At 38.8% G+C, this 57,671-nt stretch carries 34 protein-coding genes (2 of these 34 only partly in view); 22 read left to right on the top strand and 12 right to left on the bottom strand.

Features of this window, described 5'->3' with window-relative positions; genetic code table 11:
- From PL_RS05590 to PL_RS05555, 8 genes are all read left to right on the top strand, one after another.
- On the top strand, positions 1-1,484 hold the 3' portion of the coding sequence (locus tag PL_RS05590) for an aminoglycoside 6-adenylyltransferase (RefSeq protein ID WP_041879995.1). Its footprint begins 292 nt before the window's first position; 1,484 of the gene's 1,776 nt are visible here — the last part of the coding sequence; the start codon falls outside the window, past its left edge; its stop codon occupies positions 1,482-1,484.
- Positions 1,485-1,947: 463 nt separating this feature from the next.
- A complete protein-coding gene (locus PL_RS05585; protein ID WP_041879997.1) occupies positions 1,948-10,251 on the top strand; it encodes an AMP-binding protein in 8,304 nt (2,767 codons plus the stop codon).
- A gap of 4 nt (positions 10,252-10,255) precedes the next feature.
- On the top strand, positions 10,256-17,062 hold the full coding sequence (locus tag PL_RS05580; RefSeq protein WP_348621175.1) for an amino acid adenylation domain-containing protein: 6,807 nt from the start codon (positions 10,256-10,258) through the stop codon (positions 17,060-17,062).
- Positions 17,063-17,068: 6 nt separating this feature from the next.
- Entirely contained in the window at positions 17,069-17,968 is a 900-nt protein-coding gene (locus PL_RS05575; protein ID WP_041880001.1) for a class I SAM-dependent methyltransferase, read from the top strand.
- Positions 17,969-17,972: 4 nt separating this feature from the next.
- The gene (locus PL_RS05570; RefSeq protein WP_041880003.1) at positions 17,973-18,992 is read left to right on the top strand and encodes a pyridoxal-phosphate dependent enzyme; all 1,020 of its coding nucleotides are present in this window, start codon (positions 17,973-17,975) and stop codon (positions 18,990-18,992) included.
- A gap of 44 nt (positions 18,993-19,036) precedes the next feature.
- Positions 19,037-19,951, top strand: coding sequence for a cupin-like domain-containing protein (locus PL_RS05565; RefSeq protein WP_041880005.1), 915 nt, complete (start codon positions 19,037-19,039; stop codon positions 19,949-19,951).
- Between the two features lie 27 nt (positions 19,952-19,978).
- Positions 19,979-20,659 (top strand): SDR family oxidoreductase, encoded by a 681-nt coding sequence (locus tag PL_RS05560; RefSeq protein WP_041880008.1) that lies wholly within the window; start codon positions 19,979-19,981, stop codon positions 20,657-20,659.
- A 14-nt stretch (positions 20,660-20,673) separates the two neighbouring features.
- On the top strand, positions 20,674-21,462 hold the full coding sequence (locus tag PL_RS05555) for a phytanoyl-CoA dioxygenase family protein (RefSeq protein WP_041880011.1): 789 nt from the start codon (positions 20,674-20,676) through the stop codon (positions 21,460-21,462).
- 44 nt (positions 21,463-21,506) lie between these two features.
- On the opposite strand, the gene PL_RS05550 is transcribed toward PL_RS05555, so the two are convergent.
- The 4 genes from PL_RS05550 to PL_RS05535 form a co-directional block, all read right to left on the bottom strand.
- A complete protein-coding gene (locus PL_RS05550) occupies positions 21,507-22,673 on the bottom strand; it encodes an alpha-hydroxy acid oxidase (RefSeq protein WP_052496134.1) in 1,167 nt (388 codons plus the stop codon).
- A gap of 1 nt (position 22,674) precedes the next feature.
- A complete protein-coding gene (locus PL_RS05545) occupies positions 22,675-25,545 on the bottom strand; it encodes a glycosyltransferase (RefSeq protein WP_041880013.1) in 2,871 nt (956 codons plus the stop codon).
- Between the two features lie 123 nt (positions 25,546-25,668).
- Positions 25,669-26,127: a VOC family protein gene (locus tag PL_RS05540; protein ID WP_052496135.1), complete on the bottom strand. Its 459-nt coding sequence runs from the start codon at positions 26,125-26,127 to the stop codon at positions 25,669-25,671.
- A 49-nt stretch (positions 26,128-26,176) separates the two neighbouring features.
- On the bottom strand, positions 26,177-27,100 hold the full coding sequence (locus PL_RS05535; RefSeq protein WP_041880019.1) for a polysaccharide deacetylase family protein: 924 nt from the start codon (positions 27,098-27,100) through the stop codon (positions 26,177-26,179).
- A gap of 274 nt (positions 27,101-27,374) precedes the next feature.
- Between PL_RS05535 and PL_RS05530 the strand changes: the two genes are divergently transcribed.
- The 3 genes from PL_RS05530 to PL_RS05520 all read left to right on the top strand — a co-directional run bounded on the left by PL_RS05530 (position 27,375) and on the right by PL_RS05520 (position 32,490).
- The gene (locus PL_RS05530) at positions 27,375-29,144 is read left to right on the top strand and encodes an ABC transporter ATP-binding protein (protein WP_348621170.1); all 1,770 of its coding nucleotides are present in this window, start codon (positions 27,375-27,377) and stop codon (positions 29,142-29,144) included.
- 122 nt (positions 29,145-29,266) lie between these two features.
- Positions 29,267-30,610, top strand: coding sequence for a glycosyltransferase (locus PL_RS05525; protein WP_041880021.1), 1,344 nt, complete (start codon positions 29,267-29,269; stop codon positions 30,608-30,610).
- 47 nt (positions 30,611-30,657) lie between these two features.
- Positions 30,658-32,490, top strand: coding sequence for a biosynthetic peptidoglycan transglycosylase (locus tag PL_RS05520; protein WP_041880024.1), 1,833 nt, complete (start codon positions 30,658-30,660; stop codon positions 32,488-32,490).
- Here the strand turns inward: PL_RS05520 and PL_RS05515 are convergent.
- Positions 32,438-34,123, bottom strand: a complete 1,686-nt coding sequence (locus tag PL_RS05515; protein WP_348621168.1) for a formyltransferase family protein — start codon at positions 34,121-34,123, stop codon at positions 32,438-32,440. The genes PL_RS05520 and PL_RS05515 overlap by 53 nt on opposite strands.
- A gap of 221 nt (positions 34,124-34,344) precedes the next feature.
- Here PL_RS05515 and PL_RS05510 point away from each other — a divergent pair, with 221 nt between their 5' ends.
- Positions 34,345-35,631 (top strand): aminotransferase class I/II-fold pyridoxal phosphate-dependent enzyme, encoded by a 1,287-nt coding sequence (locus tag PL_RS05510; protein ID WP_041880033.1) that lies wholly within the window; start codon positions 34,345-34,347, stop codon positions 35,629-35,631.
- A 59-nt stretch (positions 35,632-35,690) separates the two neighbouring features.
- Here the strand turns inward: PL_RS05510 and PL_RS05505 are convergent, their stop codons facing one another.
- The 4 genes from PL_RS05505 to PL_RS05490 all read right to left on the bottom strand — a co-directional run bounded on the left by PL_RS05505 (position 35,691) and on the right by PL_RS05490 (position 40,049).
- Positions 35,691-35,894 (bottom strand): MbtH family NRPS accessory protein, encoded by a 204-nt coding sequence (locus PL_RS05505; protein ID WP_041880036.1) that lies wholly within the window; start codon positions 35,892-35,894, stop codon positions 35,691-35,693.
- A 30-nt stretch (positions 35,895-35,924) separates the two neighbouring features.
- A complete protein-coding gene (locus PL_RS05500; protein ID WP_348621167.1) occupies positions 35,925-38,387 on the bottom strand; it encodes an outer membrane beta-barrel protein in 2,463 nt (820 codons plus the stop codon).
- 19 nt (positions 38,388-38,406) lie between these two features.
- Complete coding sequence (locus tag PL_RS05495; RefSeq protein WP_052496136.1) at positions 38,407-39,078, bottom strand: class I SAM-dependent methyltransferase; 672 nt, start codon at positions 39,076-39,078, stop codon at positions 38,407-38,409.
- 374 nt (positions 39,079-39,452) lie between these two features.
- The gene (locus tag PL_RS05490; protein WP_041880045.1) at positions 39,453-40,049 is read right to left on the bottom strand and encodes a class I SAM-dependent methyltransferase; all 597 of its coding nucleotides are present in this window, start codon (positions 40,047-40,049) and stop codon (positions 39,453-39,455) included.
- A 227-nt stretch (positions 40,050-40,276) separates the two neighbouring features.
- On the opposite strand from PL_RS05490, the gene PL_RS05485 reads away from it, so the two are divergent.
- Complete coding sequence (locus tag PL_RS05485; protein WP_041880049.1) at positions 40,277-40,744, top strand: M15 family metallopeptidase; 468 nt, start codon at positions 40,277-40,279, stop codon at positions 40,742-40,744.
- A 61-nt stretch (positions 40,745-40,805) separates the two neighbouring features.
- Here PL_RS05485 and PL_RS05480 read toward each other — a convergent pair whose 3' ends face one another.
- Positions 40,806-41,765: an arginase gene (locus tag PL_RS05480; protein ID WP_041880050.1), complete on the bottom strand. Its 960-nt coding sequence runs from the start codon at positions 41,763-41,765 to the stop codon at positions 40,806-40,808.
- A gap of 6 nt (positions 41,766-41,771) precedes the next feature.
- Positions 41,772-43,031, bottom strand: coding sequence for an ornithine--oxo-acid transaminase (rocD, locus tag PL_RS05475; RefSeq protein WP_041880053.1), 1,260 nt, complete (start codon positions 43,029-43,031; stop codon positions 41,772-41,774).
- A gap of 103 nt (positions 43,032-43,134) precedes the next feature.
- On the opposite strand from rocD, the gene PL_RS05470 reads away from it, so the two are divergent.
- From PL_RS05470 to PL_RS05430, 9 genes are all read left to right on the top strand, one after another.
- Positions 43,135-43,623, top strand: a complete 489-nt coding sequence (locus PL_RS05470; RefSeq protein ID WP_235324471.1) for an Lrp/AsnC family transcriptional regulator — start codon at positions 43,135-43,137, stop codon at positions 43,621-43,623.
- A 236-nt stretch (positions 43,624-43,859) separates the two neighbouring features.
- Positions 43,860-44,078 (top strand): hypothetical protein, encoded by a 219-nt coding sequence (locus tag PL_RS05465; protein ID WP_152620273.1) that lies wholly within the window; start codon positions 43,860-43,862, stop codon positions 44,076-44,078.
- 319 nt (positions 44,079-44,397) lie between these two features.
- Positions 44,398-45,360: a DJ-1/PfpI family protein gene (locus tag PL_RS05460; protein ID WP_052496138.1), complete on the top strand. Its 963-nt coding sequence runs from the start codon at positions 44,398-44,400 to the stop codon at positions 45,358-45,360.
- A gap of 6 nt (positions 45,361-45,366) precedes the next feature.
- Positions 45,367-45,756, top strand: coding sequence for a hypothetical protein (locus PL_RS05455; RefSeq protein ID WP_235324472.1), 390 nt, complete (start codon positions 45,367-45,369; stop codon positions 45,754-45,756).
- A gap of 180 nt (positions 45,757-45,936) precedes the next feature.
- Positions 45,937-48,291, top strand: a complete 2,355-nt coding sequence (locus PL_RS05450) for a TonB-dependent receptor (RefSeq protein WP_041880056.1) — start codon at positions 45,937-45,939, stop codon at positions 48,289-48,291.
- Between the two features lie 12 nt (positions 48,292-48,303).
- Entirely contained in the window at positions 48,304-49,881 is a 1,578-nt protein-coding gene (locus PL_RS05445) for a long-chain-fatty-acid--CoA ligase (protein ID WP_041880058.1), read from the top strand.
- A 24-nt stretch (positions 49,882-49,905) separates the two neighbouring features.
- Entirely contained in the window at positions 49,906-50,808 is a 903-nt protein-coding gene (locus PL_RS05440; RefSeq protein ID WP_052496140.1) for a TauD/TfdA dioxygenase family protein, read from the top strand.
- On the top strand, positions 50,798-51,346 hold the full coding sequence (locus tag PL_RS05435; protein ID WP_082035861.1) for an FcoT family thioesterase: 549 nt from the start codon (positions 50,798-50,800) through the stop codon (positions 51,344-51,346). Before PL_RS05440 ends, PL_RS05435 begins: the two co-directional genes overlap by 11 nt.
- Before the next feature lie 9 nt (positions 51,347-51,355).
- Complete coding sequence (locus PL_RS05430) at positions 51,356-57,289, top strand: non-ribosomal peptide synthetase (RefSeq protein ID WP_041880061.1); 5,934 nt, start codon at positions 51,356-51,358, stop codon at positions 57,287-57,289.
- Here PL_RS05430 and PL_RS05425 read toward each other — a convergent pair.
- Positions 57,286-57,671, bottom strand: partial view of an Lrp/AsnC family transcriptional regulator gene (locus tag PL_RS05425; protein ID WP_041880064.1) — the 3' portion only. It continues 106 nt past the right edge of the window; the window shows 386 of its 492 coding nt (coding positions 107-492); its start codon lies beyond the right edge, outside the window; its stop codon occupies positions 57,286-57,288. The two genes, PL_RS05430 and PL_RS05425, sit on opposite strands and share 4 nt — an antisense overlap.

Below are 57,671 nucleotides of genomic sequence, written 5' to 3'. Positions count from 1 at the left end.
TTACAAAAATGGTGGAGTACCGGCAGACTGGCGATACGCTTAATTTACCGGCACAATTATTAAAGCTCACTGATACCTATACCTATCGCATCCACTATCAATTAAAAAGAGGATATAAAATGGTTTTTGATGCCTCTGATGTTCAACGGACTATTGATTTGATGTTTAAATATGAAGGGGGGAATGAAGATAGAAACCTGATCTTAAATGAAAACACATTTGAATCTCAATATAACCGGTTCTGGCAAACCTGCTATAAAGTGAATACCTGGCTAATCTGCGATGAAACTCAGTATGCGATGATCACTTTGGATAACATCCTTAAAAGGAACCTCATTCTTGTTCTTCAATGGCAGACATTACTGGAGAAGAATGATAAAAGCTATGACGTGTTTTACGATGGTGCTAAACTGAAAGAATGGTGTGATCCTGCCATAGTTAAAGATTTGTTCAATATTTTCTCCTATAATAGTAAGCAGGAGATAAGAAAGGCTGTTTTACACACCATGCGGCTTTATATTAATTTTTCGCACCGGGTTGCAGCCAGTAAAGGATATACAATTAATCAACCCCTGGAGAAAGAAGTACTTCATGCTTTCAGCCAGGAGCAGTTTCTAGGAACAAATACAACTTTAAATAAAGTCGTTGGGCACCTGAACAGTATAGCCGGAGACCGGAATGATATTCATGCCATCCTGTTTACTACCCATGAGCTCTGCTACAAGGATAGCCTGACTTTGGAAATTGATTGTTTTTTAATTACATCAGAGCCGGATCAATACGCGGAAAAAGATATATGGTATAAATATTTTGACCATATTTTTTGTCTGTCCCGTTCCGGGGATGGTTTCGGAGCCATCATACATCTTCTCTTTAAAGACGGCTTTTGTCTAAATGTAACGCTGATTGATAGTCTGGATGTTGAAAAATGTAACACTTATTTTCATCGTGCTTTTTATCAGGCATTACATAAGGGATATAAATTGATTTATGCTAAACAAGGGGTTTCAGAAAGAATTCAAAGCATACTTCATGATTATACAGGTCAATCCGGGATTGTAGATGAAAAGAATTTTTATGCTAACTATAACCGATTCTGGCAAACAACTAATAAAATGGCTGCAAAAATGGTTCGTAAGGATTTTTACTATACCATTTTGGAGATGGATAATCTGATGAAAAGTCAGGTAGTCAGAATGCTGGAATGGTATACGGCAATTCATGATCATTCAGCCGATATTTATCCAAATGCAAAAAAGATGCATCTATGGTGTGATCCCGTGCTCTATCAGGAATTATCCCATTCTTTTCCTCATTCCGGTATGAATGAAATGCTTCAGTCTATTATTCTGACAATGAATCTTTACAGGAAAATTTCTTCTGATGTGGCTGCAGCCAGCGATTTCTCATTAAATGATAAATTAGAACAAAAGATCTACGACACAGTCATGGAAATTTCCTGCGCTTTCTCCGGGGTTTCCTGATCTGCTATTAAAAATATTAACAATTGTTTATTATTCTTCTTAAAGGGGTAAAAATACAATGTTACCGGCCGAAATAGTTATTATTCTAATATTAACCTGCAAATCAGTATAATGTCCATTTTGAGTCCGTGATCTGTTATTAGTGTTTTATTTATAAAGAAATGTATTGTTATTTATGATTACTATTTAATTTTATGAAGTAATTTCTGTATATATTTTGTGAATTTATATATTGTTTTGTAGATTGTAAATATATAAATTAGATAATGTTTGTGTTTTAGTGGATAGTGGCTGGGGTTAACGTTTTAGCAGTTTTAAATAATAAGAGGCTAAGTGGAAAGGATTTATTTTAACCAGAGTTCAGAGGGGGAAATTTTTTTACCAAATAATTAGTAACCATTTTCAATCCGCGTAAAGAGTTATGGAAGTATCATTTCTGTTGCCAAATTGCTCACTTTTACCAATGCAAGAGGCAATTTTATTTGATTGTGAACTTTTGGGATCAAATGCAGCCTACACTATTGAGGTTCCTGTGGTTTTGGAGGAAAATAACCCTGATTTAAACCGTCTTTATCAGGCTTTTAAAAAAGCATTACTCCGTCATGATACTTTTAGAGTAATTATCAGGAATCCCAATGAAAACGATAAACGTCTTCATCAGGTTTTTAATCCTTTGTTAAGTATTTCATCAGGCATTGATTATATCACAGATACGCGGGAACCGATTGATCCTTATGGTAAAAATGAAATTACATTTCAGATTAAACAGGAAAACCCCGGTGTAACTACTTTTCTATTGCGTTTTCATCATGTTTTAGCCGACAGAAAGAGTATTGAATTATTAATTGGAGATATGTTCTCTTATTATACAAATAGCCCTTTACTTCCGGCAGGCACTTATCATAACGCAGTAGCAGAAATATTAAATAATTTTGATGGTCTGCAAGGGGATCTTAAATCTGTTCAGCAGAATTCAGTTTCAGGATTATCTGCATCTCAATCGGTGGATAGCTCCAGACATCTGGCTATCAGTGTGAAGCGGGAAGTGGCAGTCCTTGATTCATCCTGCTGGAACCAGCTGGAAAAGAAAGGACGTGACGCCGGACTCTCACCACAGGTCATAGTGTTAACGGCGTATTATATAATGAAACTCCGTGTCGAGGGGAAAAAAAGAACAACTATTGGAATCCCTTTTTCCCTGCATGATATCTTAGATGAGCCCAGAACTGCAGGGTGCTTTTTTAATATGGTACCGTTTCATACAGATTATCCTTCAAACCTTGGATTTCTTGATTTTGCAAAGCTTATACAGCATCAGCTGATGGAGCTGCTGCCCCAGCGATTTTTACCTTTACTCGATGTATCCAGGACATCCGGTCAGGCAGATGAAAGTATTTTTGATGCAGTTTTTGCGTGGCACGATCCTTTTATATTAAAGAACGGACAGATTTCAATATCACTCGGTATGCCTGATGCTTACCCTTCCAGATTATGTCATTCTTTGCTGGCTCAACCAGAGAATGGAGCATTGATGCTGGCGTTGGATTACGATCCTGCTCAGCTTTTGAAGGAAACAGCGGAAGGAATGCTCAGTTCAGTATTACATATTTTACAGGTGGTTAGTTCATCCCCTCAGGTTCCTGTTTCTTCTATCCCTTTGGGAACTCAGTATTTGCAGGAAGAAGAAAATACGGCATCAGGAGATATATTAAAGCTGATCAAAGAACGCGCAATCCTTTTTCCCGGGAGCATAGCAATAATTGAACCTGATGGAGGAAGTTATTCGTACAGTATACTTGAAGATACGGCAGAAAAAATTGCTGAATGGGCTTCTGATGCATCTTCTGAGTTGCCGGATATGATTGGTTTATGTATTCCAAGATCGTTTATAATGATTGCTGCGCTGATTGGCTTAATGAGAAGCCGGAAAACTGTGGCTCTGCTTGATCCTGAAAATTACAACAGTACAATTTCCAACATTAAAGCAGGAAATATTAATTGTGTAATTACTGATGGTACCATTGAACTAAAAGATGTGATTACAGTAACTACAAACCAGATTCTAAACGGAGTTTATGCTAAACTAAATGATACTGATATAGTTGAAGGTTCAATACTGTTTTTTTCTTCTGGAACTACTGGTCGTCCTAAGCCGGTTCTACTATCGAAATCAAATATCTGCTTACACACACATTGGGCAATCAGTAAATTTAAACTTACTTCTGCTGACAGGGTGCTGCAGTTTTGTTCTTTGGCATTTGATGCGATGCTGGAAGAGGTTTTACCTACGTTTTCAGTAGGTGCAACTCTGATCTTAAGGGACAATTATATTAGTGCTTCTGCTGCCGGATTTGTTGAATTTTGCCATCAGCATAAAATTACAGTTATAGATTTACCGACGGGATTTTTCAATCTTACTGCTATTGAATTAGACGCCGGTCAGCTGGTATTACCTGATTGTTTGAGATTAGTAGTCATAGGAGGGGAAGGCTATACCAACGCTGCGGTAAAAATCTGGTTATCTCTATTAGAACAGGCTCATCCGGCAGCACAGCTTTTAACGACTTACGGACCATCAGAGGCCAGCATTATTGTGGCTTCTGTATTCCTGAATTCCGGTATGCTTCAAACTCACCCTCTTGTTGGTCATGCAAGAGCCGGAGTAAGATTTTATGTGCTGGATAAAAGTCTTCAGCCTCTTCCCCCGGGGATAACAGGAGATCTGTACATTGGAGGTGGTATGCTTGCGAAAGGATATCTTGGCCGGCCTAAAGAAACTGCTGAAAGTTTTCTTCCTGATCCCTTTGTGAATGAAAAGGGTGCCAGGATGTATTTTACAGGTGACAGGGTCATCAAACAAAAGGACGGAAGTTTGTTGTTCAACGGTCGTGGTGACAGACAAATAAAACGCAGAGGGGTACGTATTGAACTTGATGGGATAGAGCATGTTTTTTCTCATGCTTTTGGCGGATGCCCCTGTGCTGTTATAGCGTATGGAGCATCGCTGGAACATATTGCTGTATTTATCCAGGATGGAGGCTCAGAGAATACGGAACATTTGATGGCAAACGCTTTGGCCGTATTGCCTTATGCTGCTCATCCTTCTCTTGTTCGCTTTCAAGAGCTTCCTCTTACTTCGAGAGGGAAGATGGACTATGAATCATTGAGGCAATCTCTGACGACTTCTTCTGTGGAAGAAAAATCTGATAATACTGGCATTGAGGATAAAATAATAAATCTGTTTAAAGATGTTTTAGGCTATAAAGAGTTTTGTGAAAGTGATGATTTTTTCAATGCAGGAGGCCATTCGCTTGCTGTTCTGCAATTGATATCATTAGCAAATCTCAGACTAAATGTGAAGATTAGTGTGCGGGATATTTACCTGGCCCGAACGATAGGGGCAATTGCAAAATTGATTAAACTTGCTCCATCTTCTGTGGCTGATCAGGTTAATCAGCAGGATGATCCCTGGTCACTTACGGAATTGGAATTAGCCATTCATATAGATGAACAACTGACACAAGGGCCATCTCCGTATTGGATAACGGAAAAGTGGAATTTACAAGACGGTCTGGATATGATCCGTCTGAGAGAAGCCCTTGGAGTTGTTTTGTCGGCACATCCGATTTTGCGTTCAACACTGATTACGAAAAATGGTCACTCAAGGTGGGCAGATAAATCTATTCCGGAAGCTTTAAATCATATCCTGGAAAAGGAAAAAGAAAATTATTTAAAATTAAGCTTATTATCTTCTGAAAGTGGCTTTTCAACACTTTTACTGAATGTTCATCATAGTCTGCTGGATGGTCAGGGGATCGATGTCTTTATGCAGGCATTGGCAAATGCATATACAAACAGAACAGCTATACCTGCCATTTCACAAATGATTCCACCTGCTTTACCTTTATCGGGAGAGGATGAGCTGCTGGCATGGAAGAATTACCTTTCAGGGGCTGGTTCTGATTTTAATCTGCCACCCGATATTGCGGGTGACAGACTGGCTACAGGAGCGATGGTTGCGTCCTTTAAACCAGTGATAAATATAAATGAACTTTTGCCTTTACAAGAAGACAAAAGACCTGGGAATTATACTTTTTTTGCTGCTTTAACGATGGCATGGCTCCATCGGATGACGAACTCTGCAGATATCCTGTTGAATATTGCTGTCGGTTTAAACGACGGAATTAAGGGATTGAGATTATCTACCTGTGTAGCACCCCTGCGATCCGGAATTAATAAGCGGATGACATTTAATGATTTATATAGCAATATTGGCGATAATTTAGACTGGATCCTTGATCATTTGCCCATAGGGCCAATGCAGCTGGCTACCACTTTAAGGGCAGGGGGGATAGTTCAGCAGGCGTTACCCTTGTTATTTGATTTTGAGGATAAACGTGAAAAGAAGGTTTTGGTGTTTGATGAAATCAGAGCTGTCAATGAACCTCAGCAACCAGCAACAGTGAGAGCTGATATTGAAATTTCAATTCGCATTGAAGAGGATGGAATGCTTTGCTGTTCAATGCGGGGACGTGCAAGTATGTATAGCTTTTCTTTACTGGAGTGCTGGGTTAATTCTCTTGGTACTTTTCTTAGAGCTGTGACAAAGGGAGGAGATCAACTGATAAAAAATATTCCATTAATACCATATGGAAGTGTTATGGCTGCTATGCTGGAGGGGGAAGTCATACAAACAGACGCTTCGCCGGATTTTTTAGCAAAGCATCTGCGAAAATTATTAAGGGAAAAGCTGCTGCTGCCTGTTATTCAGGGTAAGGATTGTAAATTAACTGGTCAGGACGTGCTCAATAAAGCGCATGATCTGATAAATATCTTAAAAGAGGCAAACATCAAGGCAGGTGACTGCGTCATTGTTCTGCTTCCCAGGTATGTAAACTATCTTCCGGTTTTACTGGCGTTATGGGAAACAGGAGCAATTCCTGTGCTGATTAATCCTGAGCAACCAAATGAACGGCAGAAAGTGATGTTTAAAGCTGTTTCTGCGGTAGCGGTTATTGAAAAAGACGACCTGGGTGTTATTCAGGTCAGATCTATCAGAGAAACTAATACTCAGCGCAGAGTAGATAGTATTGCTACTGCCTATATCTTTTTCACCTCTGGCTCAAGTGGAGTTCCAAAACCAGTCATTTGTCCATGGCGTGGTCTGCAAAGACTGCTGGATTGGTCTGTGAAAACATTTCCGTTTGCAGCGGAGGATGCTTTTTTACATACCGCATCTCCGGGATTTGACATTTCAATATGGGAAATGCTATTTCCGATATGGGGAGGCGCCAGACTTTTGGTAGAAGATAACAATGGGGTTCAGGATATGCCATCTCTGATCAGGTTTATAGAATCAGAACGTGCAACACATGTTCATTTTATTCCAAGTATTCTGGAAAGTTTCCTGGATGCGTTAAATCCTTCAGAAGGCCGGTCTGTAAAGTTGGTATTTTGCGGAGGTGAAGCTACTTCAAAACCCCTTTTAAAACGACTTCTTGATGAAAGGGAGGTGCCGATGCAACACTGCTACGGCCCAACGGAAACATCAATATTTATATTAAGCTGGCATGGTGACCGATCGTCTCCATTGCCTTATGGGCTTCCTCTTGGAAATCCGGTGGATGGGGCCGGCGTTGTTATATTGGATGAAATGATGGAACCGGTAGTTCGTGGTATTACCGGAGAGATAGGATTATATGGAGATGCACTGACATCTGGATATCTCGGAATGCCACGTGCAACTGCGGCTGCTTTCCGGCCATGGCCGGGAAAGGGTGGAAGGATATATCTTACCGGAGACCGGGGCAGGATGTATGCGGATGGTTCAATAGAATATATTGGAAGAGGTGACCGTCAGGTGAAAATATCCGGAGTACGTATTGAACTGGGAGAAATAGAACATGTTTTATCTCTGGTAAAGGGAGTCGTACTGGCTTTAGTCATGCTTAGAAAGCTAAATGAAAATCATTCAGGTTTGACGGCTTACATTAAATATGATCACAGTACTGACGCTGCTCTGTTAAGGGAAGAATTGGAAAATGCAGCGAAAATGGGACTTCCTGCTGCTGTCATTCCCAAATTTTATGTATTGCTAAAGGAGTTTCCGTTAAATATTAATGGGAAAATAGATCTTCAGCAGTTGCCTGAACCAGTGCTGGACAAAGCCGATACAATAGCAGGAGATCATTTGATAACTGATGAAGAATCCTGTTTAAAAGAACTCTGGTGTTTGGCTCTTGGGCATAGCGATATAAGTATAGAAGGTAATTTTTTCAGACTTGGGGGAGACTCCATGACAGCAATCCAGATTACATCAAAGGCAAGGAAAAAAGGACTCATCATTAGCCTTGCGGATTTTTTCCGGTTCCCTACGATAAAAAATATGGCTGCTGAAATCAGGAATCGTAAGAATTTATCTGCTGTCCCCGTACTGATCTCTGATAACACTCTTGTGATTTCCGGCAATGCTTCACAAAGATTTCTGCAAGTCTGTAAATCTCCTGAAACTGACGGTATCCAGTGTAAAATACTCTCTTTCAGAGATAGAATTGACAGAGAAAAAATGCTTGTGATCTGGAATATGATACTTGTACGTCATGATTCTCTGTCTTTGATTCTGAAAAAGGATGATGATCAATGGCAACTGCTCACCGGCAAACCAGTTTTGATCAAAAGTATTCCTGTCGCTGAAAATCTTATTTCAGCACGGAGCATTGCATCAAAACAGATTCGTACAGGTGAGGGAATAATGTCGGGTATTGCTTTTGTGGAAAGGAATGCAAATGAACTTGTTCTTGCTATTCATCATCTTGCTGTAGATTTTCAGTCCTGGACAATTATTATGAGTGAACTTCAGCAAGCTTATGCTGCTGATATGGGGATGATCCGGTTAGCAGCACCGGTTCCTTTTAGCATATGGTGTCTTCAAAACAAGCTTTTAGCAGTTAATCTGGAACTGTCATCTGAGCCAAGACGAATAGTTAAACAGCAATTACCTCCAAAGGTAATTGATATGATAAAACATGCAGGAACAGAGCGGACAACACTATTGACAGCCGTTACCGCACAAGCTATTGCAGACTGTTTTGCTATAGCAAAGGTAGTTATAGCACTGGAAAATGATGGGAGGAATGTCAGTGATGGAATTGATTTCTCTTATACGGTTGGCTGGCTGACAGGGTTTAAAAATTTAAGTATCAGTCCGGGAGAAATGACCTTTGATGGGTGGTTATCTGCAAGCTCAGCAGCACTTAAAACTCCGGAAGTTATCTCAGACGCAGATTATGTAATCAATATCATAATGGAACCAGAAGATACTGATAAGAGTGTTTTAATTCAGGAATTTTCAGAAACAGAAACACAACCTTCACATCTTGTTGCCATAGAATTTGTAATCAGGACTGATGCAATTGAAGTAACTGCAGACTGTGATCATAGTCTTGGAGAGAATATGGCGTCTTTTCTGGTCTCCAGAATGTTAAATATATGGGAGCATTCGGTCGGTCACTTTAAGAGATGGGCCCCTATGACTACTTTTCAGGAGTCTATTCTTAGTTTTTGCCTGAAACAACCGGATAGTGGATTCTATCATACTCAGATACTCTTTTCGCTGGAAGGTGAAATTAATGTGCCTTTATTGAGAAAAGCCTGGGAACATGCGGCAATTGTACATGATATCTTCTCTTGTCAGGTCGATCTTGAAAAGGGAGATACGCCTTTATTCCTTATATCACCTGGAAAATCATTGTTCTGGCGGGAATATACAGCTAAAGAACAAACTGTTGAATCTTTAGGTGAGCATATAATGGAGGAAGATATAAATCAACCATTTGAGCTGTTGAATGGCGATAATTCCCGCTTATATCTGGTTAATGGAAGTGATGGTACGAGACTTATATGGTCACATCATCATTTATTCTTTGATGGCTGGAGCCTGAATCTTGTCATAGAGACGGTGGGGAGATCTTATCTCGCGTTATCCGATAACGGTATTTTGCCGCTACCTGCACCTTCAGTCAGTTCTTATCTGGAATGGTGGAGTCAACGGGATAATGATAAACTGCTCTCCCGCTGGTATGAAAGACTGAAAGAAAATAACTCTCCAAAGAATTTTAATCTGCCTAAAATTACCGAACAGAAAAAATACTGCAGTTTAAGTTTGTCATTGACAGTTAGTGAAACCGCTGAGCTGGAAAATTTGTCAACTCAGCAACAGGTGACTCTTTTTGAAATTATACTTTGTGCCTGGTCATTGGTGATCGCCTATCAAACCAGACAACATCAGGTGTTTTTTGGAGTGGTGCTTACTGTTCGTCCTCCTGAAATCCATGATATAGTTTTTACAGCAGGTTGCTGTATGAATACTATGCCTTTTCTTGTAACTGTTCAGGATAATATTTCAGCCTTGTTAACTGAGGTACGCGAAAGATTTGGCGAAATACTGGAGGATCAGACCTTGTCAACTGGAAGACTTTTAACAGCGTTGAGAAATGATGGATGGGCAGGAGAAATGGATAGTCTTGTCGTATTCGAAAACTATCCTGGTGACCGTAGTGGCACTGATCTGGGTAATGAAAACCGTTTAAAAGTATTGGGCTCCAGAGAAAGGAATGATATACCATTTACTTTGGTTGCGCTTTCTGGTAATGCCTGTGAATTTGAATTGTTATATCCCGATGTACCGGCTCACCATACGATGGCTAAAAGACTAATGTCTCAGCTTGGGAGAGTACTTAAAACATTTATTAATCAAACTAAATCATAACACTGTGATAGATAATTTATTCGGACTACTTGGATTAAGCCAGGATGAACAGGATGAGATCAATTCTTTTAATGACACTCATTATTCTTTTGATAGTGATGTGCTAATAGATGATCTGATTTTTAATTTAGCTATAGATGAAGAAACAATAGCCTGTGCATATCAGCAGGAACGTTTAAGCAGGAAAGTGTTTTTATCCGAGACATTAAAATATGCTGCTGCAATGCAGGCTCAGGGAATTGGCCGGCATGATATTGTTGCTATTGGAATGTTACCTTGTTCAGAAAGACTTATCGCTGTATTGGCTGTTTTAAAATGTGGGGCCGCCTATCTGCCGATAGACATCAGTCAGCCTGTTGAAAGATTGAAATTTCTATTAAAAGACAGTCGTACTCAAATGCTTCTTGTGAATGAGCGGATTTCCGGACTAGATCCTGATCCATCTTTAGTCGTGCAGACTATCTCTGAGTTGATAACTGTAAAAGATTATGTTTTTCACAGGGATGAAACGAGGACTGCTACTGATGCTGCTTATATTATTTATACCAGCGGATCGACAGGAATGCCTAAAGCGACTATCAATAGTCACCGTGCTCTGGTAAACAGACTTCAATGGAAAGCAAGGTATCTTTCTGTTGCCACAAATGATCTTATTTGTCATAAGACAGCTTTCGGATTTGATGTTTCAGTTTGGGAGCAGCTTCTTCCTCTTTTAACAGGTGCGTGCGCAGTTATTGCGCCTGAAGGCTATCGTGGTGATCCGGAGAAATTAAGTGAACTTATTCTACAGGAAAATATAACTATTATTCATTTTATTCCTACAATGCTGGCCGCATTTATGGAATATGAAGGCGTAGAGCGCTGTAAATCTCTGAGAGTAATTGTATGCAGCGGGGAAGAATTGCCTAAGAAAACGGCTTTGACCTGTCAGGGAATTCTGAATGTACCTGTTTATAATCTTTATGGTCCTACAGAAGCTGCTATTGATGTAACTGCCTGGGCTTTTAATCCGGATGATCACAGAGGTTTTGTACCTATAGGAAAACCGATCCAGAATGTACAGATGCATATTCTTGATGAAGCTTTATCAGCAGTTCCGGTTAATTCTGTAGGGGATTTGTATATAGGTGGTATAGCTGTAGGTGATGGCTATTTATACCGGCCGGGGCTTACTGCGGAGCGTTTTATCCCTGATCCTTTTAGTGACATCCCTGGTAGCCGTATGTATAAAACAGGCGATATAGGCAGATGGAATGATGATGGGGCAATTGAATTTCTGGGCAGGTCAGATTTTCAGGTGAAAATCCGGGGTTTCCGCATAGAAACCGGAGAGATTGAACAAACATTAAATCGCTTTCCCGGGGTTGCAACCAGTATAGTGGTGGCACATACTGGTGATAATGGAGTGTCACAACTCATAGCTTATTTATTGCCAGGGGCTAACCGGGTATTAGAAACCACTAAGATTTCGGCATTTTTAAAAGAACATCTTCCTGCTTATATGCAGCCGGCATTTATGATGATACTTGATAAAATGCCATTCACAACTAATGGAAAGCTTGATCGTAAAGCACTGCCGGCACCATTCTTTAGTCCGGCAGAAGATAAAATTCAGACACCGCTTCAAACTACGTCCGAACGTCTACTGGCCGGCATATGGAGCGACCTGTTAAAATGTGAAGTAAATCATGCGGAAGCTAATTTCTTTTCTTTGGGAGGAGATAGTATTCAGGCTATTCGGATGGTAATTGCTGCACGTAAAAAAGGATTGCTTTTTCAGGTCAAAGATATTTTCGATTATCCGGCATTAAGTCAGTTAGCTGATCTTGCAGTAGAAGCTGGCTTTGAAGAGAAGATAGAATCCCCTCTGGCTGCTTTATTAAAAAATGCTGATCCTGTGATCCGGGCATCTTCTGCACCAGTGATAGTCTATCAGATCAGTGTGGGCAATGAAGATTTATTTGCACAAAAACTGAAGAATCTGGCAAATTTAATTGCTGATACACCTGATGGTAACACAGCTTTTGAATTCTCTGATTCTTCTGCTAACCTCATTGATACATTACGCAGATTAAGAATAATTGTAGCTAACGATACAGCAATTCCTTTTGCAGCATCAATGTATACAGATTTAAAATACGGGACACTTTGTTTATTGGTTTTTAATCCGGCAATGGCCGATCAGTATAGTCTTAAATATCTGCCCAATTTGCTGGAAGCAGCAACGGACAGGCCGTGGTTCATGGAACAGGAATCAGTATGCAACTGGGATAAAACACCAAAGCACTTTGCTTACCCGATGCCTGTTATACTTTCAGAAGAAATGGTTGGTGCTGTTGGAGTCAATTTGCTGACCAAATGCTACGATAAGCATCAAAATGCTATTGGCCGGGAAAGGTATAGTGAGGCACTTATTGTGTTTGCTGCTGCTTTGATTTTAGAGAAAAGCGGGATGGAGGCTATTCAGGTTATATTGCCTGAAAGCCGCTCTTATCTGAATAGTCTGGGTTTTGATCTGAGTAAACTTTTTGGCCGGATGGCTGCGCCGTTTTATTGTACGTTGACAAGTAGTTCATTGAGTAATCTTTTAGAAACAGTAAAGTATGTTGCGAATGCCCGAAAAGGACAATTCACCGGGCCTGATTCAGAAACAGGAATCAGATTCAGAGTTGTTTTACAGGAATTATCTCCTGATAATGACCTGGTAACTCATATTTCAGACCTTGAGCTTAGCACTGTTGCAGATCTTTCTGCTGCCGAGAATGAAATATTAATGGTGATCGGAGAGAATAGGATTGAATGGCGCTGGGATAAAAAAATCGGTGAGTGGCCTGGATTAATTCCTGAAATCATGAGAGGTAATCTATTGCTGGATACTTTAGTAAGTAATGCTGTAGAGATCCGCCTGACCAGAGATTTTCCATTGGCAAAAATTAATGAGGTACAGCTGGATGATATCAAAAATATCCTAAAGGATTCTGAAGATTTATACCCGCTGTCACCTATTCAGGAGGGACTACTTCTGCGAACCGTCTACTGGCCTGAATCGGATGCTTATCTGAATCAGAATGTAATAGAATTAAAAGGTTCTTTAGATATTAAAAGTCTTAATGATGCCTGGAATAGAACCGTTAATAAATATGAAATATTAAGATCAGGTTATTTATGGAAAAAACTGGAAGTTCCGCTTCAATATGTCAATAGCCGGCCTGCAAGGCAAATGGAATTTTGTGACTGGAGAGACAGAGCAGTTACGGCTGAGGAAAAAGACGCTTGCCTGGAAGAGTTTCTTGCCAGTGACAGAAGCCAGTTATTTGATATGGAAGAAGCTGGACTCTTTCGCCTCACTCTTGCCCAAACAGGAGATGACAGTTATCTGCTCATCTGGACGCATCATCATATTCTGCTGGATGGATGGTGTCTGGCATTAATATGGGGAGATGTCTTTCGCTTTTATGCAGATTTTACTGCTGGTAAACCGGTAGCAGGCACTCCTCCAAGAAGTTATCACGATTATATTGCCTGGCTGGAGCAAAATCCACCGGGAGTTAAAGACCGGGAATTCTGGAGAAACAAACTTAAAGGATTTGGTGAGGCTACGCTCTTTTCAGCATTGCCTTCGTATGTGGAAGGTGATTTCAGGACAGATAGAATTACTATTTCTGAGGAGAAATTATCAGATCTCCGGCTTGCCGCTGCCCAAACTGGCATTACTGTTAATGCTTATGTTCAGGCAACCTGGGCTTTACTTTTAGGCTTTAGAACTGGTAAGAAAGATGTTGTACATGGTATCTCTGTTTCCGGCCGTCCAACTGCTTTAACAGATTCAGAAAATATAGTAGGATTGTTTATTAATACAATCCCCCTTCGTTCGGATCTGAGTCCGGCAAGGACTCTCCATGAACTGCTCTTAAGTACGCAGGAGAATTTTGCTTCGGCAAATAATCATTCTTTTCTCCCGCTTGCAGCTATTCTGGTGGAATGGGAAGGACGTACCTCTAATGATAAAAGGCTTTTCGACAGCCTTATTGCTTTTGAGAATTATCCTGATGAACACCTGCCTGCTACCAAAGTTGCTGATATTGAAATACGTGACAGATTTTGTAATGAAAAAACAGAATATCCTATTGGGTTGATCGTATTGCCTGGCCCACCTATGGAGTTCCATTTTAATTATGATAGCCGGCATTTCAGTGTTGAAACAATGGTGCAGTTTGCTGAAGATTTTTTCTATCTGCTGGATCAGTTAGTTTATACTCCGGAAAAAACCCTGGCTTCTTTATTTTTACCATCGATGGAAGTGCTGCTGAAAAAGACAAGATCTCATGCACTGCCTGTTAAAATCAGCACTACCGGATTAAGTGAAGATGTTTTTATAAATGCTGATAAGTTCCCGGATAAAATTGCTGTTATTGCTGGTACAGAAAAATTAAGCTGGAAAGAACTGTCAAAAGCGGTATTAAGAGTAGCTTCTTCGATGACGACCAGAGCTTCCAGTCAGATTATTGCTATCTGTGCAGAGCGTTCGGTATCATTTGTAATTGCTGCGCTTGCGGCCTGGAAAGCAGGATTGGTGCCGGTTATTTTTAACCCTGCTTTATCTGATGAAATGATATGTGATGTATTGCAAAAGATGGGAAATCCTGATCTAGCAGTAACATCAAAACAGTATTTTAGATTAAATGCCTGGAAATCAAATGGATTTATTATTGATCTTGTACAAGGAGATGAAGAAAAGTCATTTCATAATCAAATACCAGACCCCATAGCTGCTATTTTAATGACGTCGGGGACCTCTGGTCTTCCAAAACAAGTCATGCTGACAAGAGAGGGGTTAGCTAACAGGGTAACGGCAACGGTTAATTTATATAATAGGCCTGATCCATGCCTGCTTGCTAATGCTGCACCTGGATTTGATATTGGCTTATGGGAAATTCTATTTTCTGTGCAACAGGGTGGGACGCTTGTATTGGCAGATGATGAAGACATGAAAGATCCTGATCATATCTGTGAGTTGATCAGTTCTAATCAGGTTAATACATTACATTTGGTGCCTTCATTTGGAGAAGTTTTGCTTACAGGTACCAAAAGTTTTATGCTGTCTGGTATAAAGTTGTTAATCACTGGAGGAGAGGTGGTTCATCCTGCTTATATCAGCCGTATAAAAGAGAAAATGGCTGATGCTCAGGTCTGGCAGGGATATGGACCGACGGAAGCATCTGTCAGTGTGCTTGATCAGAATTGTAATCAGGTGGATTTAAGAGGAAAAAGGTTGCCATTGGGGCTTCCCACTGCAAACTGTCAGGTTTACCTGTTGGATGAAGCACTTCGGTTATGTCCTGAAGGTGTTTGTGGAATGATATATATTGGAGGAGTAGCAGTTGCTGCCGGATATTTTAAAGATCCGCGTAAAACTGCAGCGGCTTTTATTCCGGATCCTTTTGGTCTTCCCGGAGAACGTCTTTACTGTACCGGAGATCAGGGGGTAAGGAGACCTGATGGATCGATTGAATTTATTGGACGTAAGGACAGGCAGGTAAAAATAAGAGGATTTCGGGTAGAACTGGGTTTTGTAGAGTATCAACTGGCCTCTCATCCACTCGTTCTGAAAGCAGCAGTGATGCCTAATCCGGAGTTGGAGGATGTGGAGTTAATTGCTTTTATAAAACTTTCCTGTGATCCGGGGATGAATGATGAGGAAGTCAGTACATTATTACAAAATTGGCTAACTGAACATCTTCCGGTATGGGCCTGTCCTTCTAAACTTTTTATCATCGGGGATTTTCCGTTAACAGCTAACGGTAAAATAGATATGGATAAGCTGTTTGCAGAAAAGCCTGAAACAAGGGCTGTATTGCCAATGGATCTGACCAGTCTGTCAGAAAAAGAACAGGTTATCTGGGACGTTTGGACACAGATTCTGAATACACCTCCGGCTAGCAGACATGAAAATTTCTTTACTGCTGGCGGACATTCGCTCTCTGCAATGCGCTTTTGTATGCTTTTGCAACAAAAACTGGGAGAAGACACAAAAGTTCCGGTTGCTTTATTATTTAAGTACGGGACACCTGCTACATTAGCTGAAGCGATATCTATAAATGATGGTAGCGAAGGAGCAGCACCATGTATTTACACTATTGGTGAAGGTGAAGGTATTCCTCTGGTCCTGATACATCCGGTGGAAGGAACTTCAATTGCATACGGGCAGTTACCTGCTTTGTTACCGGGACAAAAAATCATTGTAATAGATGATCCCCGTTTTCATAAAACGGATGGGTTCTCTTCTTTAAGGGAAATGGCTGCTTTATATACAGAGTGGATCAGGTTACATACAGACGATGGTCCTGTAATTCTGGGGGGCTGGTCATTTGGCGGACTTATAGCGCTTGAAATTGCAAGGCTGATGTCAGATCATGGTCGTGTACCTGACGGAGTACTGCTTATTGACAGTTATAATTTTTCTAAGCGTATAGCATTTTTAGGAGAACAAACTACCGGAAAATCTATTGACAGTGTACCAGATAAGATAGATGAAAAATTAAAAGCAGAGCTTAATCGTGAAATTAAAAGGAATCGGCTTCTTGCTCTCTCTGCTCCGGAAATGACTTATAAAGGTAAGGTAACTTTACTTAAGGCTGAGGATCGTCCTGAAGAACTTGATCTCGATCTTGGAATGAATAATGGCTGGACAAATGCTCACCTGCCTTCTCTTCAGGTCAAATATGTTCCCGGGAATCATCATGAGCTGTTTTCAAAATCATATATCCCTGCATTAGCAGCAGCGTTAAAAACATTTATTCAGGAAATATAAAATACTATGAATGCAAATTTAGATTCACCTGTGCAAAAAGAAAATAATACAGGCAAGGTCATTGTCGGATTTAACGATAAACCCTTTGATATATTTTTATTAAAGCTGGATAACCTGCATTTAGTGGGACGAAAAACCCCGGCAAGAATAAATATCGCTGATGAAAAAAGCAGAAGAAAGAGTTGTCTTGTTGAACCTGATATGTTATTTGGAAAATTGATAAAGTTTGCAGAGCTGACAGAGGGCTATGAAATTATCTATCAAAAATTACCTGATGAGGTCATACAGGATAAATTTGCGCTGATTTCACCTTTAGATGAACTTATTTACCCGCTAAAAAGATTGATTGATGGTCAGGAAGTAGCGCAGCCGGAAGAATACTGGAATAATTGTGCAACTGATGTATCGTTGCTGGATGACGATGAGATATTCTTAAGGGAGATGACGGGAAATATACTGATGGAATATCTGGTTCCAGGTAGTATTGTATATGATCCTGCCTGCTCAACGGGTGCATTTCTTGCTCATCTGAAAAAAATCAGCCCGGAAATCTGTACTGTTGGGCAGGATCTGAATCCTAATATGATAGCTATTGCAAAAGAACGTGTAGATAAGGTATGCGCTGGCAATAGCCTGATTCCTGTCTGCTCAGAAAAAAGCGTAGATGTGGTTATTTGCAGACATTTAAATCTTGATGTGGTAACAAGTGAGGTGGCGAAAGAACTGTTTCTGGCTGCTGCTGAATCGTTAAAGATTGGAGGGGTAATGGTCGTTATAGGGCATACGCCGATACTCATAACCAGTGCCTGGATGGAAGAACAGGGCTTTAATGTGTTACGCAGAAATTGTGTTACTCCATATGCACATGCTGTTTTTCAGCTTTATTTATTCATAAAAAAATCTTAATGCTATGCATATTAAAGGAGTAAATGCTGTTCATCTTTTCCAGACGAAGTCACCTTTGACTGAATTCCGGGAAACAGCTATTAAGTTGGGATTACGTTCTTTATATGTCAAACGCGACGACCGGATGACTGCTGAATTTGGGGGGTGTAAGGTCAGGAATCTTAATCGTCAATTATATTGTGCATTACAGGCTGGTGCGGACACGCTTTTAATGACAGCACGTTCAGGTTCTAATGCTGTTGCTGCGGCGAGCATTTTTGCCAGTAGATTTAACCTTGATGTTGTAGCCATATTAAAGCCACAGGTTTACAGCGAAACAGCCAGATTTAATCTGGATATAATAGCTGCATCAGGAACACAGATTTTACCTGTTCCGGCGGGCACTTTACTCCACCGTCAGTCTCCTGTGGTGGTAAGTGAGATGAACAGATTAAAAGAAGAAGGAAGGACCCCTTATTTTATAGGTTTTGGTGGTGGAGATCTTGACGCAGCAGTTGCGCAGGCAGAAGCTGTCATTGAACTGGCTGCACAATTACAGAATGAAGAAATTGATCGGATTTATGTAGCTGGGGCTTCCTTTTCTACTGCTGCTGGTATGGCAGCCGGATTGGCGGTATCAGGACTAAAAGCAAAGCTGGTTATCGTAGGATTGGCGCATGAGGATGCTCCGGGTAAGGATTTCTTTAATAAAGCTGCTGAAGTGGTAAAACTTATCAGGGATCAGGAACTGGTTAGCGATGGGTTGATAGAAATAGATGAGCCGGTATTTCATTGTGCATTTGAACTTGCATTTGGAGAGGTAACAGCACCACTGGCTATTGAATCTGATCTGACAGAGGTGGCAGGTTTACACCTGGATCCTGTTTATACACGTAAAGTATTTAAATATATGATTCAGGAGGCTGCTTCTCATCAGAATAAGCGGTTTTTATTCTGGCATACAGGCAATTCACAGCCCTGGCCGGAGACTATAAGCTTGCTGGAACAGAAACATCGGTATACTGACTTATTGATTGATTTATAAATTATTTTTTAGAATAGAATTATTAACCTTTAAATAATCATATTATGGAACCTATGACCATCGACAGGATTCACCGTCCTACTGAAGAAGAGTTTAGAACCAAGTATCTTAATCTCGGAAAACCGGTGCTGATAACTGGAGTAAACGAAGATCTGCCCCAGTTCAAATGGAATTTTGATTTTCTTAGCAAAGAGTTAGGTACCAGTAAAATCAATGTATATGACTGGGGTGAAACCGGACCTACTATTCAGGATGATTTCCTGATCAAAAAAATGGAGTTGGCAAAAGCTCTGGCACTTTGTTGTGAAGTAGATAAAACGGAGAATCAGAGGTTTTCCATTTGTCAGCTGGCGCTGGATTTTCTTCCCGAGCTTTATGATAGCTACATGACTCCTGAGTTTTTGAAAAATTCAGATAAACTGGATAATTTGTCCTGGTTCTTTAAGGAACGAAGAAGAATTGCCATGTTTATTAGTTTTTTCAGGGGGATGCACTGGCATAATGGAAGACACGCGATAGCACAGCAGGTTACCGGCAGCAAGAGGTTTGTTCTGTATGATCCAAAGGATACTCCATATTTATACCCTAAAACCTTTTTAGAATCTCCACTTTCCTGGTTTGATGAAAGAGAATCTGTGTTTTGCAGTCAGATGCCTTTTGAAGACGGAATTGAGAATATAGATCACGATAAGTTTCCAATGTTTAAAAAAGCAGTGCCTTATGAGATCGAGCTAAAAGCAGGTGAGATATTATTTATTCCTTCGCATTGGTGGCACTATACACATGCATGTGAGCCTTGTGTACTGATCACAGAGTTCTGGGATGCATCATTAAAAGACTGGGGTTTTCCAATCGCTTACCGGAGTTTGTTTATGAAACCTTACAGAAAATTTCTATATAGTAAAGTTGTCAAACTTAAAAAGTTCAATAGAAAGGAAGTAAATCAGGATGTATCTTAATTTATCAGTTTAAAATTAATCAGGTATATGCCAACAGTCTTTATAACAGGTACAGGTCAGGGCTTGGGTAAAGCTCTAACCGAAACCTATTACGGTGCGGGGTGGAATGTGATTGCCACCTGTAAAGAAGTTACTGATGTTCAGCATCTGAAATCGTTATTTCCGGATGCAAATGTCTATTTACTTGATGTGACAAATCATGGGCAGATACAGCAGCTAAAACTGGCTTTGCAGGGCCAGCCTATTGATCTTTTGATCCATAATGCAGCCTGGATAGTTAAAGAAGGTAGTTATACAGAAATTGATTATAGTGTCTGGGAAAAAGCTATGGGCGTAAATGCTTTTGCTGTGCTTAAAATCACCACAAGTCTGTTAGACAATATCTTTTTAGCAAAAACGGGTAAAATTGTGTGTATTTCAAGTGAGATGGGCAGCCTCTCTCAGAACTCTGATGGTGGGCGATATTGTTATCGCGCTTCTAAAGCTGCTGCCAATATGATTATCCGGAATCTTTCCATAGAATTATTGTCAGAAAATATTATTGCTGTTTCCCTGCATCCTGGCTGGATAAAAACAAGACTAGGTGGTCAGGATGCTCCAATGTCTGCACTTGACAGTAGTAAGCATATTTTTACTTTTATCTCCGGGCTTAAACCTGAGGATACTGGTAAATTTTTCAGATATACGGGGGAATTGATTGATTGGTAAAATGAAGACTTGTTATGGATAAAATTAATTTGAAAAAACTAAAAGTTCTTTCTGAAGAAGATGTCGATTCTTTCATCAATAAAGGCTACGTAATTATAAGGAATGCATTTAGTGAGCAAACAGCTGAAAATCTGGCTTCTAAAGTCTGGGAAATGATTCCTGAAGATATGAACGATCGTTCTACATGGACAAGGCCGGCTGCTGAAATACAGCGGGTTATCAAGACTGATGCTGCGAATGATCTTTTTACATCCAGATATGTAGACGCTATTGATGACCTGCTGGGAGAGGGAAGATGGCATACGAATAAGGATAGTTTTGGCTGGATACCTTTGCGGTTTCCGGGCTTTTCTAATCCTCCGTGGAAATCTCCATTAACTGGCTGGCATGTTGATGGCATAAATTTTTGTCACCATTTAAACTCACCTGAACAGGGCCTTGCAGGTATGGAAATGTTTTCAAACATTGAAAAGGGCGGAGGAGGAACTGCATTGAGAATTGGCTCTCACAAGTACATTGCACAATTACTGCACAGAAGCGGATCAGCAGGCATATCTTATCAGGAATTAAAAGGTATTGCTGATCAGGCAGAGGATTTTCCGGTAGAAGAGGCTACGGGCAATGCGGGCGATGTATTATGGATGCACCCTTTTTTGATCCATGCACGCAGCCCGAATGTTTCGCAAACTGTAAGGATAGCTGCTAACCGTACAATTTCGCTATATGATGATATTTACCCGCTAAATAGTGATATTGATTCTTTATCTATATTGGAACAGAGTATAAGATCGGCACTGGAATAGCCGGTGGAATTTTTATTTAAAGGAATTTGGAGTTATAAATTCCTTTAAATAATTTTCTTTTTTTCTATGAATACCTGTTTATTCACCACATCGGTATTTCTAAGCTGTTCCAGATTCGTACAGCCCAAAAGAGACATATTTCTTAATAGTTGTTCCTGAACCATTCTAAGTACTTTGACAACTCCTGATTCTCCTTCTGCTGCCAGTCCATATAAAGCCAGCCGACCAATGAGTACTGTATCTGCACCGAGCGCAAGGGCTTTTAAGATATCTTCACCCGAGCGAATTCCTCCGTCAACTAATATGGTTATTTTGTCTTTAACAGCGTTTACGATATAGGGCAACATTTCAATTGAAGTTGGAGCAATATCCAGTTGTCTTCCGCCATGATTAGATACAATAATCCCATCTATACCCATGTCAACGGCTCTGAGTGCATCCTGGGGGTGTAAAATACCCTTAATAACCAGTTTACCTTTCCATAACCTTCGGAGTTGACTGATGTCCTCCCAGGAAATACTAGGATCAAAATTGCGGGAGAATAAGCTTGTATCTGCTGACTTATACAGGGGCCCCGATTCCATTAATGGAAAACTAAGCTTTTTCCTGGCAAGAAATTGAGATCTGCTCCAGGAAAAATTCTTCATACAATCGAATAGAATACGTGGACTCAATCTGAAAGGTAATGTAAATCCATTTTTGATGTCCCGCAAACGCTGACCACCAACGGGAACATCAGCAGTTACAACCAATACTTCACATTCCATTGATTGGGCTAAATTAACCAGATAGGCAGCAGAATCACGGTTAACTACATAGAGCTGGAACCAGGGGGGCTGATTGGTTGCTGTTTTTATGTCTGAGATACTACAATTTGCTGCGGTCGACAATATAAATGGAATACCTATTGTTTTTGCTGCTTTTGCTAACAACTGGTCACCACCAGGGCATATCAACGCATTCAGTCCTGTTGGAGCAATGGCGATGGGGAGCGTGTAATTTGTGCCAAATAATGTCTGAGTTGTTGACTGTACGGATGTATCACGTAATACTAGAGGTAATAATGATAACTGATCTAAAACCCGTCGGCTGTGTGTCAATAATTGCTCTTCGCCTGCTCCTCCATGAATAAAATCGAAAACGAAGCCAGGCAATCTGAGTTTTGCATCATGTAGTACTTCTTGCCAGTTATAATACTTTTTTTCGCTCATTTTATATGCGATCTATATATTTTAATCCTGAAAGAACCTGATCAATGCTGTTATATTTAAGATATTCACTCACTGTAATACTCTCCAGTTCATTTTTTGTACAGAGTTGTTCGAGCCATTGCAGTGCCTTAAACTGGCTTTCAGGTTCGCCGGTACCATCATGAAAAAGCAAAATTTTATTCATGATACCTTCTGCAGCGAGATTGCTGATTATTTGTATATCTGTTACTCCACGGGCCCAGTCCATAGAATTATTATGCCACCCTATGATTTTATAGCCCTCATCATTTAATTTTTGAGTTAAAGAATTAGAGATCCTGCCATATGGAGGACGGAATAATCCGATACTTTTTCCTGTAAGTTGTTTTAAAAGTGCTCTGGTTTTATTGATATCCCGAATCATTTCCTCACTACAGGAGTTTTCATGGGAACGATGATGCCAGTTATGAATTCCCAATTCATGGCCTTCATTGATTATTCTGTCCAGGACAGGCTTGGAAAAAAGGCTTCTGTCACCCTGAACGAAGAATGTACCTTTAAGGTTTAAATGCTGAAGCCTGTCAAGAAGAAGATTTGTACTGTATTCGTGAGGGCCGTCATCAAATGTCAGACAGACTTTGTTTTTTTTCTCTGGTGATACTCTATGATGAACCTGGTGAGTTTCTTCGCTAAAAATCATACCAACAATGTTTTCTAACATGCCAGAGTTCACAGCACGTTCTATTATGCCCGGAAATTTTGATTTAATGGAGGCAATCGCTGTTTTATTATGATCTTTTCGTTCTTCTGCTTTTTTTGGATGTATAATATGAAAGGGCTCAGAGAATGGTGCCATTACAATTTTATAATTCATTAATCCTGCACGGATGCCGAATTCCCAATCTTCCATAGACTGTAATGTTTCATTAAAACCGCCGATTGAATTAAAATTCTCCCGTAAAATGGAAGCACTGCCTGTTCCGCATTTTAGCCAGGAATGTTCCCATTCCTCAAGACCGAAGCCATGTTTACTAAATACTTCACCCCATTCCCTCTGCCACTGATCTGAAAAACTATAATCAAAACAGGTACGATAAATATTGTTTTCAGTTTCAAATAATTTATAATCTTCACCTGTTGCAAGTGCGTTTGTAATACTTTCAAACTCTTTTCTAAACCAGAAGTTTTTTAATAATTTGTGTTTAGTAATTGTTTCAATCTCCGGATCAAGATTATACACGACCCTTCTTCCCCAGACATTACCAATTACAATTGTCTTATGATTATTCTCCACATGAAGTTCTTCGTGTCTGTAAAGAATATCCGGAGGTACGATATGGTCTTCATCAGAAAAGTAAATATAATCGCTGTTACTGAATTCAACTCCAAGATTTCTGGCATGAGCAGGACCTTTATTGCCTTCAGTTTTGATAACTGTTACAAAATGGAATTGCTTTTCAATGAAAGACAGATCTATTTTAATATTGTCATTAACAACGATTAGTCTGACATTCGTATGCCCGTCTCCAATTGCTTCATTCCAGCTTTTTAGTGACAGGTGTAAATGTGCTGCATTTCGGGAAAAAGGTATAATGATACTCCAGGTATAAGCGTTAATGCCAAATGTCTTTGACATTATTTCTGCACTCAGCATATTGTGTCCCTTTAATGTATGTCTGAGCTGTAAATTCCTCTTATTAACTTCATTTACTAAAATTGATAATTTAGCAGATGCTGTTTCCAGTGGCCTTTTTCTGCTTAAGGATTCACTGTGAACAGATACATAATAAATGGATTTGTCGAAATAGCCTATCTTGTGTTTTTCTGCAATCCGGCTTAACATAAGCCGGTCTTCATAATATCTTCCGTTATACGAGTCATTTACAGACCACCCGCCCATTTCTTTCAGGATGGTTGTTTTATATATACGGGGAGCATTTATACCTTTGTAAGTGAAATAATCAGTAGATTGTTCAACAGCATGCCCATCCCATATTTGTGTATTATTGTTCGTAACAACATAAGGGTTTCCTGATATTGCTGCATAATTCTGTTCTTTAGTCAGATTCTCAATAAATTCCAAAGCATCTGCAGTGAGCCAGTCATCAGCATCCAGCTGAACAACGTATTTACCTTTTGCATGTAATAATCCTATATTGAGTGAAATAGACTGTCCGAGATTACTCAGGTTATCTATAAGTTTTACTTTAGGGGAATGAAGAAGTTCCTGAATCAGAAAGATGTCTTTATCACTGGAAAAATCATTAACGAGTATGATTTCGAAGGATTGAAATGTTTGTTGGAGGACGCTATTTACTGCTCTTTGGAGATCACATATATTGTGGTGAAATGGAATAATAACGGAAATTTCAGGAAGGCTATAATTACAGTAAATAATAATTCCAAATGTATCAGGAATAGCATGAAATTGCCATTCATATCTTAATGCAGTATCATTCTTTATTTTATGCCAGGAGAGTCCATGTAACCAGTCTTCAGGGCTTTCATTGATGTCATCTTCTGATATCAGAATATAATTATCCGAAAGGAATATTTTCTCGGGCCCTATACGTTCTATTAGTTCGAGAAAATATTGAGGATAAGAAGTACCAGAATACGATTCAGCTTTTTTATCCGGTGAATTAGCGGTCGGTTGAACTGCAGATTGCAGAGTGCCGGCAGTAGAAACTCTCAGACATGTAATACCAATATGCATAATGGGTTCGCTAATTGGAACTGAGACCCATTCTGCTGCCGACGCTCCTTCTACAGTACCGAAAATTTGTTTGCCCCCGGTGCAAATTGCAAAATAATCAAATGAAAACAGAGATCCTTCTACCTCATTAACTGAATATCTGAATCCTGTCTGATCAGGAATGATCTTAATATTCAAAATATGTATTTTTTAGTAATTCAACATTAGAACAATTAGAATAGTAAGAATAAATGATCTCCATAGGGACCTCATGATTTTTTTATGCTGTCAATCGAATTTGATATTTCTGAATACAATTTGTTAACATATTTTCTTTTCTTCAAAAGACCTGAACATTTTATTGATAGATGCATCATTAAAAGTACCTCCATTACGTTCAATCAGTTCAAGCCGTACACCAGAGCCAATATCTCTGCGAAGAAAGACCTGTCTTATCCCATCTCCTTCTATAATATCTATTTCTGCGGCATTCTCATGTGCATCCAGCTTGCTAAGCGTATCTTCAATATTACTGACACTGATAGCCACATGTTGTACCCCAGTTCCAAAAGCATCGATAAACTGACTTATCTGAGAATTTGTTCCCTCGCTCTCCAGTAAAACAATTACGGTTCCGTTTTTATTCAAAACAGCAGAATGCATTCCGGAATACTCACCCTGTGTAGTTCTTTTTTCGACAAGTTCGAATCCTAATACCTCATTATAAAGTTTTATAGACTCTTGCAGGTTATTAACAGCAATAGCGATGTGGTCGATCATAATCAATAAGTTTAAAAGGAAAATAATTTAATAATAAATAATTAAAATTTCAAAGTATACTAACTGTTTGTTTTGTTTTGTAATAGTGGTCCAGCGTTTTAAACGTTACTTTATGTGCTTTTAGCTGATGGATTAATTTTGAAAGTTTTTGTGCCTCATTTTTAAATTTATTATCCGGACTCTTTCTGAAAGCCCTGTCATGCATGAGCAAAATCACTTTTCCTTCATTTTTCATTTCCAGAATTTTATCTGCTACTGTTAAAAAATCCTCAGTTAACCTGTCTTTCTCATTATGCTCAGGCGAATACATATCCCAATCCGGATTGGTATGGAGGGACGAGGAATAATCCATTTGTCCGGTAGCTATTCTCTGTTGCTGATAGCGACGGGTCTCTGATGAGAAATCAAACTGCATATGCCATTCTTTGTGCCATCCAAATATCTGATATCCAGTATTAAATAGCTCGTCTGCACCTTGTTTGGTATCGGACTCGTCTGTACTGCAGATTGGTCTGTTGCAGTTAGTTGTGTGTGATGATTTTATACCGCAACGCCAGACATTCCGGCCTGGAAGCCGCGCAAGTTGTGTTTGCTGGTTAGCGGCGAGCAAAAAATCGTGGTTTATCGTAGTAGGTGTGCAGATGCTCGCCAGGTAATTATTTAACTGATGCTTGTTAAGCAGAAAATCTTCAGTTACTGTTCTCCTTTTTCCTTCATTATTGATGAGCAGGCCGTCTTTATAATAGCTTGTGTAATATTCATTTGCATGTGAAAAGCTGTGATTTCCAATAGCATGATACAGATAAATATCTTTTAATACCTGTGCTGATTTTTTCCAGTCTCTTTTAAATTCATAACCGGTAAATAATCCTGTCAGAAAAAACGTAGCATTAACAGTATTAGCTTTTAATACTTTTAATACTTCTTCGGTACCAGATTGAATTCCATCATCAAAAGTTAAATAGACTTCCATACAAATGATAATTAAGTTCTGTTATTGTTTTGTGTTGATAATAAGAAATTTGATCTCACTTATTGTCAAAGTAGTTCTGTCTAAATTGTAAAGCAATAATATATATAAATTTTTAACAATACAAATATAATTTGTAAACTTATTTTTTTGATTAAATTAGTTTAAAGTCGATATTAGGATGTGATTAAAAGCTTTTACCTTGATTTTCAATTGTATCAATAGTTTAAAGGTTATTTTTTTTATTTTTTTTTGTTTTGAGTGCAAATGTCAGCATATGAAAATACTCTTGTTTTATCTCCGCGCGTATCGATGGACTGTTGTTCTTGTTTTGGTTCTTGCTACCATTTGTCAGGTTTTTTCTTTACTTGATCCTGTAATAACGGGTAAAATTGTTGATGAACTTATGGAAAAGCGAGCAATACTTGAAAGGGGGGAGTTCATAAAAAGAGTATTTGGTTTCATTGCGCTGGCTGTTGGGGCAGCAATGGTAAGCCGGATAGCTAAGAATCTTCAGGATTATTTTACAAGTATTATTGTTCAGAAAACCGGTTCACAGATGTATTCAGATGGCTTGAAACATTCACTTGCCATGCCTTATCAGGTATTTGAAGATCTGCGCAGCGGAGAAACTTTAGCTATACTTCAAAAAGTACGTATTGATACAGAAAAATTTATCACCTCATTTATAAGCATTGCTTTTGAAGCTTTTGTAGGGATTGTTTTTGTGGTTATTTATTCCAGAAATATTAGCCTTAAGGTGACGCTTGTCTATCTTACTGCTTTGCCTTTTATTGCTATTGTGAGCTGGCTGGTCAGTGGAAGGATAAAAAAAATTCATAAGCGTATTGTACATGAAATTACTGCCCTGGCTGGCTCAACAATAGAATCTTTGCGTAATATAGAACTGATAAAAGGATTGGGGCTTGCCAATCAGGAAATCGACAGGCTGAATAAGGCTAATTCGAAAATTTTAGACCTGGAATTACGTAAGGTGAAGTATATTCGTGGTACCAGTTTTATTCAGGGCACTATTGTCAATCTGGTTCGTAGCATAATGGTGGTCTTCCTGCTCATTCTTATTTTTGATAATGAGATTTCTCCGGGAAAATATTTTACATTTTTACTGTTCTCGTTTACACTTTTTAATCCTCTGACTGGTTTTGGAAATGTTGTGCTGAGCTGGCGTGAGACTCAGGTGTCTATTGAGGCCTTTGGTAAAATTTTAAGTGTTCCGCTGGAGGCGGGTCCCGTTATGGCAACTCATATTTCCCGTATTGAAAAGCTTGAATTTGATAATATTACTTTCAGGCATTCCAGTTCACAAAGTAACGCTTTAAGCCATATTTCGTTTTCAGTCGGAGCAGGTAAAACAATCGCATTTGTAGGGCCATCCGGTTCTGGAAAGACAACACTTATCAAATTATTGATAGGTTTATACCAACCTTTGGAAGGAGAGATAAGGTATAATGATATTGCCGGAAATCAATTGAATCTTGACCGGTTAAGAGAAAATATAGGATTTGTGACCCAGGATATTCAGTTATTTGCAGGTACTATACGTGAAAACCTGCTTTTTGTGAGACCAGATGCAACTGACGAAGAATGCATGAATGCGCTTCAGAAATCAGCATGTCAAAGTTTACTTTTCAGAGCAGGTATGGGACTGGACACTATAATTGGAGAAGGGGGAGTGAAAGTCTCTGGTGGTGAAAAACAACGCTTATCTATAGCCCGTGCTTTATTACGTAAACCTAATGTCCTTATTTTTGATGAAGCAACATCATCTCTGGACTCTATTACTGAAGAAGAAATTACCCGTACTATTTATGAAATTTCAAGCCTGAAAGATCATATTACTATTCTTGTTGCACATCGCTTAAGTACAGTGATGCATGCTGATTGTATATTCGTATTGGAGAAAGGTCTTATTGTTGGCGCGGGAAAACATCTTGATCTGATCGGAACCAATGGTTTGTATCAGGCAATGTGGCGTCAGCAAATTGGAGAAAGAGATCATGTGATGGCAGAAGCAGGGAAAGAATGAGATTTTATCAGGACGGTCTGATAAGTTAATTTTTTTTGATATATTGTTTAATAAATTACCTGTTTGTAATGCTGTTGGTGAAAGTATTATAACCTGCTTGTAGCGCTGAAATTGATATCAAAATGAAAACTTGTTTTTTAAAATTCGCATTCTTTGTTGATAATCATATTAGTCATTTTCATGCACTAAAGGGTGTTGCCGGCAGATTAATCAAAGCAGGTCATGAAGTGCATTTTTTTTGTCCTGAAGACCTTTCTGGAAAGATTACTGAAGAAGGTTTTTTTTGTACGGGCGTTAATTTTCTTAATGGCGATTTGCAGATACAGAGAAAAGGATGGAACCTTTATACTGCTGCCGCCGTTAAAAAATCCGTAAATGACAAAGCAGCATATATATATACATTAGGGCAGAAGATTATGGCTGATTATCATCCGGATCTTATTGTTTTTGATCCTTTTCTTCTGCATTACTGGCCTGCATTTAAATTGGAAGGTGTTGATGCAGTATCGGTAAGTACGAAACCTTTATTTACGAAAGATAGGTTAGTTCCGCCATATACAAGTCCGCTGATACCTGAAGATACTATAACTGGTCGTTTTCTTGTGCAGCTGGAATGGTGTAAAAATCACATTAAATATTTAAGATACAGATTACGCTGTGTAATAAATGAATTGATATACGGGGAATCTCATCGCAGCCTGATGCATGCTATAGCTAAACACTCCGGCTATAATCTATCGGAAGACTGGTTTACACGACCATTATTCTATGATATGCGTCTTAAATCGGTTCCTGAGCTTGTATTACATGCTGCTGAAATGGATTTTCCCCGTTCTGGCTCCCTCGCTTCGGCCGGATCATTTATTGGTCCATGTACTGACCTCCCGCCTTTTATAATGCCAGACCATCTTCCGGCAGGAGATGGTCCGTTGATATGGATAAACCTCGGCACTGTGGCAAAACAACGTAAAGGTCTCACCTTACATTATTACAGGGCCCTGATAGAGGCAGTATATGAGATTTCAGGTTGTCGCGCAGTTATTGCTACAGCAGACAAATCGATTACCCGGGAATTGAGTGTATATTCAGATAAATATAGTGATCGCATTCTGGTGAAAACCTGGACAGTGCGGGCCAGTTATCTTCACATTGCAGATCTGGTTGTGACACATGGTGGGAGTAATTCTGTTAAGGAAGCAGTTCTTGCCGGAAAACCAATGCTCGCAATTCCGCATAGTGCAGATCAACCTGGAATGGCAGCAAGGATTGTCTTTCATGGTTTGGGTAAAATATGTTTGCAGCCCAATAAAAAGAATCTGAAAAAAGTATTGCTGGAACTACTTGAAAATGATTGCTACAAAAAAAGTGTATCAGAGATGAGAAGCACCTTTCTCCGTTATGATGACGAAGATATCTGTGTGAAAGTACTTGAAAATGCGGCAAAAGGTATAGTCCCATCTTTTTAGTTACGTGTCTGGAGAAGGGTTGATTAGCAAAATATTTATATCAAATTATGATTATAGATAAACGGAAAATTCTTTTGATTAAAGAGCTCCTTTTGATACTGTTTATTTGTCGTTTTTTTAAAAAAACAAATTATATAAATCAGATCAGGAAAAGGTGTAAACATATTAGTGAAATTTTAGGTTATTCGTTTCAAATTGGATTTTTACATTTATCATGGAATGGGGAATTTAACGCTAAAGGAATTGTTATAGCAAAAGCAGGTTTGTCTTTGGAAATTGGAGGTATGGAGGGGCTTATTCTGTTTAATAAAGTGCTTAAGCGTAAACCTGCACTAGGCTCTCTAAAGATATCCCATATGGTCTTTAAAATTCAAAAAACTCCTTACGATAGAAAGCCAGAAGATGACAGAAAGAGCTCTGGTGCAAATCAGAAAATGGGATACAAATACTATAAAACCATGTACAGGCTAATAGATTTGTTATTCCTTTATTTTCCGAAAGAAATGGTTATTGATGATCTCGTTATTTCAATTTTTTACAGAGAAAAATACTATTGTTGTCAATGCAAACAGTTCCTGTTAAAAAATGGAGAATATAATATTTCAATCTCAGATCCTTTAAGGGGGCATTTATATAAGTTAGAGGGAGCTTTAGATCAGCTTACAAGAAAAGTAACGTTAAATGAAATTGTATATTCTGAACATTTCGATGGTTTTCTTTTTACAAATAGAGAAAAGAGAGCTAAAGTAAAGTTCAGAGATATAAAAATGACATTTTCATTTAAGGATTTGAAATCAATAGATTTCATTGTAAAGATTGATAATCCTATCATTTATGATCAGGATAATTCTGTTACACAACTATCATCATTTGAGGTGAAAATTGCTTGCAAGCTTACTAACGAGGCTTTTCAGATAGTATCTTCCTCTTTTGCTAAATTGGATGACCTTAAGTTGAGTATAAATATGAATCATTCTTTTCTGGACGGCATTCTGAAATTATCTCTTTCAGTCAGGGACACAGGAATTAATGCACTCCACAATCTTCCCTTTTTTACTTTCTCCAAATTGGCGGAACTAAAAATGACAGGAATGGTTTCTTTCGAACTTGATTTTGCCATGATGACTACCAATTTCTGGCAACATTCATTTCATTTAAAGATCAATTCAGAACGACTTTCATTAGTCTCGTCAACTCCAAAATGGGCAGATCTCACTCAAGAATTCATCCCGCTAATCAATGCAAATAAAGCAGGATCAGAGCGGAATCTGTCTGCTGATCATTTTGTTGCTTTAACAACTTTGCCTAAGCTGTTAATTGATACCATAGTGTGTTCTGAGGACAGCCACTTCTATAATCACTGGGGCTTTGATAATATTGCTTTTGGATATTCAGTTATCCAAAATATAAAAGCCGGAAAGTTTATCCGCGGTGGGAGCACAATAACCATGCAGCTCGCCAGGAATCTGTTTCTAAATCATCATAAAAATATATTTAGAAAATTAGAAGAAATATGGTTTTCATATCTGATTGAAAATGTTTTTGTTATTTCAAAAGATCGCATATTGGAATTGTATCTGAATATTATAGAATTTGCACCTGGTATATATGGAATAAGGAAGGCAATTGATTATTATTTTTCTAAAAATCAGGATGAACTTACCTTACAGGATTGCCTTATATTATCCTATATTATTCCAAGACCTAAATTTTTTCTTGCTGCATTTGAAAATTCCTCAGAACAACTTCGCAGGAATCTCAAAAAACATATAGATGATATGGTAGTCAGAATGCAGCAACAAGGGTATATTGATCAAGAAACAGCTCTTAATGTAAATCATGTTGTGTCGGTGAGAGGTATGTCTTTTTCTCTGGCATAAGAGTCACTTCAGGTAATTTCAGGAAATCCATTGCTGGTGAATTTTTATCATTTGACAAGAGGGATATCATACTGTTTAATGTTTCAGTGAAATTTAGCCGGGATACATAGTTATATATTTCCTTGTCGCATAGCGGGTGCGTAGTAATACAAAATGTATTTTTAGAAGGGTGTAACTGAATAATCAGGTGAGCGTCGGGTAAATGAATCTTTTGTATGTTTTTACCTGTTTCTATTGCCAGGGGAAGCATCTTAGGAACTATTTTTCTTCGAATAAAAAGATCTTTGCTATGAAGTCCTCGATGGCTGATTTTCTCCATTTTTTTGGTTAAACCAGCCATCATATCCTTAACATTTTTATTGTTTTGTAGCATGACTATAAATGGGAGATCGCTATTGAAAAACGATTCCATTCCTTTGATTTCTTTTCTTAGGGGTGAAGATATATATAACACTGGGACGGTATCTCCAATAATGTGTTTTAACAGGAGGGCTAATGCAATCAGGATAAGTGGAGCTTTTTCTGAATTCCTTTTAATTTCATTAGGAATAGCTGACAGTTGTGCGTAAATCTCCCGGATATGACCGGATTCGGATAAACGATTTGGAACTGCTACAGCCTTTCGCCAGGCATTGGCACAAAAGACTTCATCGGGTGAGGTGGCTTCACATTTAAGCTGTAGTTTTTGTCCAAAGGCTATGGATGGAACAGATAAGACATGGTTTTCTTTTAATTGATGTCTTTTATGCAGTTCATCAGCGTTTATGCTTTCTCCTTTTCTTGTAATTAATTTTTTGACGCAAACTGCTCCATCAGAAGTTGCGATAATCATGCCTTTATCATCACACTGCAGAATGGTACCGGGCACTTGTAAATGCTTTATCATTAATGGTTCAAGATCATGCACGATAAAGATGTCGTCATCAAAAATTATCCTTGCCAGCTCAAAAGAATTATCAATATTTCCTCTGTTGAGGGCACGTACCATCAATTCAAGATGTTCCGTCGGTTCGCTCCATAAAAGCAATCCGCCAAACGGTGGTTTTTTATGCAGAGAATAGTAAGTCCGTTTTTTTAAATCTTGTTTTTGATAACCAGGATTTCCACTTTCAAGAGCAGGAAGCAATAATTCTTTAAATGCAGAAAAAGCAGCCTCATAACAATGTTGATTCAGAGAATATCCGGTGTCGGATTTTTTGATCTTAAATTTACGTTGAGCTAAAAGATTTCCGGTATCAATTGTACTTTCAATCTGATGCCATGTAATTCCATGTTCTTTTTCTTTATTTAGAATTGCCCATGAAGTCGCAAATACACCTCCATACCTGGGTAATAATGCATTATGATAGTTAATGGCAAACCTGCGTGGCAGTTTTAGAAATTCAGGTGTAAGCAGCAGGTCGTTTACGATACTAAAGATGAAATCAACAGAATGGCTGGTAGCTTGTATTGATTCCTGAGAATCAAATACAGCAATCTGTTTCTGAGTTGCCCAATCAGCAATTGATTTTCCTCTGGGTAATGTCCAGATAATTTGGTGGCCATTAGCTAAAAGCCATTCCCCACAGGATATAGTTAGATTACTCCCTCCGATAAGGCCAAATGAAAACGTAAATTTAGAAGGGTGCAACATAGATATAAGATATTTACATAAAAACTGATATTGCTTGTTGAAAAATTGAATTTCGCTAAAATATTGCTGATCACCAATAAAACAGCTATGAATAATTGAAAATGATAATTTAATTAAGATATAAGATGGATAAAACGATTTGACTATTGATTCTGAATATATTTTTAATTGAAAAGGAGTGAATTTTTTTTATCTTGTATTTGATACAGATAAATACAAATATGCTGGATATTAAACATAAAGAACAATTATCGGCGGTTAGGATTGAGTCGGAAACTCTTAACTCAAGCCCAACATTATTGGCAATGGATTTTTTGAACGATATATCCAATCGTTTTCCTGAAGCTATATCATTAGCAGCGGGACGACCCCCTAATGAATTTATCGATACTACAAAAATATCATTGTATATAGATAAATATATTCAGTACCGAAGTGAAAGGAGTGGAGTTGGAAGAGATGAAATATTTGCGGGGTTGGGACAGTATGGGCCTACTGCCGGTATTATCAGAGACTTAGTTGCAACATTTATTCAGCGTAATAATGAAGTGGAGGTAAACGAGAAAAATGTTTTGATTACCAATGGATTTCAAGAGGCTCTGATCATTGAACTGATGAATTTTTCCAGAGATAAAAAAGCTGCTGTAATTGCAATTGATCCCACCTATGTAGGTTTGACCGGTGCAGCAATAACATGTGGTTTGCCTCTTTTTGTAGTTCCCGCGAGCGATAATGTATCTGAGGCTCTGGCTATAGGTGCTAAAACTGCTATTGAACAAGGTTTTACCCATTTGTGTGCCTATCTGATTCCAGATTTTGATAATCCTACTGGAAAATCATTATCAGAAGAGTCAAGGAAAGATATTTTACATATTGCAGCAACCTATAACATTACTTTGTTTGAGGATGTAACTTACCGTTTATTTAACTATGATTCTCATCAATACTCTTCTTTATTAAAATTGGATAAAACGGGGTGTGTAATACAACTTGGAAGCTTTTCTAAAATTTTTATGCCGGGAACGAGGATAGGATATATTGCCCGTAATGAATCTGGTGAATCTGGATCCAATTATAAGTCTATAATAAAGAGTTTTGTTAGCGTCTGTACATCACATATTACCCAGGCTATTGTTGGGGGATTCTTACTGGATGCAAATACGGCAACAACTTTTAATGCTGATCGTCAGGCATTTTGTAAAAATAACCGGGATATCATGTTGTCGACACTGGAGGAATATTTAGAAGGGGTTAGCGGAGTTAGCTGGTCAGTACCTAATGGCGGCTTTTTTCTTACTGTAAATGTGCCTTTTGAATTTGGTGAGCAAGAAACCATAGAGCTAGCAAAGAGAAGCAAAGTAATTGTAACACCAATGCAGTTTTTTTCACCTACCGGTAGTTTTAAACAGCAGATCAGACTTTGTTTTAGTGCCAATAAACCTGATCTCATCAGACTTGGTACAGAGCGGTTTGCAATGTATGTCAAAGCCAGGTCAAACGAATCTTAATGTTTTCTGCTGATAGGTAAAGAAATTAAAAGGTGACTATATCAGTCACCTTAATTGCCTTATAGTTTAGGGCCTTCCCAGTTTTTTTCTATCCAATCCAGGCAGTTTTCCTTGTTGCCTGCAATTTCAATTTTATTCCAGCCTGCAGGTATTTCTTTTTCTGATGGCCATACTGAGTATTGTTCATTGATACTTTTTACAACAAAATATTCAGTAAACGGATCTTTTGTTTCATCATCTTTAATAGCTGTATTAGAACTCATACGATTGTTTATTAGTTTAAAATATATGGTTTATCTCTGTTTCATCCTTTTCTTCTCATCTTTTACTCCGGTTTCAAACTCTTTAGGACCCTTGATTTTTTTATTTCCGAAACGATAGTTGAAGGATAGTTTTATCTGCTGTGTTTCCCATTTTATTCTATTTGTATAAAACAGGCCGCCAAAATCTCTCTTTAAACTGAAGTCTAAGGTGTTAAATAAATCGGATACTGTCAATCGGATTGTACCTGAAGACTTTAATATTTTTTTTTGTATACCCAAATCGGTAGACCACTGACTATTTACAATAGCAGGGGCATCGAGGTATTTTGAATTATAATAGAATGATATTTCTGCACTCCAGTTATCTGGCAGACGGAAATTATTGCTGCCGGTAAAACTCCATGAATTCTGTGACATATTTAAACGGGTGTTGCCGGCTTTCCCATTTACAGTTTGATGAAAAGCATTCAGGCTGGAGTTGAAATCCCACCATGTTTTCGGTGAAAGCTGAAGGAAAACAGATAAGTTGTAATTCCTCTGGTTATCAATATTGATATTTGTTTGGTAAGTCCGGCCTCCCATAATAGTATCACGGTAACTTACAATATAATCCTTCGTTTCTGAATAACTAAAAGAAGTGGTTAACATTTGCTTAAAAATGTGGGCGATTTTATAGGTTTCTGTGACCTGGGGTAAAAGAAAGGGATTACCTTTTAGAAAGGAATATTCATCTTGTACATATACAAAAGGATTTAAATCCTGATAGGCTGGCCTGTCAATCCGTTTATTGTACAAAAGCGTAACGGTATTATTTGTATTGGGGTAATAAGTAAATATGATGTTTGGAAACAGGTTTAAATAGGAATTATTAACTACTTCTCCCTGATTTTCTGATAAGCTTTTCAGATTACCTCTGGCAATCGTTTGTTCAGCGCGCAGACCCGTCTGAAGTTCCCATTTTTTATTCTTGATATGATAATCTATATAAGCAGCGGTAACATATTCCTTATATAAAAACCGATTTGTTTTTCCCTGGTCAGGAATATAGTTGTCATTAATAACATTATAAAAGATAAAATCATTATCTGCCTGAGTTCTCATCCATTTTGCTCCTGCAGAGAATACACCGTTCCAGAGTTTTTGCTGATAATCACTTTTAAGAGATATAATGCCTATGTCAGTAGCAGCGTTATTAGCATATATGTTGCTGTGTAAAAATTGTGAATTTCCATTATAATAAGTATTTGGCTGATAACTCCCATCACGAAGCTTAAAAGTTAGATAATTGCCATTTATTGTAAATTCTTTTCCTGTGGAATCAGCATATCTGTAATTAGTATTATAGCTGAGAATATTGCTTGTTCGGTTTTGGTTATTACTCGCCACTAAAGAGGAATCGGTTAGACCCGGTGTATGAGAAATCAATGTATTACTATTACTAATTGCATTTCTTTTGGCAAGGTTTCCATCCACAATAATACCGAAACTACTAAGAGGTGATATGATCAGGTCCAGACCCGCTTTAAAGTTATTGTTCTTATTATCTGAGTTATTAGTGAAGTATTGATCAAAGTTAGTTAACAGACCATCTGGTGTAACCTGTTTTCTGAAATACGTGGTCTTATTCTGGTTTTTGCCTGTATAATAACCATAATTGCCATATATATTTATCCCCTTATTGCGATAGTTGAGTGCCGCAGCTGCATCGTATTTCGGATTGTAGTTACTTAATGCTCCTGTGGTGGTCAGATTACCATTAAAACCATTATTGCCATTTTTCTTCGTTCTGATATGTATGATTCCTGCATTTCCAGCTGCATCGTATCGCGATGAAGGATTTGTAATGATTTCAATTGTGCCGATATTTGAAGACTGGATATTTTTTAATAATTCTGTTTGTTCTTTAGCGCTAAGATTAACCTGATTTCCATCCAGATATAAAAGCATGCCGTTTTTTCCGTTAATTTGAATCCCATCTTCATTCATGACTCTGATACCTGGTGATTTACGTAGTATTTCCAAAGCATTTGTTCCGGTGGCATTGATATTACTGCTCACATTAATTATGGTTTTATCAGCCTTCATCTCAATTACGGGCTGCTTACCAACAATGACTACTTCTTTGATTAACCTACCCTCAGGAATCAAACTGATATTGCAGATCACCTTTGATTGTGATGAGATAATTAATTCATTACTATAGGTCTTTTTAAACCCCATTGCACTAACGACAATGGTATACTTGCTGTTGACACAATTATTGAAACTGAAATTTCCCTCCACATTTGTAATCGTACTTTTTACGATGCTGGAATCGGTAGTGCTTAATAATGCCACTGTCACAAATTCTAATGGGATTTGTAAACTGTCAGTTACTCTACCAGTAATAGTCGTACCTGATTGTCCATATAAATTTCCAGTAATAAAGAATGATAATATTATAAGTGCTACATAATTTTTAATATCCTGTCGAATAGTTTTACTATTAATCATCTATTATTTATTTAAATTCTCAGGGATTAGGTGTTTTTGATCCCTTTGTAGCAATAAAAATATCTTCCTGTTGATTTAAGCCGTATAAATTGTATTTTTTTGAAATGTTGACCCTGGTTACCTTAAAACCAACGTGACTAAGTCTGTCTGTATAGTCCTGGCCGTATATTCTCATATGATCTTCCTGCCCAAACAACTCTTTTCTCTTTTCGTCACTCATTATAGTATGATCTTCGACAGTATATTTGGTGTTGGCTGAAATAGGGACCTGTAGAATAGCTTCACCTTCCGGTTTCAATACACGAAATAATTCTTTTATGGCCAGATTATCATCAGGAATATGTTCAAGTACATGATTACAGATAATCAGGTCAAAATGATTTTCAGGAAATGAAAGGTCCAGAATATCTATATGTTTCACATATTCAGGATAATTATAACCAAAAGTGAATTTGTCTCCACAAACGTATCCAGGAAGAGAAGCCGATCTGAATTTGGAATTTAGATTGGATTCTGGAGCGATATGCAAAATTTTCTTATCGTGGCCTTTGGTTAGAAAATCCCTTTCATTCCCAAGATAAGCGAACATTAAACGTTCCCGGTCGGTCGAACCACATTTGAGGCAACGGGCCCGGCGACGTTGTCCGCCAATAACTTCTTTCTCTGCAAGGACTGCACTATTTGAACCCATAAGCGCATGACCTCTACTGGAATAATTACAGAAAGGGCATTTGAAACGTGACCCTGTATTCCATAATAATTTTATTCGGTGTTTTAATTTAAACAAAAAGTTAGATTGTGTCTCTGTTCTCATTTAAGTAAGGATCGATTAAAAATATCTTTGAACTAATGGTTTTATTGAATGTTATGGAAATAAATATCTGAATTTAGTGTATTTAAATTTTAAAATAGAATTTATATTTCTCTTTTATTAATGAAAGGCATGAATTTTTTATTGCCATGTAATATCTTTAATCATGTCCGTCAGGGGCTGGGGGATTGCTAAAAGGTAATAAGTAAGAAAAAGTCTGTCAATGGGCACTGTAGGATTCTTTTAATATCAGTCTAGCTTTTTGCAGGCAGGATTATGGATTGTCTTTGATAAATCAGGCAATGCCAAGTTCCTCTCGTATTTGTAGAGATCTGCTGATCTTTTAATGCATAAGTTTTGTGAATCGAATTCATTAATTTTCGGTTTTCCTCCGTTTCATATATGGAGAGGATTATATGCCCGTCAGATTCCAGATAACCGGCGTAGTTTAATAATAAACTTATGGGGTCTTTTGCATAATATAGTGACTCATTGAATATAATTAAATCGAATTTCTGCTGAGGTTCAAATCTTTCCATATCGGCATAGCTGTAATTTATAAATTCATTACACAAATGTGCTGCTCTGGTAATTGCCACCTTTGAGATGTCAATGCCAAGGTATTTTGTATAACTCGGTCGTCTCATCCTGGATTGTAATATTCCTTCTCCGCAACCCACTTCAAGAATGGCTCCGTCGTTGGAATATAATTCTGCTTTCTCAGCCACAGTTTGAAATCTTTCTACCTCAAGATTGTCTCTAAGGTAGTCCCAGATTCCTCTGGTGTAATCGGCATCCCATCCCATCTCATTTTCAATTGATGTTTTTCTTTTTGGAGAGTTAGTAGTCACTTTGTCTGGTTTAAATTGTGATGGATTAATGAATCAGATAACACAGGCTATTTTTAGGTGTTACCGGATAATAACCGGAAAAAAAACTATTTAAATAGAGAACTGTTTAAACTTTATGGGTATTCGAAGACCAGTTAATTGTATTGGTTAAGGCTGACTAATCTTCTAACCTGTCTTAAATATAATGTTTTCTGATTATGATCAAATATTTTACTTAAGCAATATTTATGTTAACAGCAGATGTAGCAATAGCAAAATATGGACTACCTAATGAAACCGGATCCGGATATTTAGTATCTATGATCCTTCCATTTCCAATGAGATTAAGCTGGTTACCTAAAAAAACTATTAAAAGCTTTCAGTGTCACGAATCAGTAGCTACGCAGCTTATTCAGATCTTCACAGCTATTCTCCACCAGTATGGATTTTCTGAAATACAGCGTTTAGGAATTGATCTGTATGGAGGGTGTTTCAATTACAGAGAAATGAGGGAGGGTACGTCGCTGTCCATTCATTCATGGGGGTTGGCCGTAGATTTAGATCCGGAGCATAATACCTTAAGAGAAACTTCGGAAACTGCAAAATTTGCGCAACCAGAATATAAACCTATGATCGATATCTTCTACAGATACGGTTTTGAAAGTTTGGGAAGGGAGCGGAATTATGACTGGATGCATTTTCAGGTAAAGAGTTGAATATTGTCTGATGAGAATAAGGTTCATCTGATTTCCAGGAGCCTGATTAAGCTCCTGGAGTTTAAAGACCCGCCATTACAGACTCAGTTACCTGCTCCACGATAGCAAAAGCAGTTTCTGCCATTCTGTTCCCTTTATTGTCCAGTAATGGATTGACCTCTACAATCTCAATACATAACACTTTTTCTGAGGCTACTATGGTTTGAATAATCGCAACAACCTCGTCCTGATCAAAACCTTTGGAAACCGGAGTACCGGTACCCAGTGAAATCAGATCACAATCCATACTGTCTACATCGAAAGAAATGTAAATGATTTCAGCTCCGTTTAATTTAGTCAATGCTTCTTCTACGCATGTCTTTAAGCCCCTGAAACGTACCTCTTCGACCTTGTAATTTTTAATGCCTAAATTTTCAATGAGTTTATCTTCCTGTTCTTCCGTATCACGAACACCAAAATATATCAGGTGTTCAGGCTTCAATTTAGGTTCTGCCGTGCCAATGGTTTTCAGATTATTCCAGAACAGTAAAGTATCTCCGGTAATTTCGTTCTGCTGACAATCCAGATTATCATTAGCCAGGGCAGCGGCCAGCGGCATACCATGTATGTTTCCGGACGGAGAAGTATATGGGGAATGCAAATCTGAATGAGCATCTATCCAGACTACACCCAGTACTTTATCCGGGTAGGCACTTTTTATTCCGCTGATTGTACCCAGTGCTGAAGAATGATCTCCTGAAAATACCAGGGGAAAATGGTTTGCAGATAAGCTTTGTTCTACAGCATCAGCAAGCCGGGTACATTGCTGCAGCACGTGTTCAATTCTTATCGCAAAAGTATTCCTGTCTTTATTATAAATGGTTTCGTTATGCGTCTGAACATCCAGCGTGCTGAAATTGTTAAAATACTCGCTTCCTTTATTAATTGCTGCAATTTCGATGGCATCGATTCCCATATCAGATCCCCGGGTTCCCGCGCCAATATCAGATCTGTTTTTAACCAGATTTATTGTTCTCTTCATAAAGTCTTAAGCAACACTCAGCAATGATCTCTCAATAATGCCCAGACTTTCGATAATCTGTTCTTCTGTGATCACCAGAGGAGGAGCGAAACGTATTTTATTTCCATGAGTAGGTTTGGCAAGCAAGCCGTTCTCTTTAAACTTCATGCAGATATCCCAGGCCATATCAGACTCTTCGGTACAATTGATGACAATTGCATTCAATAGTCCTTTACCTCTTACTGACTGGATAATGTCTGTTTTTGTTGCAATCTTTTCTAAGCCTGCTCTGAATAACTTACCCATTTTTTCTGCATTTTCGGCAAGATTTTCGTCAATAACGACTTGTATAGCTTCTCTGGATACGGCACAGGCCAAAGGATTCCCTCCATAAGTTGAACCATGTTCTCCTGGTTTTATGGTCAGCATAATTTCATCATTAGCCAGTACTACTGAAACCGGTAATACACCACCCGAAACCGCTTTACCTAATATCAGAATATCAGGCTGGTTACTTTTATCTTCAGAATTGACTTCGTAGGTAGCCAGCATGCTTCCTGTACGGGCAATTCCGGTTTGGATTTCATCAGCAATGAATAAGACATTATATGCCTGGCAAAGTGCCTTAATACGCACCAGGTAATCACTATCGGGAACAACTACACCAGCTTCACCCTGGATAGGTTCAACAATAAAGCCTGCAATATTTTTGTCTGTTTTTAAAAGAGCTTCAAAAGCATCAACGTCATTGTATGGGACGTGGGCTATTCCGCTAACAAAGGGGCCGAAGTCTTTTCTTGCGCTTTCATCATTGGATGCTGAAATTACAGAAATGGTTCTGCCATGGAAATTTCCATCAGCAAAGACTATTTTAGCCTCATTAGGACTAATACCTTTGATCTGGTATGCCCATTTTCTGCAAAGTTTCATTGCTGTTTCCACTGCTTCCACTCCGGAATTCATGATCAGTGACTTGTCATAACCAAATAGATTACAGACAAATTCTTCAAAATGACCCAATTGATCACTATGAAACGCTCTGGAGGTCAGCGTAAGTTTTTCAGCCTGATCCTTAAGTGCGTTGATAATCCTTGGGTGACAATGTCCCTGGTTAACCGCTGAATAGGCAGAAAGAAAATCATAATATCTCATTTCTTCAACATCCCAAACGAAGACACCTTCTCCTTTTTCAAGAACAACAGGTAAGGGATGGTAATTATGTGCACCATATCTTTCTTCTTTCTCTATTAGCTCCTCGGTTTTACTTAAGTTTGTTGAAATTTCCATAATTGATTGTTTCTTGCCGACAAGATAGTAATATTTATTATTTTTAGCGTGATAAAAAGTTAATTTGACTTTTTAATTGATTTTGAAAGTGTATTTAGCTCTGATGAGCCAGTTTAAAAAACTAATCTTATTTAAAGGAATGGACCATATTGATGAATTTGATATCCAGATATTAAAACAACTGGAAATAGATGGGCGAATGGCCTATTCAGCTATTGCTACTGCATTGGGTGTATCTAATACGATGGTGCATCAGCGCATATCCAGGTTAACTGAGCAAGGTATACTGGCAGGGATCAAGCCTGTTCTGGATGAAAAAAAGATTGGTTATGACTGGGGAGCTTTTACCGGAATCACGCTTGAAAAAGATCAGGACTCCAACCGTATTATTGAAGAATTAAAGAAAATTCCGGAGGTTACCGAGTGTTATTATATTTCCGGTACTTATACGCTGTACCTTAAAATCATTGCTAAAAACCATGAGCATATGAGAAAGGTACTCTATGAGAAAATTGATAATATTCAGGGCATTGCCAAAACAGATTCTATTATGGAACTTGGCTGTGCGTTTAAAAGAAATATTATCCTGTAAAACATTTAATCAAAATAGTGCGTTAAATAATTATCTTTAAAATAGTTTAATCCTATATTTGCCGTATATGTACAAAAAGTATATCATCTGGCTTTTTTTTTCTGGCTGTATTTACAAGTGATTTCTCAGGATTATTTGTTTATGCAGGCTTTAAATTAAATCAGGATTATATCACTTCTAAGTTATGTATGAACCGGGACAAGCCATGGATGAATTGTAACGGTAAATGTTATCTGATGAGAAAAGTCAGAGAAGCAGAAAAAGACGAAAATAATAAGGCTGTTAAAAATGTCCTTAACCAGTTATCCATATCATTCTATCAGCATCATGCTGTACCCTCATTAAATACTACTGTATTTATAATTGAAGACCTGTCAGGATATTCCCGCTACAGCTATAATTATACCAGTAATTATTGCGACCAGATCTTCAGACCGCCTAAGATCGCGGCTTAATTTCCTGTTATTCTTTTATACTATTCGTGAATGTCTGAAGATTCAGTTGTTTGCTATTGATGTATATCCCCGTCATTGATGACAGGGCTGATTTCATCAATAGTCAGGTATGCGTGTAAATTTTATTCTGTAGCCTTATTCAGGTGTGTTTAACAGCACTTACTACTTGTTCCAGGAGTATTGAGCTGTGTCCTGTTAATCACGCCCGGCAAAAGAAGATATTGAGAGCCTTGATACTGAGCGGAATCTGGTGGCAGCAAAAGAAAGCAGTAAAACCTGAAGTGTCAATAAATCAGCTTATTCTAAAAATATTAAAAACATGATTAATTTAAAAATCAAAACTTTCGGTCTTCTTTTATTATTAGGGGGGATCTTTGCCATGGGCTGCCGGCAAAATGAAAAAAGCCGGACTACTCAGCCAGTTATGCAAAAGGGAAAGATTAAAGTTGCTGTACTAATCTACCCTGGTGTAGAACTTCTGGATTTTGCAGGACCTGCAGAAGTCTTTAGCGATAGTAAATATTTCCAGGTTTATACAGTCTCCACTGGCTCAGCTCAAATCAATACCGAAGGTAATACGTTGAGTATAAATCCTGATTTTACAATTTCCAATGCACCCCAACCAGATGTTCTGGTTATTCCCGGTGCACCGATGAATACTGTTGGAGGTGTTGCTTCAGATCATCAGGTGATCAGCTGGATCAATAAAATAAGTGCTCAAACTAAGCTAACTATGTCAGTTTGTACTGGTGCTGGTTTATTATCCAGAGCCGGACTGCTGGATGGAAAAACAGTAACTACCCATTTTGGCGCTATAGATACTTTACAAAAGCTGACACCTAAAGCCAAATTTATCAGCAATGTGCGATTTGTTGAAGACGGAAAGATTCTGACTACAGCCGGTGTATCAGCAGGTATTGACGGTGCTTTGCATATTGTAGAAAAATTAAAGGGACTGAAAGAAGCGCTTTTCGTGACCGCTGTTATGGAATACGATAAATGGAATCCTGCAGACGGGAAAGTTATGGGTGCTATGGAGAACGATAAAGGGATGGACATGAATATGATGCATCATGAAAATACGACTGCTGTATCAGAGATGAAAAGCCCGTTGCCGAAGACCATAAATGAGGAGGAGAAAGATGTTGTTTGCGGGATGACAGTTCCCAAAGGGAGTTCAAAATATCATCTTCAATACAAGGGGAAGGACTATCACTTTTGTTCAGCCACCTGCAGGAACTTATTCAATAAAAACGCAGCACTATATACTTCAAAAAAATAAGGCAATATGATGTTCCGGAAGGCAGTTTTATTTTTTTATATGCTGATTACGCTGATGGCGAACTGTTCGCGGTTTTTCATTTTTGCGGGATTTGAATTCAATAAGGAATATATTGCCAGTAATCTTTGTATTAACCGGAACAGACCTGAGCTGCATTGTAATGGGAAATGCTACCTGATGAAAAAAATCAAACAGGCAGAGGAAAATGAAAAGAAAGAGGCCGCAAGGAATAACCTGAGTCAGCTGGAAGTTTCTTTTTGCCAGGAGCCTTTTACCTTTTCTTTCCTTGATCCCTCTGCCTTAAGTATTAGCGATCCCTCATTTTCTGTTTACGCTTATCTATACACCAATCCTTATATCCGGAACATTTTCAGGCCACCCCGGTTATTCGCCTGATTTTCAAATATCTTCCTGATCCTGCTGACAACATCATTTTTTGATTGTGCCTTGCTGCTGTTTTTTTAAGCAGGGTAATAGCTGTGCTATTAAAATAGATGTCTGGCAGCTATATGCTTCAGGAAGATATCCCTTTGAGATTACAAGATTGGCTTTTAGCCAGATAACCAGAAAATGAACATGAGAACAATTTTAAGACTTACAATTATATTATTTACACTTCATTGTACACCTGTATTTGCTCAATCCGGCAATATACAAGGTACAATTACTACATCCCGGGGACAGGCTATCTTTAAAGCAACAGTTAAGCTGTTAAATACAAATTATGGTGTACTGACTGATGCAGACGGGAAATACAGCATCAGTAATTTAGAAGGTGGAAATTATACCATAAGTATTTCGGCCATTGGCTATGCATCGAAACTTAAAAAGATAACCGTTGGTACGGGGCAGGCGCTGATCCTGGATTTTAAACTGGCAGAAAGTAATCAGCAATTGAATGAAGTAACGGTGTCATCCGAAAAGAGGCAGGAAAGTATTCAGCGTATCCCTGCCGCAATTACATCCCTGGATGCAAAACAGATTAAGGATTACCGTTTATGGGATATTACAAATCTTACATCGATAGCTCCAGGTCTGTTCACTGTTGAACATGGTAATAGTACTGCAGCCAATTTTATAAATATACGTGGAGTATTAGGCTATACCAATGAGCAGGCGGTAGCTACTTATGTTGACGGTGTATATCAATATGAGTTTTTTTCGGCACCACCAGTGTTTAATGATATACAAAGCATAGAGATTTTGCGTGGGCCACAGGGGACACTTTATGGCCGTAATGCATTTGGTGGGGTGGTCAATATTACCACCAGACAACCTGGTAATATAGCTTCAGGTTATGCTGAAGTTAGTTTAGGGAATTATGGACAACAACGTTACACTGTTAGTCTTTCCGGACCTGTGGTGAAAAATAAACTTTTTGCCAGCGGAGCTTTGACCTATAATCACAGAGGGTCAATTTATTATAATACCTATACAAAGAGCGGGTATGACAGGCGGGAAGATTATTCAGGCAATTTTAATTTACGCTATCTGCCCTCAGCACGCTGGGCACTGTCTTTAAATGTGAAGATGGAAAAGGATAATGACAGAGGTAGTTATCCATGGGTTAAATCAATTACCCAGGTTTTTGAAAAGCCATATGAAGTATCTTCAAATAATGCTAATATGGAACGGAGGAATAACTTTAACACTTCCTTACAGGCGAATTACTATGGTAAAGACTTCAATTTCACTTCTGTTTCCTCTTACATTAATTATCACCTGGATTACCCCGGGGGCTATGACTTTGATTTTAGTCCTTTAAATATTTTAAGCGGAAGTCCGGATATCCGCCAGCATATTTACACCCAGGAGATCCGTTTTTCTTCTCCTTCTTCCAATCGCAGTAAACTACAATGGGTTGCCGGAGCATATGGATTCCTGCAAAATAACAGTAATGCCTCTTTATCAAGTTATGGCCCCGATTATTTACTGTTAGACCCTAAATCTGGTGCACCATTTAATACTATTGCTTATAGTGCTGCAAAGAATAAAGGTTTTGCTTTTTTTGGACAGGCTACCTATGCTGTGGAAAGCCAATGGGATCTGACAGCAGGTATCCGGTACGATCATGAAGTGAGGAGGTTAGGAAAGTATACGGACTATCAGAAAGACCCTGATCCACCAATATTACTAACGCCAAACAGAGATTACCGGGCCAGTTTCAATGCCGTAACACCAAAGCTGACCCTAAGTTATAAACCTAAAGATCAAATGCTGATTTATGCTTCTTATGCAAGAGGTTTTCGCGCTGGTGGATTAAATACGACAGCCCCAACGCCAGATCAGGTGGCCTATGATCCGGAACATTCAGATAATTATGAGATCGGATGGAAAAATACTTTCCTGAATAATAAGTTGAAACTCAATCTGACGGCCTTCTATCTGGAGCAACATAATCAGCAGGTAGGGACTTCGCAGGATGGGGTTAATCAGCTCATTTTAAACGTAGGAGAAATGCATAATAAAGGGATAGAACTTGAACTGTCGGCCTTGCCTTTAAAAGGTTTGCAGATCGATTTGAACGCCAGTTATTCTCATGCCAGGTATGCTTCTTTATTCCTGTATAGCAAAGAGGCGAAAGCAGTTGTGGATAATAAGGGTAATCAGCCAATTTATAATCCGCCATTCAGTTCGATGCTGGCAGCACAGTATAATTACGATTTTGGTCGAAGCAAACAAAGATTAACAGCATTTCTCAGAGGAGAGTATCGTTGCCTGGATAAGTATTACTTTGATTTTGTCAATGGTTTAAATCAGCCTGGTTATAGTTTATTTAATGCTAAAACCGGTGTAACGGGTAAGAATTTTGAACTCAATTTCTGGGCGCGCAACATTACGGATAAAAGGTATGTAGCCTATGGCTCTTTCAGCACTTTTATTCTTGGAACCCCAAGAACTTACGGAACAACTTTAATCCTGAAATTTTAAACCAGATCAGTTATGAGAAATCTATTCTTAAATAATCTTCTGGAAGTTTCTGCATGGAACGCCGCGAACAGAACGAATCAAACCGCTTTAATCTATGAAGATAGAAGCACAACCTATGGTGAATTTGACAAGTATTCAAGTCAGGTTGCTGCAGGTCTGGATTCCTTAAATGTGAAAGCCGGAAGCAGAGTCGCAATTTTAAGTAAAGACATCGATTATGGGTATGAAATCTTATTCGGCTGTGCAAAATCCGGAGCTGTATTAATCAGCATGAACTGGAGGTTATCTGCGCGGGAGCTTAAATATATACTGGAAGATGGAGATGCAGAACTCTTGTTTGTGCAGCAGGAATTTGTTGATTTAATTAAGGAAATACTTCCAGAGTTGCCATTGGTCAGGAATATAATAACAATAGAAGGTGATGGATCTAAGTACCCTGATTACCAGTCCTGGCGTGATGGTTTTTCTGCCCTTAATCCTCCGTCTTTTACACCTGGAGAAGAAGATGCTGTTCTTCAGCTTTACACCAGTGGAACTACAGGTAAACCGAAAGGAGTACAGCTGGCTCATTATACCTTTTTCAGATTACTGCACCATATGTACAACGCAGGGGATAAATGGATGGATTTAAATGATCAGGATGTGCTGCTTGTATCTCTTCCAATGTTTCATATAGGCGGCTTGTGGTGGGCTGTTCAGGGATTTATCTCAGGAAGTACCAATGTTCTTATCGATGTTTTTATTGCATGGAAGGTTTTGCAACTCATTGAAAAACATAAGATAACCAAAATTGAATTAGTTCCGGCGATGCTGGGTTTTTGTCTTTCCGAACCAGCCTTCCAGACTACTGATTTTTCCTCAGTTAAGGCAATTCTATATGGTGGATCACCTATATCTGATGTGCTGATGAGCAAAGCAGCCGGGAAGTTTGGGTGTGATTTCTTCCAGATTTATGGGATGACTGAAACAGGAAATATGGCAGTTTGTCTGCGTCCGGAAGATCACCATGTGAATGGGGTGAAAAGATTGAATGCTGCAGGAAGACCCTTGCCGGGTGTAGAAGTTAAAATCATAGACCCGTCCGGACGACAGTTAAAAGCTACAGAGGTAGGAGAAATTTATATAAAGTCACCTTCAGTAATGCTGGCTTACTGGAAAAATCAGGAAGAAACTGACGGAACTCTTGTTGACGGCTGGATCAGAACCGGAGATGGCGGGTACCAGGATCAGGATGGTTATCTGTATGTATGTGATCGTATCAAGGACATGATCATCTGTGCAGGTGAGAATATATTTCCAGCCGAGATTGAAGCTGTTTTATGCGAACATGAAGACGTAGCCGAAGCTGCAGTAATCGGAATTCCGGACGATTTACTCGGAGAATCTGTAAAAGCTTTCGTGGTGTTAAAACCTGGTGCAGTGTTGAAATCCAGAGCACTCATCGGCTTTGTAAGAGCAAGACTGGCAAACTTCAAAGGCCCCAATTCTGTCAGCTTCATTGAAGAGCTGCCGAGGAACCCAAGTGGGAAAATTCTGAAACGGGTACTCCGGGAGCCTTACTGGACAGGAAGAAAACGAGCAGTGAATTAATATTTACAATAAAAAAAAATAATCATGAAAACAGAAATATTCGAAATAAGAGATGCTAAAAATGGCGAAATAGGAGGTGAGATTTCAGGTCTTGATCTTCGGAGTTTAACTCCTGAATCTGCTGAACTGGAGGAAATCAGAGCTGCCATTTATCGGAATAAACTAATTGTTATCCGCAATCAGGAATTAACTCCGGCAGAATATGTAGATTTTACCAGGAAACTGGGTACACCACAGGTTTATTTTCAGGATAATTATCATCACCCTGACTTTCCGGAGATCTTTGTTTCTTCCAATGTCAATGAGGAAGGTAAAAAAGTAGGTGTTGCCGGTACGGGACATTACTGGCATACAGACTGCCAGTTTCAGCAGCAGCCATTATCGCTGACTTCGATATCTCCGGTGGTTATCCCTCAATCCGTCAGGGCAACTTATTATATAGATATGGCCAAGGTATACCGTGCTTTACCAGATGAACTTAAAATACTTGTAGACGGATCGACTATGATTCATGGAGGAAATAACCGGTACAAAGTTCAGCCTTCGGATGTTGACAAATCATTGCAGCAGCTAATAGATTATATGAATGAAATCGTTCCGCCGGTAAAACATCCTGCTGTGATAACACATCCTGTTACCAAAGAAAAAGCTCTCTATATGAGCAGTGGGTTCACTATGGGAATTGAAGGTCTGACCTATGAGGAAAATCAAAAAGCCATGCGGGCTTTATTTGATTTTACCGAAAGAGAAGAACATGTACATATGCATTCCTGGGATAAGGGCGATATCATCATTTGGGATAACCGCTTTTTACTCCATAAATCTTCTCAGCTGCCTCCCGGAGAAAAAAGCAAAAGTTATCGTATTGGAATTTATGATGCATATCCATTTTATATCGGAATAAAGAATGAAAATCATGAAAACTGAAAGACATCCATCAAATATGGAGTCCGGATCTGTAATTATAGATCCGGACTTTATTCATAGCATTTTAAATCCTTACAGGGATCATGCCAGCTATCTTAAACAAGCTGTTTTTCATGTTGAACCTGGCAAAAAAGTTCAGGGATTGAAGATAAATGGACAGTTTGCTATAGCAGAATCCTGTTATATTGATGATACGGGCCATTTTAATGCAGTAGAATACAATATTTGCTATAACCAGCTTGGTTATGTATTTCTGGGGCACTGTATTAAGAATCAACTGATACCGGAGCTGGCAGATTATACAGAAGAAACCTTTTTCCATAAACAGCTTAGTCATGTACTGATTGTAAAGATCAGTTCCTCTTTCAGTCAGCTGATCAATGCTAAGGATTTTTCCGGTACCTGGGGTATTACAGCCGTTAAGAAAACTACGCAATGTACATTTCTCTATACCTATTGTAATTTCCAGGATATATATGGAGGATCTTCTAAAGGTGAGGTCGTATTGGGCATATTACCCGCAAAAGAAAAAAGCTGATTCAACCCTATGAAGTCACAAAATTCAAAATCAGTAGCAGAGCTGATCAAAGGCGAATCTGCAGATAGAAGGCGACAGTTACTAACTGATATTATCCGGAATTTACTGGTAGAGTTTCTGGAACTGGACTCAGTGGAGGACGTTGCTTTAGATCAGGATTTTATTGCTCTGGGTACCAGTTCTACTGAAGCTGTTGCATTCAAGATAAAGCTGGAAGATTTGTTAGCCTGTTCTTTTCGCACTACGCTTTTATTTGATTACCCCTCTCTGGATGTACTGGTTGATTATCTGTTAATTGAAATGGGGCAGAAGGAAGAGATCAGAGATCAGGTACAGGTAAACACTCCGGTAAATTCTGCAACTGAGATTGTTGCTCAGGAAGATCAGCATACCATTGCTATTGTTGCAATGGAAGGTACTTTCTCAGGCATAACGGATAGCGACGCCTTATGGGAACGGGTTTGTTCAGGTAAAATTGCAGAATTTCCTCCTAAAGATAAGGATATCAAACTCACTTATGGGGAGATAGCTGATCCTGAATGGGATACCTTGCTCGATCATCTGGGGATAAGCTCCCTGGAGTATTATACTATGGAAAGATCGCTGCGGTTGTTATATAAAGTGCTGGCCAGAGCAATGAATGATCATGCGATAAGCCTGAAAGAATTATCTGCTCAGATGACCGGCATATTTATAGCTTCCGCTGTAGACCGTTCTGACGATTTTCCTGTAAAGCCTTATCAGATAACATTGTCCAATGCACTTTCTTTTCGCCTGAACTTTCAGGGACCAAGCGAACAGGTAAATACTTTTTGTACGAGTGTATATGTTGCACTGCACAGAGCTGTGCAGAGTATCAGGCTGGCAGAAATTACCCACGCAATAGTAGGAGGCATAAATCTTATTGATGAGAAGACTTTTAAAAGGGCAGCTGCAAGTGGATTATATGATGACTTGTTAAGTCCGGAAAACCAAACCAAAAGCTTTTGTCAGGATGCAGATGGTTTTGTCCGTACAGAAGGTGTCGGTCTGTTTATCCTTAAACCACTGGCACTTGCAAGAAGAGATGGAAATAAAATACTGGCTTTGATCAGGGGAACTGCAGTTCATCATGGAGGCAGTGGTTTTTCAATAGAAGCACCACATGTGAAGGGAATGAAGGTCGCTATGCAAAAATGTATACAGGATTCTGGTATCCATGTAGATACGATTGATTATGTAGAAGCCCATGGTATTGCTAATCCATTAGCAGACGCGCTGGAGCTTGGTGCAATTGATCAGGTGTACCGTTCCTTTTCAAAACTGAAAGACAAAAAATGGAGAGTTAGCAGTGTAAAGCCAAGTATAGGTCATCCTGAAGTTGCGGCTGGCGCAGGTTCTCTATTGAAAGTTATTCAGGCAATGGAACAAGGCATAATTCCTGGTAATGCAGGTTTAACAACTCTGAATCAGGAATTGCCTGATGGTCATTCCCTGATTATCGACCAGTCAGCAGCAGATTGGAAGGCAGCTCAGTTTCCACGAAGAGCTGCCCTGAATAGTTTTGCTATAGGTGGTGTCAATGCGCATATTATCCTGGAACAATATATACCGGATAATTTTACGCGGAAGCAGGAATTACCGGTTAACGGTGATGATATTCCACTCCAGGTTAGTGCATATAATAAACCTCTTGATGCTGTAGTCGAAGATATATTGCGTCAGCATATACTTACTATTTTTCATTTGAACCTGGAGACAATTGACCGGTCGCGCTCCCCGGTATATTATGGCTTTGATTCTATCAAAACAGTCCGGCTGATTCGCAGGATCAATCAAAGTCTGGGTATAACTATTAAATTGGGAGAAGCCCTGTCACTGGAGAGTTTTCAGGACTTTTTTGAGCTGGTAGGAAAAAAATATGAACTCAGGGACAGGAGAAATGAAAGTTCATTCTCAGGGAATAGTTTCCTGGATAAGACATTACAGGGGTATCCTATTTCAGAAGTGCAGAAAGGTTTATGGTATATACAGGAAAGTAATCCTGCTTCGGGTGGATTCAATGTCCCGATAGCATTTAAGATTGAAAAGTCTTTAGATCTGGATTTGCTTCCCCTCGCTTTTAAGTTGGTATTGCAAAAGTATCCCATCTTAACTGCCAATCTGGTTCAGCATCATGCTACAGATGAACTGGTTCATCAGTTTTCATCAGCAGAACAGATTGCTAAGGCTCCGGTAGAAATAGTTTTGAAACCGGGACAAGTAATTACGGAGCTCATGTTTTCCCTGCTCAGACAACCATTTGAACTGAAATCTGAGCCATTGATCAAATGGTACCTGCTCACAGAGGAGAATTCCGGTATTACTTATCTTTATTTTATTATTCACCATATCATAATTGATGGATTTTCGGGAATCCTGTTTATGCAGGTTTTCTGGGAGAACTATCGTCTGCTTTGTGAAGGCAATATACATTTCACAGAATTGCCTGATTACGCTTTTTTTGATTTTGTAAACTGGGAACGCATCTATCTGAACAGTAACCAGGCTATAGAAGATCTGGCCTGGTGGAAGGAAAAACTGGCCGGAATAGGTCAGCCTTCTTCTCTTCCTTACGACTTCAGAAACCAATTGGAGGTAACTGGTGTAGGCTGTGAAAAAATCATACTGAAAGGAGAGCGGCTGGCAAAGCTGAAGGATACAGCCAGAGAATTACAGGTAAATATTTCTACGCTTATACTGGCCGTATTTAATGTACTGTTGTATAAAATTACCGGAGATGAAGATATCCTGGTTAGTACCCCGGTAGGCGGCAGGCCAAAGCAGACCCACGAACAAAGTATAGGATGTTATATTAATCTGATGGTTAGCCGTAATCAGGTTGCGGAAGAAAAAAGTTTTGACGCTTTATTAAAGGAGGTTCGTGATAACTTTAATCAGGGACTTAGTCATGCATTTTATCCTTTTACTCAACTCACTTCCAGCTTAGGTATCAAAATAAATAGCAGCATAGAATCTCCTTTACCGGTATCTTATACTTACCAGAATATATTTGATGAAATCCTGGAAAACAAAGACTTTCAAAATGGTATTCAGCCTTTTTTTGAGGTTTATCAGGAAACGGAAGATCATTATACGCTGGAAGTATATGATTTCAGGAGTTCAATAGAAATACAGATCAAGTATCAGCAAAGTCTGTTTCAGGAAAAGACCATTCAGCGGCATCTGGGTTATCTGAATAAGTTGATAGACGATGTTGTAAAAATGCCTCAGGCTAAGATTAAAGATTATGATATATTGGAATATGCAGAAAAGCATTTGCTGACCGGTAAGTTTCACCATACAGCTATACCTGATCTCTGTATTCATGACATGATTGAAGCACAGGCACGACGTTTTCCGGATCAGGTTGCCTTAATTGACAGTGAGTCCGGGAAAACCATGACTTATCAGTCTTTAGAAGAGCAGAGCACACATATTGCCCGTTTTTTGCAAAACCATGGTGTTAAGCCGGATGTCCTGGTTGCGTTGTCTATGGAACGCTCGTCTGATGCAGTCATCGCCATACTAGGGATATTAAAAGCTGGTGGGGCCTATCTTTTTATAGATCCGCTTTATGAAGAAGATAGAGTCCGTTTCCTGTTAAGAGATGCAGCAATAAACATACTTCTTACACAGGAACAGTTGATGAACAGGTTAATACCGGCAGTAGGCGAAACCTGTGTTTTATGGACGATAAACCAGATACTAAAAACTCCGCCCGCCCCAGGTTCAGTCCTGAAAAAAATGGTACTTCCAGCTCATCTTGCTTATGTTATTTATACTTCCGGAAGTACAGGCAGGCCCAAGGGGGTGATGATTGAACATCATTCGCTGGTCAACCTTTCAATTCACCTGATGCAACAGTTTAAAATTGTTCCTTCAGACAGAATTCTTCAGTTTGCTGCTTTGAGTTTTGACATGTCTGTTGAAGAGATTTTTCCTTATCTGATTGCTGGTGCCGGTGTTGTAATCAGAGCTGAACGCGATATAAATCCTGATAACTTTTATCAGTTGATTCTCAGTAAAAATATCACTATCCTCAATATTCCTCCTTTGTTTTATCCTGTTATAGAAACACTGGATGATGAACAGCAGACGGCTCTGTTCGCTCAGATCAGGCTGATTTCAGTGGGAGGGGAGGCTATGTCTGACAAGACGTGGAGCAAGTTGCAGGCATTGGAAGGTGTACAAACATTTAATGCCTATGGACCTACAGAATACACGGTTAATGCAGCCATTGCTGAAATCCGGGAATGCGGACAACCCGTGATCGGTAAACCCATCGCAAATACGCAGGTATATGTGCTGGGTAAAAACAGAGAACTCCTGCCTGTTGGTGTAAAAGGAGAGCTTTATATAGCCGGGGCGGGACTTACCAGGGGTTATCTTAACAGAGATGAACTTAATGCTGAAAAATTCTTTATTAATCCATATGGTAAAGGTAAAATCTATCGTACAGGTGATCAGGGACGCTGGCTGGAAGATGGAAATCTACAATTCATCAGCCGTATGGATGATCAGGTCAAAATTCGGGGATACAGAGTGGAATCAGGTGAAGTAGAAAATGTATTAGCTGAATATCCGGGGATAAAGAAAACGGTAGTAACCACGAAAAATATATCCGGGGAAAACATACTGATCGCTTTTTATCTCTCTGAAATGGAATATGATCCGGTCGAACTTCGTATCCATCTGTTAAAAAAGATACCGGCATATATGGTTCCGGCAACTTTCACAAAACTGGACAATATACCGCTTACGCCCAACGGTAAAGCTGATCGCAAAGCCCTTGCTGAACTAGCTGTAAACTCTATTGTACGAAAGAATTATGTCGCGCCCGGCACAGCAGCAGAGAGGTCTATGGTGAAAATCTGGGAAGAAGAGCTGGTTATAGGAAATATAGGTGTTCTGGATAACTTTTTTGACCTGGGAGGACATTCTCTGGCAGCGATCAGAATGCTGCTGCGAATTAATAAAACCTGGAAAGCAGCTTTGTCGCTTGGTACTTTTCTAAAGGCAGGGAATATCCGGGAGTTATCAGCCACTATAGAAAGTGCAGGGAGAAGCAATCATAAAGATACCCGGAATAGTCCGGATAAAGGGATGGATTGTAGTGAGCAGAAGAATATTCCTGCAGGAAATCTGATTTCTCTGCGTGAACCGGTTAAAGATTCAGATAACATCCCAATTTTTGTTATTCCGGGTTTGCCTGGACTTTGTGACGGCTATTATGGGCTGGCTAAAAGTCTGTATGGAACAGGACCGGTCTATGGTCTAGAAATGCCGGGCCATCATGGTGAATCACCCTGTCAAGGTATCAGAGAGATGGCAGAACATCATGTTGCACTGGTTAAGCAAATTGTTAAAGCCGGGCCTGTAAAATTTTTCGCCCATAGCTACGGGGGGACAATTCTTTATGAAATGCTCAAAAAGCTGGAATCAGATGAGATCTCTGTTACAGAAATAGTCATGATTGATAGTGGTATATTGACTGATATTAATGGATTACCTATAGACGAGGTTATACTTTTTTGTAACACACTGTTTCAGGAAGCAGATATAAACGAACGAAAGGAGATTCTTCAAAAGATTCAGGAAATTTTAAGAGAAGAACCAGAATCAACATTGGAAAATCGCATTGAACGGTTAATTGCCGAAAAGGGGTTTCATCAGGAAGCACTGATTTTTGCTAAATGCTGGAAAGTTGTGAAAGCTGCTTTATCTGTAAAATACGCCTATCCTTATGGCAGATTACCATACACTTTGAAATTGATCATTGCCGAGAAGAGTAAAAAATGGCTAAATCCTGATTCATGGAGTCCGTATTTTAATAAAGTTGATGTTTGCTATGCAAAGGGAGATCACCTGTCGATAGTTAAACCGCCATTTTGTGGTATTTGGTTAAAGGAAATAGATGATTAAATATTTAATGGGACGGAGAGACCAACTTTAACGCGATCTATGGTCACTAAGGTTTTGAATTTTTTAATATTCGGATCGCTGAAAAAGACCCGCCTTGTAAAGGATTCGTAATCAGACATATCTTTTACGGTGAGTATTAAGACAAAATCAGCTCCTCCGGTGACATAATAACATTGCTGTATCTCTGGTTGCTCACTGAATCTTTTTTTCATGGAGTCAACCTGTTGTAATTTCTCACTTTCCATACTGATTTCAACAATCAGTGTAATTAAACGGCCAACCTTGAGTGGATTGACTGCAGCAATGTTGAACTGAATAGTACCGGCTTCTTCCATCCGCTTAATACGGCGCTGAACGGCTGCTGCTGAAAGATTTACGGCTT

This window comes from Pedobacter lusitanus (assembly GCF_040026395.1).
Lineage (GTDB): Bacteria > Bacteroidota > Bacteroidia > Sphingobacteriales > Sphingobacteriaceae > Pedobacter > Pedobacter lusitanus.
This window is presented reverse-complemented; position numbering and strand designations above follow the sequence as displayed.

What these genes read in the sequence shown, in the direction of transcription:
- PL_RS05495 (WP_052496136.1), bottom strand. Translation starts at nt 39,078, where the DNA reads ATGGGTTCAAATAGTGCAGTCCTTGCAGAGAAAGAAGTTATTGGCGGA.
- PL_RS05450 (WP_041880056.1), top strand. Translation starts at nt 45,937, where the DNA reads ATGAGAACAATTTTAAGACTTACAATTATATTATTTACACTTCATTGT.
- PL_RS05520 (WP_041880024.1), top strand. Translation starts at nt 30,658, where the DNA reads ATGATTATAGATAAACGGAAAATTCTTTTGATTAAAGAGCTCCTTTTG.
- PL_RS05570 (WP_041880003.1), top strand. Translation starts at nt 17,973, where the DNA reads ATGCATATTAAAGGAGTAAATGCTGTTCATCTTTTCCAGACGAAGTCA.
- PL_RS05515 (WP_348621168.1), bottom strand. Translation starts at nt 34,123, where the DNA reads ATGTTGCACCCTTCTAAATTTACGTTTTCATTTGGCCTTATCGGAGGG.
- PL_RS05480 (WP_041880050.1), bottom strand. Translation starts at nt 41,765, where the DNA reads ATGAAGAGAACAATAAATCTGGTTAAAAACAGATCTGATATTGGCGCG.
- PL_RS05485 (WP_041880049.1), top strand. Translation starts at nt 40,277, where the DNA reads ATGTTAACAGCAGATGTAGCAATAGCAAAATATGGACTACCTAATGAA.
- PL_RS05560 (WP_041880008.1), top strand. Translation starts at nt 19,979, where the DNA reads ATGCCAACAGTCTTTATAACAGGTACAGGTCAGGGCTTGGGTAAAGCT.
- PL_RS05530 (WP_348621170.1), top strand. Translation starts at nt 27,375, where the DNA reads ATGAAAATACTCTTGTTTTATCTCCGCGCGTATCGATGGACTGTTGTT.
- PL_RS05505 (WP_041880036.1), bottom strand. Translation starts at nt 35,894, where the DNA reads ATGAGTTCTAATACAGCTATTAAAGATGATGAAACAAAAGATCCGTTT.
- PL_RS05435 (WP_082035861.1), top strand. Translation starts at nt 50,798, where the DNA reads ATGAAAACTGAAAGACATCCATCAAATATGGAGTCCGGATCTGTAATT.
- PL_RS05525 (WP_041880021.1), top strand. Translation starts at nt 29,267, where the DNA reads ATGAAAACTTGTTTTTTAAAATTCGCATTCTTTGTTGATAATCATATT.
- rocD (WP_041880053.1), bottom strand. Translation starts at nt 43,031, where the DNA reads ATGGAAATTTCAACAAACTTAAGTAAAACCGAGGAGCTAATAGAGAAA.
- PL_RS05500 (WP_348621167.1), bottom strand. Translation starts at nt 38,387, where the DNA reads ATGATTAATAGTAAAACTATTCGACAGGATATTAAAAATTATGTAGCA.
- PL_RS05550 (WP_052496134.1), bottom strand. Translation starts at nt 22,673, where the DNA reads ATGAGCGAAAAAAAGTATTATAACTGGCAAGAAGTACTACATGATGCA.
- PL_RS05540 (WP_052496135.1), bottom strand. Translation starts at nt 26,127, where the DNA reads ATGATCGACCACATCGCTATTGCTGTTAATAACCTGCAAGAGTCTATA.
- PL_RS05555 (WP_041880011.1), top strand. Translation starts at nt 20,674, where the DNA reads ATGGATAAAATTAATTTGAAAAAACTAAAAGTTCTTTCTGAAGAAGAT.
- PL_RS05535 (WP_041880019.1), bottom strand. Translation starts at nt 27,100, where the DNA reads ATGGAAGTCTATTTAACTTTTGATGATGGAATTCAATCTGGTACCGAA.
- PL_RS05440 (WP_052496140.1), top strand. Translation starts at nt 49,906, where the DNA reads ATGAAAACAGAAATATTCGAAATAAGAGATGCTAAAAATGGCGAAATA.
- PL_RS05575 (WP_041880001.1), top strand. Translation starts at nt 17,069, where the DNA reads ATGAATGCAAATTTAGATTCACCTGTGCAAAAAGAAAATAATACAGGC.
- PL_RS05445 (WP_041880058.1), top strand. Translation starts at nt 48,304, where the DNA reads ATGAGAAATCTATTCTTAAATAATCTTCTGGAAGTTTCTGCATGGAAC.
- PL_RS05430 (WP_041880061.1), top strand. Translation starts at nt 51,356, where the DNA reads ATGAAGTCACAAAATTCAAAATCAGTAGCAGAGCTGATCAAAGGCGAA.
- PL_RS05510 (WP_041880033.1), top strand. Translation starts at nt 34,345, where the DNA reads ATGCTGGATATTAAACATAAAGAACAATTATCGGCGGTTAGGATTGAG.
- PL_RS05585 (WP_041879997.1), top strand. Translation starts at nt 1,948, where the DNA reads ATGCAAGAGGCAATTTTATTTGATTGTGAACTTTTGGGATCAAATGCA.
- PL_RS05465 (WP_152620273.1), top strand. Translation starts at nt 43,860, where the DNA reads ATGAGAAAAGTCAGAGAAGCAGAAAAAGACGAAAATAATAAGGCTGTT.
- PL_RS05565 (WP_041880005.1), top strand. Translation starts at nt 19,037, where the DNA reads ATGGAACCTATGACCATCGACAGGATTCACCGTCCTACTGAAGAAGAG.
- PL_RS05470 (WP_235324471.1), top strand. Translation starts at nt 43,135, where the DNA reads ATGAGCCAGTTTAAAAAACTAATCTTATTTAAAGGAATGGACCATATT.
- PL_RS05460 (WP_052496138.1), top strand. Translation starts at nt 44,398, where the DNA reads ATGATTAATTTAAAAATCAAAACTTTCGGTCTTCTTTTATTATTAGGG.
- PL_RS05455 (WP_235324472.1), top strand. Translation starts at nt 45,367, where the DNA reads ATGATGTTCCGGAAGGCAGTTTTATTTTTTTATATGCTGATTACGCTG.